General features: G+C 53.3%; 48 protein-coding genes (2 of these 48 cut by a window edge). 15 read left to right on the plus strand and 33 right to left on the minus strand.

Annotation, left to right across the window (positions count from 1 at the left end):
* From JFC11_RS01830 to JFC11_RS01840, 3 genes are all read right to left on the minus strand, one after another.
* Positions 1-683, minus strand: the 5' portion of a protein-coding gene (locus JFC11_RS01830; RefSeq protein WP_084183659.1) for a glycosyltransferase family 2 protein. Its footprint begins 352 nt before the window's first position; 683 of the gene's 1035 nt are visible here — the first part of the coding sequence; its start codon is at positions 681-683; its stop codon lies off the left edge, out of view.
* A gap of 534 nt (positions 684-1217) precedes the next feature.
* Positions 1218-2279 carry a recombinase RecA gene (recA, locus tag JFC11_RS01835; RefSeq protein ID WP_038481661.1) on the minus strand — a complete coding sequence of 354 codons (1062 nt, stop codon included), beginning with the start codon at positions 2277-2279 and terminating at the stop codon, positions 1218-1220.
* An 89-nt stretch (positions 2280-2368) separates the two neighbouring features.
* On the minus strand, positions 2369-2902 hold the full coding sequence (locus JFC11_RS01840; protein ID WP_198348588.1) for a CinA family protein: 534 nt from the start codon (positions 2900-2902) through the stop codon (positions 2369-2371).
* 187 nt (positions 2903-3089) lie between these two features.
* On the opposite strand from JFC11_RS01840, the gene mutS reads away from it, so the two are divergent.
* Both mutS and fdxA read left to right on the plus strand, forming a co-directional pair.
* On the plus strand, positions 3090-5657 hold the full coding sequence (gene mutS / locus JFC11_RS01845) for a DNA mismatch repair protein MutS (protein WP_038481655.1): 2568 nt from the start codon (positions 3090-3092) through the stop codon (positions 5655-5657).
* Between the two features lie 155 nt (positions 5658-5812).
* Complete coding sequence (gene fdxA, locus JFC11_RS01850; RefSeq protein WP_009722190.1) at positions 5813-6136, plus strand: ferredoxin FdxA; 324 nt, start codon at positions 5813-5815, stop codon at positions 6134-6136.
* 444 nt (positions 6137-6580) lie between these two features.
* Here the strand turns inward: fdxA and eno are convergent, their stop codons facing one another.
* From eno to pilM, 12 genes are all read right to left on the minus strand, one after another.
* Positions 6581-7870, minus strand: coding sequence for a phosphopyruvate hydratase (gene eno, locus JFC11_RS01855; RefSeq protein ID WP_038481651.1), 1290 nt, complete (start codon positions 7868-7870; stop codon positions 6581-6583).
* A 70-nt stretch (positions 7871-7940) separates the two neighbouring features.
* Positions 7941-8810: a 3-deoxy-8-phosphooctulonate synthase gene (kdsA, locus tag JFC11_RS01860; RefSeq protein WP_038481648.1), complete on the minus strand. Its 870-nt coding sequence runs from the start codon at positions 8808-8810 to the stop codon at positions 7941-7943.
* 17 nt (positions 8811-8827) lie between these two features.
* Positions 8828-10483, minus strand: a complete 1656-nt coding sequence (locus JFC11_RS01865; protein WP_038481645.1) for a CTP synthase — start codon at positions 10481-10483, stop codon at positions 8828-8830.
* A 138-nt stretch (positions 10484-10621) separates the two neighbouring features.
* Positions 10622-12040, minus strand: a complete 1419-nt coding sequence (locus JFC11_RS01870; RefSeq protein WP_120385696.1) for an FAD-dependent oxidoreductase — start codon at positions 12038-12040, stop codon at positions 10622-10624.
* A gap of 33 nt (positions 12041-12073) precedes the next feature.
* Positions 12074-16531 carry a glutamate synthase large subunit gene (gene gltB / locus JFC11_RS01875; protein WP_198348589.1) on the minus strand — a complete coding sequence of 1486 codons (4458 nt, stop codon included), beginning with the start codon at positions 16529-16531 and terminating at the stop codon, positions 12074-12076.
* A 560-nt stretch (positions 16532-17091) separates the two neighbouring features.
* On the minus strand, positions 17092-18198 hold the full coding sequence (gene aroB / locus JFC11_RS01880; protein WP_198348590.1) for a 3-dehydroquinate synthase: 1107 nt from the start codon (positions 18196-18198) through the stop codon (positions 17092-17094).
* A complete protein-coding gene (aroK, locus tag JFC11_RS01885; protein WP_038481630.1) occupies positions 18195-18761 on the minus strand; it encodes a shikimate kinase AroK in 567 nt (188 codons plus the stop codon). Before aroK ends, aroB begins: the two co-directional genes overlap by 4 nt.
* Positions 18761-20806 carry a type IV pilus secretin PilQ gene (locus JFC11_RS01890; RefSeq protein WP_198348591.1) on the minus strand — a complete coding sequence of 682 codons (2046 nt, stop codon included), beginning with the start codon at positions 20804-20806 and terminating at the stop codon, positions 18761-18763. Before JFC11_RS01890 ends, aroK begins: the two co-directional genes overlap by 1 nt.
* 34 nt (positions 20807-20840) lie before the next feature.
* A complete protein-coding gene (locus tag JFC11_RS01895; protein ID WP_198348592.1) occupies positions 20841-21362 on the minus strand; it encodes a pilus assembly protein PilP in 522 nt (173 codons plus the stop codon).
* Positions 21359-21985: a type IV pilus inner membrane component PilO gene (locus JFC11_RS01900; RefSeq protein ID WP_198348593.1), complete on the minus strand. Its 627-nt coding sequence runs from the start codon at positions 21983-21985 to the stop codon at positions 21359-21361. The genes JFC11_RS01895 and JFC11_RS01900 overlap by 4 nt, the downstream gene beginning before the upstream one ends.
* Entirely contained in the window at positions 21982-22551 is a 570-nt protein-coding gene (locus tag JFC11_RS01905; protein WP_198348594.1) for a PilN domain-containing protein, read from the minus strand. Before JFC11_RS01905 ends, JFC11_RS01900 begins: the two co-directional genes overlap by 4 nt.
* Complete coding sequence (gene pilM, locus JFC11_RS01910; RefSeq protein WP_198348595.1) at positions 22548-23609, minus strand: type IV pilus assembly protein PilM; 1062 nt, start codon at positions 23607-23609, stop codon at positions 22548-22550. Before pilM ends, JFC11_RS01905 begins: the two co-directional genes overlap by 4 nt.
* 193 nt (positions 23610-23802) lie before the next feature.
* Here pilM and JFC11_RS01915 point away from each other — a divergent pair, with 193 nt between their 5' ends.
* Positions 23803-26331, plus strand: coding sequence for a penicillin-binding protein 1A (locus tag JFC11_RS01915; protein ID WP_198348596.1), 2529 nt, complete (start codon positions 23803-23805; stop codon positions 26329-26331).
* A 79-nt stretch (positions 26332-26410) separates the two neighbouring features.
* On the opposite strand, the gene JFC11_RS01920 is transcribed toward JFC11_RS01915, so the two are convergent.
* From JFC11_RS01920 to JFC11_RS01930, 3 genes are read right to left on the minus strand one after another with little or no spacing between them, the layout of a single operon-like run.
* Entirely contained in the window at positions 26411-28423 is a 2013-nt protein-coding gene (locus JFC11_RS01920) for a TRAP transporter permease (protein WP_198348597.1), read from the minus strand.
* A 33-nt stretch (positions 28424-28456) separates the two neighbouring features.
* Positions 28457-28969, minus strand: coding sequence for a DUF1850 domain-containing protein (locus JFC11_RS01925; protein ID WP_095602666.1), 513 nt, complete (start codon positions 28967-28969; stop codon positions 28457-28459).
* Positions 28970-29013: 44 nt separating this feature from the next.
* Positions 29014-29973, minus strand: coding sequence for a TAXI family TRAP transporter solute-binding subunit (locus tag JFC11_RS01930; RefSeq protein WP_038481605.1), 960 nt, complete (start codon positions 29971-29973; stop codon positions 29014-29016).
* 262 nt (positions 29974-30235) lie between these two features.
* Here JFC11_RS01930 and csiR point away from each other — a divergent pair, with 262 nt between their 5' ends.
* The 5 genes from csiR to gabT all read left to right on the plus strand — a co-directional run bounded on the left by csiR (position 30236) and on the right by gabT (position 35971).
* Complete coding sequence (gene csiR, locus JFC11_RS01935) at positions 30236-30925, plus strand: DNA-binding transcriptional regulator CsiR (protein ID WP_038481603.1); 690 nt, start codon at positions 30236-30238, stop codon at positions 30923-30925.
* Positions 30926-31008: 83 nt separating this feature from the next.
* Positions 31009-32187 carry an acyl-CoA dehydrogenase gene (locus JFC11_RS01940; RefSeq protein ID WP_038481600.1) on the plus strand — a complete coding sequence of 393 codons (1179 nt, stop codon included), beginning with the start codon at positions 31009-31011 and terminating at the stop codon, positions 32185-32187.
* Positions 32188-32209: 22 nt separating this feature from the next.
* On the plus strand, positions 32210-33424 hold the full coding sequence (locus tag JFC11_RS01945) for a CaiB/BaiF CoA transferase family protein (protein ID WP_038481597.1): 1215 nt from the start codon (positions 32210-32212) through the stop codon (positions 33422-33424).
* A 241-nt stretch (positions 33425-33665) separates the two neighbouring features.
* Positions 33666-34469 carry an EAL domain-containing protein gene (locus tag JFC11_RS01950; protein ID WP_198348598.1) on the plus strand — a complete coding sequence of 268 codons (804 nt, stop codon included), beginning with the start codon at positions 33666-33668 and terminating at the stop codon, positions 34467-34469.
* Between the two features lie 227 nt (positions 34470-34696).
* Positions 34697-35971 (plus strand): 4-aminobutyrate--2-oxoglutarate transaminase, encoded by a 1275-nt coding sequence (gene gabT, locus JFC11_RS01955; protein WP_198348599.1) that lies wholly within the window; start codon positions 34697-34699, stop codon positions 35969-35971.
* A 182-nt stretch (positions 35972-36153) separates the two neighbouring features.
* Here gabT and JFC11_RS01960 read toward each other — a convergent pair whose 3' ends face one another.
* From JFC11_RS01960 to JFC11_RS01980, 5 genes are all read right to left on the minus strand, one after another.
* Entirely contained in the window at positions 36154-36402 is a 249-nt protein-coding gene (locus tag JFC11_RS01960) for a YkoF family thiamine/hydroxymethylpyrimidine-binding protein (protein ID WP_038481590.1), read from the minus strand.
* A gap of 18 nt (positions 36403-36420) precedes the next feature.
* Complete coding sequence (locus JFC11_RS01965) at positions 36421-37242, minus strand: alpha/beta fold hydrolase (protein WP_038481588.1); 822 nt, start codon at positions 37240-37242, stop codon at positions 36421-36423.
* 139 nt (positions 37243-37381) lie between these two features.
* Positions 37382-38428, minus strand: a complete 1047-nt coding sequence (gene dinB, locus JFC11_RS01970) for a DNA polymerase IV (RefSeq protein ID WP_198348600.1) — start codon at positions 38426-38428, stop codon at positions 37382-37384.
* Between the two features lie 63 nt (positions 38429-38491).
* Positions 38492-39967, minus strand: a complete 1476-nt coding sequence (locus JFC11_RS01975; RefSeq protein WP_198348601.1) for a protein adenylyltransferase SelO — start codon at positions 39965-39967, stop codon at positions 38492-38494.
* Positions 39968-40014: 47 nt separating this feature from the next.
* Positions 40015-40863 carry an NAD-dependent protein deacetylase gene (locus JFC11_RS01980; protein WP_198348602.1) on the minus strand — a complete coding sequence of 283 codons (849 nt, stop codon included), beginning with the start codon at positions 40861-40863 and terminating at the stop codon, positions 40015-40017.
* 115 nt (positions 40864-40978) lie between these two features.
* Between JFC11_RS01980 and JFC11_RS01985 the strand changes: the two genes are divergently transcribed.
* The 4 genes from JFC11_RS01985 to JFC11_RS02000 all read left to right on the plus strand — a co-directional run bounded on the left by JFC11_RS01985 (position 40979) and on the right by JFC11_RS02000 (position 44074).
* Complete coding sequence (locus JFC11_RS01985) at positions 40979-42151, plus strand: UbiH/UbiF/VisC/COQ6 family ubiquinone biosynthesis hydroxylase (protein ID WP_095602671.1); 1173 nt, start codon at positions 40979-40981, stop codon at positions 42149-42151.
* Between the two features lie 77 nt (positions 42152-42228).
* Positions 42229-43425: an E22 family MetX-like putative esterase gene (locus JFC11_RS01990; RefSeq protein ID WP_038481577.1), complete on the plus strand. Its 1197-nt coding sequence runs from the start codon at positions 42229-42231 to the stop codon at positions 43423-43425.
* 146 nt (positions 43426-43571) lie between these two features.
* Positions 43572-43823 (plus strand): type II toxin-antitoxin system Phd/YefM family antitoxin, encoded by a 252-nt coding sequence (locus JFC11_RS01995; protein WP_198348603.1) that lies wholly within the window; start codon positions 43572-43574, stop codon positions 43821-43823.
* On the plus strand, positions 43820-44074 hold the full coding sequence (locus JFC11_RS02000; RefSeq protein ID WP_193061540.1) for a Txe/YoeB family addiction module toxin: 255 nt from the start codon (positions 43820-43822) through the stop codon (positions 44072-44074). The genes JFC11_RS01995 and JFC11_RS02000 overlap by 4 nt, the downstream gene beginning before the upstream one ends.
* 16 nt (positions 44075-44090) lie before the next feature.
* On the opposite strand, the gene JFC11_RS02005 is transcribed toward JFC11_RS02000, so the two are convergent.
* The 10 genes from JFC11_RS02005 to JFC11_RS02050 all read right to left on the minus strand — a co-directional run bounded on the left by JFC11_RS02005 (position 44091) and on the right by JFC11_RS02050 (position 54039).
* On the minus strand, positions 44091-45053 hold the full coding sequence (locus JFC11_RS02005) for a ribonuclease Z (protein WP_198348604.1): 963 nt from the start codon (positions 45051-45053) through the stop codon (positions 44091-44093).
* A gap of 46 nt (positions 45054-45099) precedes the next feature.
* Entirely contained in the window at positions 45100-45282 is a 183-nt protein-coding gene (locus tag JFC11_RS02010) for a type II toxin-antitoxin system YoeB family toxin (protein ID WP_198348605.1), read from the minus strand.
* Positions 45283-45434: 152 nt separating this feature from the next.
* Positions 45435-45716, minus strand: a complete 282-nt coding sequence (locus JFC11_RS02015) for a type II toxin-antitoxin system RelE/ParE family toxin (protein ID WP_198348606.1) — start codon at positions 45714-45716, stop codon at positions 45435-45437.
* On the minus strand, positions 45713-45985 hold the full coding sequence (locus JFC11_RS02020; protein WP_009722154.1) for a CopG family ribbon-helix-helix protein: 273 nt from the start codon (positions 45983-45985) through the stop codon (positions 45713-45715). The genes JFC11_RS02015 and JFC11_RS02020 overlap by 4 nt, the downstream gene beginning before the upstream one ends.
* Before the next feature lie 78 nt (positions 45986-46063).
* A complete protein-coding gene (locus tag JFC11_RS02025) occupies positions 46064-46525 on the minus strand; it encodes a hypothetical protein (RefSeq protein WP_198348607.1) in 462 nt (153 codons plus the stop codon).
* A gap of 289 nt (positions 46526-46814) precedes the next feature.
* On the minus strand, positions 46815-47681 hold the full coding sequence (locus JFC11_RS02030) for a DUF7281 domain-containing protein (protein WP_198348608.1): 867 nt from the start codon (positions 47679-47681) through the stop codon (positions 46815-46817).
* Positions 47678-48907, minus strand: a complete 1230-nt coding sequence (locus JFC11_RS02035; RefSeq protein ID WP_198348609.1) for a hypothetical protein — start codon at positions 48905-48907, stop codon at positions 47678-47680. Before JFC11_RS02035 ends, JFC11_RS02030 begins: the two co-directional genes overlap by 4 nt.
* A complete protein-coding gene (locus JFC11_RS02040) occupies positions 48904-49533 on the minus strand; it encodes a condensin complex protein MksE (RefSeq protein ID WP_198348610.1) in 630 nt (209 codons plus the stop codon). The genes JFC11_RS02035 and JFC11_RS02040 overlap by 4 nt, the downstream gene beginning before the upstream one ends.
* A complete protein-coding gene (locus tag JFC11_RS02045) occupies positions 49530-53195 on the minus strand; it encodes an ATP-binding protein (RefSeq protein WP_198348611.1) in 3666 nt (1221 codons plus the stop codon). The genes JFC11_RS02040 and JFC11_RS02045 overlap by 4 nt, the downstream gene beginning before the upstream one ends.
* A gap of 169 nt (positions 53196-53364) precedes the next feature.
* The gene (locus JFC11_RS02050; protein ID WP_038481546.1) at positions 53365-54039 is read right to left on the minus strand and encodes a GntR family transcriptional regulator; all 675 of its coding nucleotides are present in this window, start codon (positions 54037-54039) and stop codon (positions 53365-53367) included.
* Between the two features lie 248 nt (positions 54040-54287).
* On the opposite strand from JFC11_RS02050, the gene JFC11_RS02055 reads away from it, so the two are divergent.
* The 3 genes from JFC11_RS02055 to JFC11_RS02065 form a co-directional block, all read left to right on the plus strand.
* Positions 54288-55844 (plus strand): ABC transporter substrate-binding protein, encoded by a 1557-nt coding sequence (locus JFC11_RS02055; protein ID WP_198348612.1) that lies wholly within the window; start codon positions 54288-54290, stop codon positions 55842-55844.
* A gap of 76 nt (positions 55845-55920) precedes the next feature.
* Complete coding sequence (locus tag JFC11_RS02060) at positions 55921-56898, plus strand: ABC transporter permease (RefSeq protein ID WP_198348613.1); 978 nt, start codon at positions 55921-55923, stop codon at positions 56896-56898.
* Positions 56895-57671, plus strand: the 5' portion of a protein-coding gene (locus JFC11_RS02065; protein WP_198348614.1) for an ABC transporter permease. The gene runs 57 nt beyond the window's last position; only the first 777 of its 834 coding nucleotides appear in the window; it begins with the start codon at positions 56895-56897; its stop codon lies off the right edge, out of view. The genes JFC11_RS02060 and JFC11_RS02065 overlap by 4 nt, the downstream gene beginning before the upstream one ends.

Raw genomic sequence — 57671 nt, forward strand, 5'->3', positions numbered from 1 at the left:
TCATTAAGAATACTGATAGGACCATTTTCTTGGCGTAAATGTTGTACTTTACTCATACCAACAACATAACCGGGGCTGTCTTGAGTGACTCTTAAGGTAAATTCACTATCTTCCCCCCAGATGAACATCGCGGTTATTGGCAGGCCATGTTGCGCCAAGGTAGTCCGCGGCAGCAGTATTGAAACGAAAGTAGCGCGATGCACAGCCACTACACCCAGTTCAAGCAACTCGTGCCAGTCTCGATAACCAATGGCATTTTTCAAAGGACTAATAATAGGAGTATTAGTAACCAGCCCATTTTCAGTGAAGGCCTGAGAAAGAAGAAAAGCTGGTTTTTTTCCTTTATCTTTAAGCGCTTCATCGGCTAATAACAAGAAGTGAAGTGCGTCTGAATCAGGTATGACATCATCGTCCATTGTCCAAATAAAATCGGCACCCTCTTGATAGGCGAGATGCATACCTGCATTAAATCCCCCAGAGGCGCCAATATTATCCTTAAGCACATGTACCATAAGACCAGGGTAACTGCTTTCGGACAACATCTTTTGGGTACCATCACTGCTTGCATTATCAATGACGATGACACGATCGCAAGAGCGGCACTGGGAATACACTGCATCGAGACATCGCTTCAGTAGTTCCTTTCGATTATAAGTAAGGATTACCGCGAATACTTTATGCATAGCACACTTCCCCAAAGATGAGCTTTTTCTTTTCGCGATAAAGGTTAGCCTTTAAATTTAACCACCAGGCTCTCCATCATATGAAAAGTTATATTTCATTCTTTTATAATTATATAAGCAGCCCCTAACCTACAATCACCGAACGCTCCGTCATAGAAACGTAGTAGCAACGGCAAAAGTTACAATATGAAACCTAACGACATTAAAAGTTACATTTAAAAATAAGCGACATGTTTTTTTCTGTCAAGCGCATGGCCAGATCAAAAATCTAGTTTGCAGTACCATTTTTCTCATGCAGAAAAGCAAAAGGGACACCTTTTTAGGTACCCCTTTTTTCATGCTAAAAACACAGGCTAGGCTTTCGCCAAATTTAGCTTGCTACTGCAGGCAGCAAGCTCATCAGGCTGAAATGTTTTTTTTGGTGTAACTTGCACACTAGCTCAGCGCGAGAGTACTCGCGCCGAGACAGTATTTGAATCGCCACTTCACACGGCGTTAACTCAACAGCTTAAAAAAACAGCATCATAAAGAGGCTTACAGCAAATCATCATCGCTCTCAGCTGCAACATCTGCCTCTGGGGCTTCTTCTTTTTTTGCATCCGGCGGAGCAAGCAGCTGAGCTCGGATTTGCGCTTCAATCTCTTCCATGGTCTCAGGATGCTCTTCTAAATACTGAGCTGCATTGGCTTTGCCCTGACCAATCTTTTTGCCTTTGTAGCTGTACCACGCGCCCGCCTTGTCTACCAAGCTGCACTGCACGCCCAGGTCGATCACCTCGCCCGCATGGTAGATACCCTTACCGTAGAGAATTTGGAACTCTGCCTGACGGAATGGCGGCGCCACTTTGTTTTTAACTACCTTCACACGGGTTTCGTTACCAGTAACTTCATCACCCGATTTTACTGAGCCTGTACGCCGGATATCCAGGCGCACGCTGGCGTAGAATTTAAGCGCGTTACCGCCGGTCGTGGTTTCGGGCGAACCGAACATTACGCCGATCTTCATGCGGATCTGGTTGATAAACACCACTAAACAATTGGCGTTTTTGATATTACCGGTAATTTTACGCAATGCCTGAGACATTAAGCGTGCTTGAAGACCAACGTGGGAGTCGCCCATTTCGCCTTCGATTTCAGCACGCGGCGTTAATGCAGCCACGGAGTCGATCACGATCACATCTACCCCGCCAGACCGTACCAACATGTCGGTAATTTCCAGCGCTTGCTCACCGGTATCAGGCTGGGAAACCAGCAAGTCGTCTAGATTAACCCCTAGTTTTTCTGCATAGCTTGGGTCCAGAGCGTGCTCTGCATCGACGAACGCACATACTTTGCCCTGTTTTTGCGCCTGCGCAATGACTGACAGAGTCAGAGTCGTTTTACCCGATGACTCTGGGCCATAAATTTCACATACGCGCCCAAACGGCAACCCGCCGATACCAAGCGCGATATCAAGCCCCAGTGAACCGGTGGAGACAGACGGCATTATCACGCGCGGTGCATCGCCAAGGCGCATAACAGTCCCTTTACCAAACTGGCGATCAATCTGGCTAAGTGCAGCATTTAGCGCTTTGGTGCGGTTGTCATCCTGAGCCATGCAGAAATTCCTCATTACAAACTGTATAATTAGCCAGTAGTATGCCAAAGATTAGCGGCTAAACAAATCCTCAGCACCATATTTAATGTTTATTTCTTTTCACTGCCTTGGGCCTGGGCCATCAAGCGCGCAACTAGGCCTGCCAATGCTTCACGTACGGCTTGTTCGCGTACCGCCTGTCGGTCGCCGTGAAAGTGGAAACGCGCTGCCTGTTGGCTTTCTGCACTGCCCCAGGAAAGCCATACGGTACCAACAGGCTTCTCTTGACTGCCACCATCAGGACCAGCCACTCCACTGACGGCAACCGCTAAATCAGCACCACTTGCTAAGCAAGCACCTTTAACCATTGCATTAACTACTTGCTCGCTGACCGCGCCATGGGCTTCGATAAGCGCCTCGGGCACATCCAACATACGCGTTTTAGCAGCATTGGAGTAGGTCACATAGCCTGCTGTAAAATACGCAGAGCTACCTGCCACAGAGGTAATTGCGCTGGCGATACCGCCGCCTGTACAGGACTCTGCTGTGGAAACTTCCACCCCAAGCTGCTGACACAGCCTTCCCAAGCGTTGAGCGAGCAGTGATAGGTCAAGATTCTTCAGGCTTGAAACGCTAGGTGCCATGGTGACTCCTTCATGTGAGACCTCAGTTCAGCGTAGAATACCGTGTTTAACTTTCTCAAAGAAATTGCTCAAAGAAATTGCTCAAAGAAATTGCCCAAAGAAATTGCCCAAAGAAGTCGTTTAAAGTAACTGCCAAAGAACATGCCGCAAGCTGAGACTGCTTGCGCAACGCTCAACCAGGACGCCCATGTCACAGGCCAGCCCCGCTCATACGCCAATGATGGCGCAATATCTTAAGATCAAACGCGATCACCCAGAGGTACTTCTGTTTTACCGGATGGGGGATTTTTACGAGCTATTTTTCGATGACGCCAAGCGCGCCGCAATGCTGCTGGATATCACCCTTACCCAGCGCGGCCAGTCAGGTGGCAAACCTATTCCTATGGCAGGCGTGCCCTACCATAGCGCTGAAGGCTATTTAGCCCGCTTGGTGTCAGCCGGTGAATCCGTCGCTATCTGCGAGCAAATCGGCGACCCTGCCACCAGTAAAGGCCCCGTTGATCGACAAGTAGTACGCATTGTCACCCCTGGCACGCTTCACGATGAAGCCTTACTGGATGCTCGCCGAGATAACGTGCTGGTCGCCGTTGCACCCGGCAAAGACGGCTGGGGCCTTGCATGGCTGGAGCTTTCCAGTGGGCGCTTCAATGTTTTGGAAGTAGAAAGTGAAGCCGAGATGCAGGCAGAGCTAACCCGCCTGTCGCCCGCCGAACTGTTAGTGCCCGAAAGCTTAACACTGCCCGACGCATGGTCACAAAAGCGCAGCCTGCGACGCCAAGGGGAGTGGCTGTTTGACTTAGACAGCGCCACGCGCAGCCTATGCGATCAATTTGAAGTCCAGGATTTACGCGGCTTTGGTTGCGCGCACTTAACCACCGCACTCATCGCGGCGGGTGTACTAATCGATTACGCCCGAGACACCCAACGTTCACGACTGCCCCACGTAACGGCCATTAGCGTCGAAAACCGTGATGATGCCGTAGTGATTGACGCGGCCAGTCGGCGTAATCTGGAAATTGATATTAATCTCGGCGGCAACAGCGATAACACCCTGGCCAGCGTGTTAGACACCTGCACCACCGCGATGGGTTCGCGATTACTAAAGCGCTGGCTTAACCGCCCGCTGCGCCAGCGTAACGTCGTGGAAGATCGTCACGCGGGCGTGGCGTTGCTCTCTATTGAAGCAGCCTACCTGCCGCTACGCGATACGTTGAGTGATGTAGGCGACGTCGAGCGCATCCTGGCTCGCGTCGCACTGTATAGCGCACGTCCCCGGGATTTGGCGCGCCTGCGCGACGCCCTGGTAACGCTACCCGCACTTGAGCAATTGCTAAGCGAAATTGATAGCGGTAGCGCTATCGATAGTCTTAAACCTCACATTCGCCCCTACCCAGAAATAGCCGATACCTTAACTCGCGCATTGGTTGAGAATCCGCCCGTGGTGATTCGCGATGGCGGCGTGATTGCGAACGGCTTTGACGCCGAGCTAGATGAACACCGTGGCATGGCTGAAAACGCCGGTGAGTACTTAGTGCAGTTGGAGCTGCGCGAGCGCGAACGCACTGGCCTGGCCAATTTGAAAGTCGGCTATAACCGGGTTCATGGCTACTTTATTGAACTGCCTCGCTCTCAGGCTCAGCAGGCACCCGCCGACTACATCCGTCGTCAAACGCTAAAAAATGCTGAACGCTTTATTATTCCAGAACTTAAAGAGTTCGAAGACAAAGCACTCTCGGCCAAGTCCAGGGCCCTCACGCGTGAGAAATGGCTCTACGAGCGCCTGATGGGCGAGCTCAACGCGGCGCTTCACGCACTGCAAAACACCTCGCGGGCATTGGCTGAACTTGACGTGCTCTGCGCCTTTGCCGAGCGTGCAGAGGCACTCAATTGGGTAAGGCCTCAGCTACGAGATGCCACTGGCCTTAGAATTACCGCTGGACGACACCCTGTTGTCGAACATGTCAGCGACACACCCTTTGTACCCAACGATGTCACGCTAACACCTGATCAGCACATGTTGATTATCACCGGCCCCAACATGGGCGGTAAATCAACCTATATGCGCCAAACCGCGCTCATCGCACTGTTGGCTCATAGTGGCAGCTTCGTACCTGCTGATAGCGCTGAAATAGGCCCTGTAGATCGTATCTTTACCCGCATAGGCTCGTCAGATGATCTAGCGGGTGGTCGCTCTACATTTATGGTGGAAATGACCGAAACCGCTAATATTTTGCACAATGCTACTGAGCATAGCTTGGTATTAATGGACGAGATTGGTCGTGGTACCAGTACTTTTGACGGCCTTTCACTGGCCTGGGCAAGTGCTGAGTACCTAGCCGAAGCAAAGGCACTCACCCTATTTGCCACGCACTATTTTGAAATGACCGCGCTGCCGGAACAAGCAGAGGGTGTGGCAAACATTCACCTAACCGCCACTGAGCACGGCGACAGCATCGTGTTTATGCACCGCATCGAAGCTGGTCCTGCGAGCCAGAGCTATGGCTTACAGGTAGCCCAGTTAGCAGGTGTTCCCAACCATGTGATACGCAGAGCCCGTGAAAAGTTAATGGCCCTCGAGCAGCGCGATGTGGATGAGTTGCAGCGCCCAAGCGGCATTTCTACAGCACCGCAACAAAACGACTTGTTCGCCAGCGCACCGCACCCCGTGGTGGAAGCGTTAGGCAAAGCCGATGTAGACGATTTAACACCCCGCGAAGCGCTAGCGCTGCTATATCAGTGGCGAGAGCTACTGTAATGGTATGAAAGGAAAGCCATGAGCGCTTGCCGCCGCGTAAGGGCACCACTAGAATGTCGCCCATACTGTTTTATCTTATAAGAAACGGCCGATTTATAACCATTAACTATTGACCACGACCGGGAAGCTCCCGGTCCCGCAAGAGGGATAGCAAGATGACGTTTGTCGTTACCGAGAACTGCATCCAGTGTAAATACACCGACTGTGTTGAAGTCTGCCCGGTCGACTGCTTCTACGAAGGCCCCAACTTCCTGGTCATTCACCCAGACGAGTGTATTGACTGCGCCCTGTGTGAACCGGAGTGCCCCGCAGAAGCTATCTTCTCAGAAGATGAGCTACCGGATGGCCAAGAGCAGTTTATAGAAATTAATGCTGAATTAGCCGATGTATGGCCGAATATTGCCGAGAAAAAAGATCCGCTGCCCGATGCAGAAGAGTGGGACGGCAAAACAGGTAAGCTGGAAAAGCTCGAACGCTAATCTTAGAAGCCACGCATTTTCAGACCAGCGTTCGCGCTGGTTTTTTTGTGTGCCACGGGCTGTGCACACAAAAAAAGGCGGCCCGTAGGCCGCCCGCTCCAAGCACTTCCTCTGACCTCTCCCTGTGTCAAACTCCTCAGATACCATCCTTGCCAGAGCCCACATCACTGTGTCACCTAGCGTATCTGACCTGCATCCCGTTGCATCCTGCCTGAAGCATCCTTGCCTCCCCTGTCCTGAATGCATTGTGGCACAAAGCCATCACAACTCAAGCAGACCAAAACGGCAACGGGCGAGCCACTGCGGCTCGCCCGTTACAAAAAACCATAAAAATCAAAAACATAAGATAAAATAAAAAAGCATTTGAGCGATTAGCGCCGGCATTTGTAAGATATCTCTTACAAAATCTTGAGACATCTCTTACACGCCGACGCTCATTTTCGCTTACTGCCCTTTAATGGCTTTCAAGCCAGGGTAAGCCACATCACCCAATTCCGCTTCGATGACGAGCAGGCGGTTATATTTCGCGACGCGGTCAGAACGACACAGAGAGCCCGTTTTAATTTGGCCTGCACAGGTGCCCACGGCCAAATCGGCAATCGTCGTATCTTCAGTTTCACCACTACGGTGTGAAATAACCGCGGTAAAACCAGCGTCCTGGGCCATTTTGATCGCATCCAGCGTTTCAGACAGCGAGCCAATCTGGTTGAATTTGATCAGAATTGAATTACCAATTTGCTCGTCTATACCACGCTTAAGAATCTTGGTATTGGTAACAAACAAATCGTCGCCAACCAGCTGTACTTTGTCGCCCAGCTTGTCAGTCAGTGCTTTCCAGCCCGCCCAGTCTGATTCATCCATACCATCTTCGATGGAAACGATCGGATAGTCCGCACAAAGGCCTGCCAGGTAATCGGCAAACCCTTCGGCATCGTAGCTTTTACCTTCACCGGAAAGATTGTACTGGCCATCTTTGTAGAACTCGGAAGAGGCACAGTCTAGCGCCAAGGTAACGTCTTTACCCAGTGCGTAACCGGCATCAGCAACAGCTTGCTTAATGACCGCCAGGGCATCTGCGTTAGATGCCAAGTTAGGGGCAAAGCCGCCTTCGTCACCCACGGACGTAGAAAGGCCTTTAGCAGACAGTACTTTTTTTAGCGCGTGGAAAATTTCCGCACCCATGCGTAGGCCTTCACGGAAGTTTGCCGCGCCTACTGGCTGTACCATGAATTCCTGGATATCAACGTTATTATCGGCGTGCTCACCACCGTTAAGAATGTTCATCATCGGTACCGGCATGCTGTACTGCCCCGGCTGGCCATAAAGCTCGGCAATGTGCGCATATAACGGCACACCTTTAGCATTGGCAGCGGCTTTAGCCGCAGCCAGCGACACCGCCAGAATGGCATTCGCACCCAGATTCGCCTTATTTTCAGTGCCATCCAGGGCTAACATTGCGTCGTCCAGCCCACGCTGATCACGCGCATCCATTCCTAACAACGCAGCACTGATTTTGCCATTCACGGCCTCAACAGCTTTTAAAACGCCTTTGCCAAGGTAGCGTGTCTTGTCGCCATCGCGCAGCTCGAGCGCTTCGCGGGAGCCTGTAGAAGCGCCGCTTGGCGCACATGCTTCACCTACGGCGCCACTCTCCAGGCGAACCATGGCCTGAACGGTAGGGTTGCCGCGGGAATCGAGCACTTCTAGTGCGCTGATTTCAACAATTTTGGTCATAACAGTGTCCTTTGGTTGTCAGTCTAATGGATGATTGTGGGTCCAATGTATACCATATTTGCCGTCGCGGTTAACGGATGGTCAAAGGCGTAAACCCCTTCACCAAGGCATCTAGCTGCGAAAGCTGAGTCAAAAATGGCTCTAATTGATCTAATGGCAGTGCGCAGGGTCCATCGCACTTAGCATTATCTGGGTCAGGGTGAGCTTCTAGGAAGATACCCGCCAAACCAACGGCCACACCCGCACGGGCCAACTCTGCCACTTGGGCACGACGGCCATCGGCACTGTCCGCACGGCCACCCGGGCGCTGTAAGGCATGGGTGACATCGAAAAACACCGGGTAACCGGTCTGTTTCATATCGCCAACGCCTAGCATATCCACCACCAGGTTGTTGTAGCCGAAGCTAGTACCACGCTCGCATAGCATCAGACGGTCGTTACCGGCTTCCTGAAACTTAGTGAGGATATGGCGCATTTCGTGAGGTGCTAGAAACTGCGGTTTTTTGATATTAATCGCCGCACCGGTGTTAGCCATCGCCACCACTAGATCGGTCTGGCGGGCAAGAAACGCTGGCAGCTGAATTATGTCAGCGACTTCAGCCGCAGGCTCTGCCTGCCAAGGCTCATGAACGTCGGTAATGATGGGCACGCCATAGCGCGCTTTAATATCCGCTAGAATCTGCAAACCTTTTTCTAGCCCAGGTCCACGATAAGAGTGGATAGAACTACGGTTCGCTTTATCAAAGCTTGCCTTAAAGACATAAGGCATTCCGAGCTTTTGCGTCACATTAACGTAGGCCTGCGCCACTTCATCAGCAAGCGTCGCTGACTCCAGCACATTCATGCCGCCCAATAACATTAGCGGCAAAGAATTGCCGGCGGTTAGGCCGGCAACGTTAATATGACGCTCTGGAAAGGATGATTGAGAAGTCGAAGACATATTATTCGCTCTCCCTCTTATTCCTGAGTCGTTGTATGAGCGCGCGTACGTGCCGTTTTGTGCTCTAAGGCAGCATTAACAAACCCAGAGAACAACGGGTGTCCGTCACGTGGTGTCGAGGTAAATTCCGGATGGAATTGACACGCTACGTACCAAGGGTGGTCAGCCAGCTCGACGACTTCTACCAAGGACTGATCGACGCTCTTGCCAGAAATGACCAGACCTGCCTGCTCTAACTCATCAATAAACTGGTTATTGACTTCAAAGCGGTGGCGATGACGCTCGACAATCTCATCAGCACCGTAGGCTTCGCGAGCTTTGCTACCGGATTTCAAGTGACAGACCTGACCGCCTAGACGCATGGTGCCACCTAAGTCAGATGCAGCGTCACGCAGCTCGATCTTACCTTCAGCGTTAATCCACTCGGTAATCAGGCCCACCACAGGGTGCTTGGTGTCGTGGGTAAACTCGGTAGAGTTAGCATCTTCCCAGCCAGCCACATTGCGGGCAAATTCGATGACCGCTACCTGCATGCCCAAACAAATACCCAGGTAGGGAATGTTGTTTTCACGCGCGAACTGAGCGGTAAGAATTTTGCCTTCCACACCGCGCTCGCCAAAGCCACCAGGTACTAAGATGGCATCTTTGCCAGCTAGCCGCTCGGTGCCGTGATGCTCGATATCTTCGGAGTCGATATAGTCAACATTGACCTTAATACGCCCTTGAATGCCTGCGTGAATAAGCGCTTCGTTGAGCGACTTATAGGCGTCCAGCAGCTCCATGTATTTACCGACCATGGCAATACTTACCGACTTCAGCGGATTCAATTTGGAATCCAGCACTTTGACCCATTCGGAAAGGTCGGCAGGCTCTGCTTCCAGGCGCAGCTTATCGCAAACAATGTCGTCCAGACCGTGCTCGTGCAGCATCAACGGAATCCGATAAATAGTATCGGCATCCTGTAACGGTACAACGGCACGCTCTTCCACGTTAGTGAACAGGGCGATTTTACGGCGCTCGCTCTCTTCAAGCTCTACTTCGCTACGGCAAATCAAAATATCCGGCTGGATACCAATCGAGCGTAGCTCTTTGACGCTGTGCTGAGTCGGCTTGGTCTTGGTCTCGCCTGCCGTCTTGATATACGGCACCAGCGTAAGGTGCATGTAAATCGCTCGACTAGCGCCAAGCTCACTACGAATCTGACGAATAGACTCTAAGAACGGCAGTGATTCGATATCCCCCACCGTGCCACCGATTTCTACCAGCGCCACATCAAAGCCTTCACCGCCAGCATAGACGCGCTGTTTAATTTCATCGGTAATATGAGGGATGACCTGAACGGTACCGCCCAAGTAATCACCACGGCGCTCTTTGCGCAGTACATTTTCGTACACGCGCCCCGTCGTGAAGTTGTTCCCTTGGGTCATTTTGGTGCGAATAAAACGCTCATAGTGCCCTAAGTCCAAGTCCGTCTCGGCGCCATCTTCGGTGACGAACACCTCGCCGTGCTGGAAAGGACTCATGGTGCCCGGGTCCACGTTGATGTAGGGGTCGAGCTTGAGCATGGTGACCTTAAGGCCGCGGGCCTCTAGAATCGCCGCCAGCGAGGCCGACGCGATGCCCTTGCCAAGAGAGGACACAACGCCGCCGGTCACGAAGATATATCGTGTCATGGAAAACCTGTCGAAACGTGATCAAAAGGCGTAACAGAAAGCCACACCAGGATGGGATGACAGAATAGCAGAGTACGCCTAAAGGCTCAATTTGAACTGCAGGTGGCAGAGGGGCGAAGACGCCCCTCACTATCAAAACTAAACGCCTAGGTAATCCAAAATCCCCTCAGCAGCTTGGCGGCCTTCGTAAATCGCGGTGACCACCAGATCAGAGCCGCGCACCATATCGCCACCAGCAAAAATTTTCGCATTGCTGGTTTGGTAGGCGTACTGGCCATGCTCTGGCGCTTTTACGCGATCACGCTCATCGACCTGGATATTGGCGCTATCGAACCACGGTGCCGGGCTTGCCTGAAAACCGAAAGCTACCACTACTGCGTCGGCGGCAATAATTTCTTCAGACCCAGGCACCACTTCAGGACGTCGACGGCCGTTTTCATCGGGCTCACCCAAACGGGTACGCACGACCTTAACCCCTTCGACCTGCTCTTCACCTACCACCGCAACCGGCTGGCGGTTGAACAGAAACTCAACGCCCTCTTCTCGCGCATTAGCAACTTCACGGCGGGAACCGGGCATGTTTTCTTCATCACGGCGATAAGCGCAGATCACGCTGTCGGCGTGCTGGCGAATCGAGGTCCGATTACAATCCATCGCCGTATCACCACCGCCAAGCACCACCACACGTTTACCTTCCATCGAGATAAAGTCGTTAGGATCTTTTTCAAAGCCTAAGCGACGATTAACGTTGGCGATCAGGAAATCGAGCGCTTTATACACGCCAGGTAAATCTTCGCCGGGGAAGCCACCTTCCATGTACTTGTAAGTCCCCATACCCAGGAAAACAGCATCGTACTCCTGCAGCAGCGTATCGAATTCGATGTCGGTACCAATTTCGGTATTCAGACGAAACTCGACGCCCATCTCTTCAAAGACGGCGCGGCGACGCTCCATCACGTTCTTTTCCAGTTTAAATTCTGGAATACCGAAGGTAAGCAGACCGCCAATCTCGGGATACTTATCAAATACGACGGGTTTGACGCCATTACGTGCCAGGATATCAGCGCAACCAAGACCCGCAGGCCCGGCACCTACGATGGCGACCTTCTTATCGGTCCACTCCACCTTAGACATATCCGGACGCCAACCCATCGCAAACGCGGTGTCGGTAATGTACTTCTCTACCGACCCAATGGTAACCGCACCAAAGCCGTCGTTCAGCGTACAGTCGCCCTCACACAAACGATCTTGCGGGCACACGCGGCCACACACTTCCGGCAGCGAATTGGTTTTGTGTGAAAGCTCGGCTGCTTCAATAATATTGCCTTCCACCACTAGCTGAAGCCAGTTGGGAATGTAGTTATGTACCGGGCACTTCCACTCGCAGTACGGATTGCCGCAGTGCAGGCAACGGTGCGCCTGACTCGCCGCATCGGTGGGCTTAAAGGGCTCGTAAATTTCAGCGAACTCTTTTGACCGTGTGTGTGCGGCTTTTTTCTGTGGGTCTTGACGACCCACATCTACAAACTGGAAATCGTTATTTAAACGGTTAGCCATGATCTCTCTCCTCGAAGCGTAGGCTCTGGCGGGTTATTCCGGCTGACGCCGAGATTGATTCAGCAAACTACCCAAGCTCGCCGCTTTTGGCTTCACTAGCCAGAAGTGGCGCGCGTAGTCGCCGAAGTCTTCCAGAATCGCCGCGCCCCGAGCGGAGCCTGTCGCCGCAACGTAGGCTTCGATCATTTCACGCAAATGACGGCGATACGCTTCCATCGCTTCGGTATTGACCCGGTGGATTTCGACCAGCTCGTGGTTGTACTTGTCCACAAAGGTACGGTCTTCATCCAGGACGTAAGCAAAACCTCCGGTCATGCCCGCGCCAAAGTTAACGCCCGTTTCACCCAATACGCAGACCAATCCCCCGGTCATGTATTCACAACAGTGGTCACCTGCGCCTTCAATAACAGCAGTAGCCCCAGAGTTACGCACGGCAAAACGCTCACCCGCAGTACCTGCGGCAAACAGCGTGCCGCCCGTCGCACCATACAGACAGGTGTTACCGATAATGGCGGTTTTGTGACTTTCAAACTGGCTAACCTTGGGCGGCACAATCACAATGTTGCCACCGTTCATGCCTTTGCCCACGTAGTCGTTGGCATCGCCTTCGAGATAGAGGTTTAAGCCACGGGCGTTCCACACTCCGAAGCTTTGGCCAGCTACCCCGGTAAAGCGCGCAGTGACCGGGGCTGATTCCAAGCCATCTTCACCGTAGCGTTTGGCAATCGCGCCAGAACTCAATGCACCTACGCTGCGGTCACAGTTAGTGATGGTGAAATCAAACTCTCCGCCAGACTGACTTTCAATGGCCTCTTTTAGTGCTGCCAGCACTTCCTGGTTCTTAGCGCCTGGATCGTGGGGCACATTACGACTCACCTTACAGAACTGCGGTGCATCTGCAGGCACAAAATCATTCGAAAGCAGCGGGGTTAGATCCAATTTACGCTGAGCGGCCGTATTGCCTTCCAACACTTCAAGCAGATCGGTGCGGCCAATCAGGTCCGTCAACTGGCACACCCCTAGCATCGCCATCAGTTCACGCACTTCTTCAGCAATAAAGCGGAAGTAGTTTTTCACCATATCGACAGTGCCGCGGAAGTGCTCGCCACGCAGGAAATCATCTTGCGTCGCTACGCCGGTGGCGCAGTTATTCAGGTGGCAAATACGCAGGTACTTACAGCCCAGCGCCACCATCGGCGCCGTACCAAAGCCAAAGCTTTCAGCCCCCAGAATCGCCGCCTTAACGACATCCAGACCCGTTTTGAGACCACCATCGGTCTGCAGGCGAATCTTGTCGCGCAGGCCGTTAATACGCAGCGCTTGGTGCACTTCGGGTAACCCAAGCTCCCAAGGGGAGCCCGCGTGCTTGATAGAGGTCAATGGGCTTGCCGCGGTACCACCGTCGTAACCAGAAACAGTGATCAGATCCGCATAGGCCTTCGCCACACCAGTGGCAATAGTGCCAATACCTGGCTCAGAGACCAATTTTACGGAAACCTGGGCATCTGGATTGACTTGCTTAAGGTCGAAAATCAGCTGCGCCAAGTCTTCAATCGAGTAGATATCGTGGTGTGGCGGCGGTGAAATCAGCGTCACACCAGGCACCGCGTAGCGCAACCGGGCAATCAACTGGTTCACTTTGCCGCCCGGCAGCTGACCACCTTCACCGGGTTTGGCACCCTGGGCAACTTTGATCTGCAGTACTTCCGCATTGACCAAATAGGCCGGGGTAACGCCAAAGCGGCCAGAAGCAATCTGCTTGATTTTCGAACTACGGATGGTGCCGTAGCGAGCAGGGTCTTCCCCACCCTCGCCGGAGTTGGAGCGCCCGCCCGACTCATTCATTGCTTGGGCCAACGCCTCATGGGCTTCCGGAGAAAGCGCACCTAGCGACATACCGGCGCTATCAAAGCGCGGAATCAGTGCCTCAATCGGCTCAACATCCTCTAACGGAATGGGCGTTGCAGCAGGTTTGAGCTTAAGCAAGTCACGAATAGTGGCAACCGGACGCTCGTTGACCAACTGAGCAAACTTTTTCCACTTTGCGTAGCTGCCTTCTTGCACCGCCGCCTGGAGCGACTTCACGACATCGGGGTTGTAGGCGTGATATTCGTAGCCATGAACATACTTCAGCATACCGCCTTGGGAGATGCCTTTGCGGGCAATCCAGGCATCCTTCGCCAGCAGCTCTTGCTGCATTTGCAGCTCAGCAAAGCCAGCGCCCTGAATGCGTGATGCCATGCCGACAAAGCAGGTATCCATGATCTCATCGGATAGCCCCACCGCTTCGAACAGCATAGAGCCGCGGTAGGAAGCTAACGTTGAAATACCCATCTTCGAAAGAATTTTGAACAACCCTTTCTGCAGACCTTTGCGGTAATTCTCACGAGCATCAGCAGGGTTGCCTGTTAGCTCACCGGTGCGATGCATATCCGCCATCACTTGGTAAGCAAGCCACGGGTACACAGCCGTTGCGCCCACGCCAAACAGCACTGCCATTTGGTGGGCATCCCTTGCATAGCCGGTTTCCACCACAATGTTGGCGTTCGGCCGCAGCGCCAAACGACCAAGATGAGAGTGAACGGCTCCCACTGCTAAAGCCGCCTGGATGGGCAACTGTCCTTTGGGAAGGTCAGCATCGGTCAACACCAGAATCACTTTGCCCGCTTTTACCTGCGCTTCAGCTTCTTGGCAAAGTAAGGTGACTGCCCGCTGCAAACTGGTGTGCTCCGGGTCGTACCCGAGTGACAGCGTGTGGCTAGCAAAAGCAGGATCATCCTGGCTGACCAGCGCAGTAAATTTACGTGGTGACAGCACCGGCGTTGTCAAAATCAAGCGGTGAGCATGCTCAGGCGTTGCCTTAAAGACGTTCAGCTCCGCACCACAGCAAGTCTCCAACGACATAACAATCGCTTCACGCAAGGGGTCAATCGGCGGATTGGTCACCTGGGCAAACTTTTGACGGAAGAAATCAGTTAGCAGACGCGGACGGCTAGACAACACCGCCATGGGGGTATCATCACCCATCGAGCCAACCGCCTCCTGGCCACTTTCTGCCAACGGGCGCAGCACCTGATCACGCTCTTCAAAGCTCACCTGAAACATTTTCTGCTGAACATTAAGCGCGTCAGTGTCCATTGTCTGGAAACGCGCAAGCTCAGTCAGCGCTGACTCTAGGTAATGGGCTTCCTGCTTGAGCCAGCGCTTATAGGGATAAGCTGACTTCAGGCGGTTATCGATATCCTGGGTGTGCAGTACTTCGCCAGTCTGAGTGTCTACCGCCAGCATCTGGCCTGGGCCAACGCGTCCCTTAGCGACGACATCCTCAGGGCGATAACCATAAGTGCCAATTTCAGACGCTAGCGTGATGTAGCCATTCTTGGTAATCACCCAGCGCGCGGGGCGAAGGCCGTTGCGATCCAGCATACAAACAGCTTGGCGACCGTCGGTCATTACCACACCGGCCGGGCCATCCCAAGGCTCCATGTGCATGGAGTTGTATTCATAGAACGCGCGTAACTCGGCGTCCATGGTCTCAACGTTTTGCCAAGCAGGCGGCACCATCATGCGCACCGCACGATGCAGCTCCATACCGCCAGTCAGCAGCACTTCCAGCATGTTATCCATGCTTGAGGAGTCTGACCCAGTGGTATTGACGATTTCGTCAAGCTCAGCAATATCAGGCAAGCGCTCGTTAACAAAATTGGCTTTACGAGAGTTCGCCCAGCCGCGGTTGGCTTCAATCGTATTGATCTCGCCATTATGAGCCAGCAGGCGGAATGGCTGGGCCAGCGGCCAGCGCGGTGCAGTGTTAGTAGAGAAACGCTGGTGGAACACGCAAATGGCGGTTTCCAGACTTGGATCATTTAGGTCTTTGTAGAATGCCGGCAAATCTTCCGGCATGACTAAGCCTTTATAGGAAACAACTTCTGATGAGAGTGAAGCAACATAAAAGTCTTCATCGCTACGTAGCGCTTGCTCTGCATAACGGCGCGCCATAAACAGATCAACATCGAAGCGATCACTGCCTGAATTTCCACTACTAGCTGGCTGAACAAACAGCTGCTCAATGCGCGGCAGACAGTCCAGCGCCATTGGGCCACATACACTAGAGTCGGTGGGCACTTCGCGCCAGCCCAATACATCTAAATCACGGCTGCTTAGTTCGCGCTCAAGGGTTTCTTTAGCATGAGCGGCACGCGTATCGTCATCTGGCAAAAAGATGACGCCTACAGCAAAGCGCTCGCCAAGCTCCGCATCAAGCGCTTGCTTCGCGGCAGCGCGCATGAATTGCACCGGCATTTTCAGCAGTAAGCCGCAACCGTCACCGGTTTTGCCGTCTGCCGCAATACCGCCGCGATGGGTCATGCAGGTAAGTGATTCAATAGCAGTTTTCAGCAAGTCGTGGCTGGCCTGCCCTTCCATATGGGCAATAAGGCCAAAGCCACAGTTATCGCGAAACTCGCCAGGCTGGTGAAGACCTCTATTCATGGGCGTGCCTCTAGTCAGCGTATTTATTTAGCAGCGTTTTCATGTTATCGTCACGGGTTTTTCTTATTTTTGACTTCTTACTGCCCATTAAAAATAGGGCATTTCCCGCTTCCACCGCTTCAAGAAAAGGTCGCTCAGCATAGCGATTTGCCTGCGTGTAGCGCAATCACCCAGAACCAGCCAATCCTTAAAAAACCTTGTCAAATCTTACATTTGCATTCGCGCTTAATAAAAAAACATATTAACTTCAACCACTTGCAAAGCAACTAAACGATATTTAAACGATTAGAATACATAACTAGACTTTAGTATCAATTGGCTCAAAAAACCCATGCCGATAGCGCATAAGGCATACGGATTACATACAGAACGATCATCACTTAACGACCAGACAACAAAAAACCCACGCGATGGTGGGTTTTCTGTGCAGCTTTGTTTGTAAAACTGTTTAGCAATACGGTCTATCAGTACTATTTATAAGCACTGTTTATCAGTACCGCTTATCAGTACTGATTCCCCATACTGGCTTTTGATTGTTTATAGCCAATACGCCTAGGCATTTAGTCGCGCGGATAGTGATGAAGTAGCTCACGCAGCATATCAGGCGGCGTGGCGTCACTTACGCAGGCGTCACCCAGGGCATTGAGCAGCACCAAACGTAGACGAGTATCAATATTCTTCTTATCTAGCTTCATGCGGGCTAAAAAGTCATCTACAGACATTCCGGCAGGTGCGGCTAGCGGTAGTCCAGCGCTTTCAACAACCGCCTTAGCACGCGCGAGTGCATTGCTATCTATCCAGCCAAGCTGATGCGAGAGCGTTGCTGCCATCGCCATACCTGCACCCACGGCCTCACCGTGCAACCAGTTGCCATAACCTTGATGAGCTTCAATAGCATGACCGAACGTGTGCCCCAGGTTCAGCAACGCGCGAACGCCCTGCTCAGTTTCGTCATCCGCCACAATGTCGGCTTTAATTTGACAACTCTGAGCAATCGCTTCAGCAATCACTGCAGGCTCAACACTACGTAGTGCCTGCATATGCTCTTCTAACCAGCTTAGGAAGCGCTCATCACGGATTAACCCGTACTTGATCACTTCTGCCAAGCCTGCGGAAAGCTCCCGGCTAGGCAGAGTGGTCAAAGTGTCGATATCCACGATGACGGCTTTTGGTTGCCAAAAAGCACCAATCATATTTTTACCCAGCGGGTGGTTAACACCGGTCTTCCCACCCACCGAAGAGTCTACCTGGGATAATAACGTAGTAGGCACCTGAATAAAGGCAACGCCACGTTGATAAGCTGCCGCCGCATAACCGACCATATCGCCAATCACACCTCCCCCTAAGGCAATCAGCGTACAGCGACGATTGAAGCCTGCCTCTAACAGCGCATCCCAAATCCGGCTTACCTGCTCGATGGTTTTATACTGCTCCCCGTCAGGCAGCACTACCGTGCGAATGTCTAAATGACCAGGCAGACCGGCGCAAAGCGTTTCTAAATAAAGCGGTGCGATAGTCTCATTGGTGACTACCATCACCTGCTGACCCGCGAGATACGGCTCCAGCATATTGGCGCGCTTTAGCAGCCCAACACCAATATGGATCGGGTAGCTACGCTCACCCAATGCGACGGTTAGCGTACGCTGGGCACTTGTCATTTCAGTCATTGTGATACCTTTTTACTTTGAGCCCGCGCAATTTCCAAAGGGTCCACCATGCGATGGACACGACGCAGAATTTCGTTGACCACCGCACGTGGGCTGCGCCGATCCGTGCGCACCGTAATATCCGATGTCGCTCGATACAGCGGATCTCGTGTGGCGAACATGTCGTTCAGCACCTGTTCACGATTATCACACTGTAATAGCGGTCGATTTCGATCTTTGGCAGTGCGCTTCAGTTGCTGGTCAACGGTGGTCAGCAAATAAACCACGGCGCCTCGCTCACGCAGAGCACGTCGATTCTCTTCGCGCAGCACTGCGCCACCGCCGGTAGCCACTACCACACCAGATAACTGAGTGAGCTCGTCAATCATCTGACTTTCGCGCTGACGAAAGCCGGGCTCACCTTCAACGTCAAAAATCCAGGGGATATCCGCACCACAGCGGTCTTGTATGGCGTGATCGCTGTCAAAGAACGAGCGCGACAACTCAGCCGCGAGTAAGCGGCCTATCGTGCTCTTGCCAGCCCCCATGGGGCCAATTAAAAAAATATTGGGTAACTCTTGCATCAGCGAACCGCCAAACCATCATCAAGTAGTCGTGGAGTAATAAAGACCAATAACTCTACCTTTTCATTGCTCTCTTCGGTATAGCGGAATAGCCGCCCAAGCCAAGGAATATCTCCTAGCAGCGGTGTTTTCGCTATTTGGCTCAACTGCTCTGTTGTCAAAATACCGCCTAACACTACCGTTTGCCCATTATCGACCAACACTTGAGTCTCTATCTGGTTGGTATCAATCGGCGGCTCACCACCAAACTCACTTTCCCGGAAGCTATCGTTTTTAATCACCAAATCCATAATGATGCGGTTATCCGGAGTAATTTGTGGCGTTACCTCCAAGGAGAGTTCAGCCTCCTTGAACTCTGTATCTGGATTCCCTTCTGTATCTACGCTCTGAAAAGCCCGCTCTTCGCCTTGACGAATAATAGCTGTTCGTTGGTTAGCTGTGATTACTCGGGGCTGAGAAATCGTCTGGCTTTTGCCCTCACTTTCCAGCGCTCGCAGCTCAAGATCTAGCAGCACATCCCCTGATAGATAACCAAAACTAAACCCCGTGTTGGCAGCAGCCACTGAACCTAGATCTACTGCGAGGCCACCCTGAGCACGGTTAATGTTGTTAGGGTTAATATTACGCCGAGAAAACGTGCCATCATCGTTTTCTAAAAAGCCGCGAGTACTCGACGCGCCCCAGTTAATCCCTAACTCCCGAGATGCAGTATCTCGGGCAATGACAATTCTTGCCTCAATTTGCACCTGACGGACGGCGACATCCAAGCGATCTAAAGTGCCGATAATAGCGCGCACCTGCTCTGCAGTATCTTGTACCAGTAACATATTAGTACGCTGATCAATACTGACTCGCCCTCGGTCAGTTAACAGCCCAAAGCCATCGCCACCACGTAACAGCTGGGCAAGGTCTTCGGCGCGGGCATATTTTATTTCAATAAACTCAGTGACTAACGGCGCAAGCGTTTGGCGTTGGTTGCGTGTTTCTATCTCTTGCCGCTCAAGAGCCGCTAGCTCGCTGGCAGGCGCCACTACGATCACATTCCCCTGCTCCCGACTTGCCAGTCCCTGGCTTTGTAAGATCAGCGCTAGCGCTTGATCCCAGGGAACATCGTTCAAGTTAAGCGTAATGCGTCCAGCAACGCTATCACTGGCCACTAGGTTTAGGCCAGTAAACTCTGCCAGAGTAGCCAGCACTGCACGCACTTCAATATCTTGAAAGTTCAGGCTTAACCGCTCTCCGGTAAAAGATATTCCCTGCTGCTCTCGCTGCTGTTGTGTAGCTTGACTCACCGGCTGCACTTCAATCGTCAACGTACGCCCGCTTTGCGATGAAGCCATCGCGATGGGGCCGTTCGTTTGTAGCTCCAGCCGCACATCACGCTGTCCAAGATGAGGGGTAATACGGGTAACCGGCGTCGCAAAATCTGTGACATCGTAAACCTGGTTAAGCGCATCAGGCAGCGCCACATTACGCAGCTCCGCAATAATGCTGCCCTCACTACCTTCATGCACATTAGCGACCACACCAGCACGATCAAATGTCACCACGACACGCCCTGCACCATCACCTCCACGCCGGAAATCAATATTTTCAACACGCGGCCCCTGGATGAACGGGGAAGTCTGGATAGCGTTAGCCGCTTGGGGTGCCGGCATAGATACAGAACTACCTGATGCTAAGGTGACTCTTAACTGCTCACCGACTACTTGAGCGGTATAATCAAGGGATTCATTCGAATCAACCACGAGACGCGTCCGCCCACTGCCCTCTAACACCGTCACTTGTTCAACAACACCACTACTGACGCCGATACGGCGTTGGGCAAGCGCACTTTGTGTATCTGCCAAATCCAGCGCTAGACGAGGAGGTGCATCTAATCGATAGCCACTTAGCTGGGCAACGCCGCCACTGAACTGCAGCACTAGCTCAACGTCACCGCTATGAGTTTGGCGCACATCGACATTAGTAAGCACTGATGCCATGCAGACCGATGGCACTACCGCAATTAATAACAGCAACGTTCGATAACATATAGCAGCCATAAGCGATATCCATATCTGATAGCGAGTGAAGAAGCTATTCCTCAAGGGTGAGCGTTACCTGGCGTTGCTGCCACCCTTGCTGAGGGCTAAAAACACGTTCAACAATAGTGATTCCTTGTGGTTCAATCTGGTTAATAAGGCCATGGTTGGTGCCTAAATAATCACCTTCTCGAACACTAACAACCTCCCCTTCGGGAGGCTCAATCAATGCAACTTGCTGCGCCCCCATACGTAGCGTACCCACTAAGCGCAACGTCTGGAGTTGAAAACGCTCTAAAGGCTCTTGAGCGCGCTGCTGTTCGGGGGCAAACTCGCTCACTGCCTGCTCCACTTGCAATACGTTTTCGCGCACATCCTCCGGTGCTAAGAAGGGACTGCGCGCATCGCTAAAGCGATAATCGAGCGACTGATACGTTGGCAATTCCTCCACTACCTCGGGCGCTTTCCCATCAGCAGTACGGCGTATTTCTGCAAGGGTTTGATCTAACTGCCCCAGCTGAGGGTCACTGCAGCCAGCTAAGCCAGCAATACACAGCAGGCCTACCAAACGCTTCATGGTGCAGCCTTTTCGCTGTAAGTGCGTGCAAGCAGCGACATGCGTAGCGTGTCGCCACTCTGATCAACAGGCGCTAGTGTTAAATCGTGCTGGGTAATAATTCGCGCCAAACCGCTAATGTCCGAAACAAACTGCGCCAATGCATGGTAATCACCGCGTACCTGTATATCTAAGGGGTGCTCTATATAGTGCGTGTTACTCACCGTAGGTCGCAAACGGATAGTTTCAATGGTTAGTCGGTTTTCGATAGCGGCATCACTGATGCTATCTAATAAAGAAGGAATTTCTGCACTGGTAGGCAGCATCGCCTGCATCTGCATCATTTGATTTTCAAGAGCAGCCAACTGACTGCGAATATCCGGCAGAAAAGCGGCTTCAGACGCTTTGCGTCGATACTCGACCAGCAGACGCTCCTCTTGACGCTGCTCTGCTGCAAGCGAATCGCGAGCCTCCCCCACCAGCCACCCGTTGATAGCTAATAGAGCAACTAAAAAAACAAGTACCGCTATCACGGCTTTAAGCAGCCAAGGCCATTCACCTGCTTCTTTGATATCCAACGATTGCCATTCAACGCTGCGCAGACGCAGCCAATCATTTTTTATGCGTTCACGGATAGGCGTCATGGTGCCGCCTCCATGGAAACGGCTTCTTCAGGAGACAGTTGCCTTACTTCAAACTGGAAAACACGCCGACTGTCATCTTGGCCACTAGCAACCTCGGAAAACAGCGGTACGCCTAACCCTGGTATAGCTGCAATTTGGCGTAGTTGCTCAGAGACCTGACGTTCATTACTGGCAACCGCTGAAAGACTGATTCGCTGTCCGCTACGTGACAGACGCTGATAGACAACCCCATCTGCGACGCTAGCAGCAATATCGTTAAACAGCCTCACTGTACTCATGCGTTCGTTATTAAGCGTGTGGAACAGCGCCAGTTGCTCTTCCAACCGCCCGATATCGCCCCGATAGCGTTGTACATCAGCGATTTCATTGTCTAACTGCTCAATACGAGTAGAGATATGGGCATTGCGCTGCTGCTGGGCAGCTAACTGCTGTTGATATACGTGCAATACCACAACGCCACACGCCACGCCCAGAAGCAACATAAACAACATAACACCGTAAAATTGCCGCGTCCGTCTCTCTCGCCACCCCTCACGCCAGGGTAAAAGATTAATATTAATGCTCATTGGCTAACTCGCATCGCCAACCCACCCGCCGTTAGCATCGCTGGGGCATCGTTTCTTAACGCTTCTTCACTTAGCCGTTTGTTAATGCGCAAACGTTGCAATGGGTTGGCGATACTCACCGACATACCACTATCATCAGCAATACGCTCAGCGAGGCCTGGAATGACACTAGAACCACCCGCGAGTACAGTATGTTGCACCTCATACTGACGACCCGCGGTGTAATAAAGCTGCAGCGAGCGTCTCCCCTGCTGCACCACCGTTTCTAGAAAAGGCGTGAGCACTTTCTCTTGGTAGTCGCTAGGTAGACCACCACGCTTTTTAGCCACTCCTGCCTCTTCTATGCTCATGTGGTAATACTGGCGGATGGCATCTGTTAGCTGGCGTCCGCCAAACGCCGTATCACGGCTATAAACAATATGCCCACCCCGCACGACATGGAAGGCGCTCATATTGGCCCCGATGTCGAATAGCCCCACACAAGCAGTTGAGTCGTTTGCCATGCTGGATTGCCTACGTAGCTCGGCCAATACGCGCTCTAAAGCGAACGTCTCTACATCGACAGCGGCAGGTTCCAGCCCCGCACGCTCTAGCGTTTCGGTAAGCAGAGTCACGTCTTGCTGACGACACGCCACTAAAACAACTTCTTGCTGACTCTCATCGAAAGGAGCAGGACCTAGGCACTGAAAATCAAACGCCACCTCACTGAACGGAAAAGGAATATAGCGGTCGGATTCGGCGATTATTCGCTCTTCGATCTCCTCTTCGCTTAACGAAGCAGGAAAAGTAAGCGTTTTAGTAATGGCAGCGCTCGCTGGGACGGCCACTGCTGCTTTACGAGTAAAGGGCTTTGCATGCTCGACAGTACGCCGAAGCACACTCGCCACTTCATTAATGTCGCGGATGCGGCGCTCAACAACTGCACCTTCGCGCAGCGGTTGAACAGCGTAGCTGTCTACTTGGTAGTTATCGTTAGACTGTTTGAGCTCTAACAGCTTGACGGTCGCCGATGTAATATCGACTCCAATCAACCCTTTACCGGGCTTGAATAAACGCATCCTGGGTTCGGCTCCGCCTGCCTATCGTGCGAATTTTGAGGTTACATGATTTTTAGTGAAGTCACACGCGAATGGCATTACGGCATATCAACACTGGTGACTGCTGCCTCGCCTTCCTATAATGGCAGCCAATTGCGTGATACGGTCGTTTAGTTACCGTGTCTATTCTCCTTTTCACGGGTGCACTCTGTTCATGACGTTTTTTCGAACCCTCATCCTGTCACTTTTTTCGCTAATCGTTGCGCTCATTGGCGCCACCGTGTTGGCAGTGGTGGGCGCCGCTATCTATTTTTCACCTGGCCTGCCTGATGTACGCCAGTTGCAAGATTTCGAGCTACATACACCACTTCGCATCTTCACCAATGATGGCAAACTCATTGGTGAATTTGGCGAAGAGCGCCGTATGCCCGTCGACTTCGCTGATATTCCAGAGGACATGATCAACGCGCTGATCGCAGCGGAAGATGCCAGTTACTTTGATCATGCAGGCGTTGATCCTCGTGGTATCGCCAGGGCGGCGGTTGAACTGGTCCAGAGTGGCGGCTCCATTCAGTCTGGCGGCTCGACCATTACCATGCAGGTTGCGCGTAACTATATGTTGACGCTCGACCAGACATTCACGCGGAAAATTCGCGAGATTCTGCTTGCCCTGCAAATGGAACAGATTCTTGATAAAGATGAAATCTTCGAGCTCTACGTCAACAAGATATTTCTCGGCCATCGCGCCTATGGCATCGCAGCCGCATCAGAAACTTATTATGACAAGCCATTGGCTGAATTAACGCTGGCTCAAACAGCAATGATTGCGGGACTGCCTAAAGCACCCTCAGCCTTTAACCCACTGGCTAATTCAGAACGCTCGCTTATTCGCCGCAACTGGATTCTGTTCCGCATGCGCGAGCTAGGACATATTGATAATGATGCTTATCTAGCGGCTGTACAGGAGCCGGTGACAGCCCGTCGGCACTACACCCAAACCGAAGTAGACGCGGCTTATGTTTCAGAAATGGCTCGCCAATATGCTATCGAACGATTTGGAGATAAGGCGTATACCGGTGGCTACCGAATTTACACCACGATTGATAGCGAAATGCAGCCCTATGCCCACCAAGCATTAGCAAATGGCCTGCTAGCTTACGACCTTCGCCATGGCTGGCGCGGTTCAGAACAGCAAGATATCGCAGCCAGCTTGGTAGAAGCTCAAGAGCAAACCGCTACTCAAGGGCTTGAAGAGGAACTTTCAGAATCACCGGAAATTCGTCAAACCGCTCGCCAAGCAGCTGAGCGTAGCCAAACACAAGTTGAGGGTGTCGATGGTGACGTCAGCAACTGGTTGCAAGTATTAGAGCGCACGCCCAACTATGGCCTGCTTCAGCCAGCGATTGTGGTTAAGAGCAGCGGCCGTGAAATGCAGGTACTTACTCGCGGTGGCGAACTGCAAACAATTGCCTGGAGCGGCCTAAACTGGGCACGCCCCTATTTGAGCCCACGCAGTCGTGGTGCCGAACCAAGTAGCGCGGATCAAATTGCTGTTCGCGGCGACTTAGTCCGCGTGATTGAAAACGAAGACGGATCTCTACGCTTGTCGCAGCGCCCCGACGCCGAAGGCTCTTTGGTTGCCCAAGATCCTCGCACTGGCGCTATTTTGGCCTTACAAGGCGGGTTTGATTTTAATGCCAGTAAGTTCAACCGTGCCATCCAGGCTCAGCGTCAATCCGGCTCCATCTTTAAACCGTTCATCTATCTTGCAGCCCTAGAAGACGGCGGCATGAACGCAGCAAGCGTGGTCAATGACTCCCCCGTCGTACTAGATGACGGTAGTAATTCATTATGGCGCCCAGTCAATTCAAGCCGTGACTTCCTAGGCCCGATGCGCTTGCGCCCAGCGCTTGCTCGTTCGCGTAACTTGGTCACCATTCGTGTGCTTCAAACCACTGGGTTAGACCATACTATTCGCTATCTAGAAGGGTTTGGCTTCTCTCCCGACCGCCTACCACGCGGGCTATCTCTCGCCTTGGGCAGCGCCAGTTTAACGCCCATGGAAATGACCAACGCGTATTCCGTTCTTGCCAACGGTGGCTTTCAGGTCGCACCATGGTTTATCGAACGCGTCACGCGTAACGATGATGAGGAGCTTGTGGATGAGGCAACGCCTCAGGTTGCTTGCCCTAGCTGCGCTGAAGGGCAGGAAACAGTTGAAATCGACGGCAAAGAGTACCCAGTGGCTACTCGGGTAGCTGACCCAGCTGCAGTCTATATTCTGCGCGACATGCTGCGTGACGTCATCACGTCTGGCACCGGCCGTGGTGCTCTTAGCCTGAACCGCGACGATATCGTCGGCAAAACGGGTACCACCAATAGCCAGCGTGATGCCTGGTTTGCAGGCTTTAACAGCGACTTAGTGACCACAGTATGGGTAGGCAAAGATAGCAACGACTCCATCGCTGAATATGGCTCTAACGCAGCACTACCTATCTGGGTTGACTTTATGGGCGATGCACTAGAAGGCACCCCCTCAGCACTCCCCGAACGCCCGGATACTGTTGTTAGCGCACGGGTAGACCCCACCACCGGATACCGCTTGGCGGATGGTCAGTCAGGGGGTATTTCTGAGCTCTTCCACCGTGACCATCTTCCCGGCTACCAGCAACGTCGCATTAGTCGTGAACTGGAAGAAGCTAGTGGCTCGCAAGGGTCTGGTACCGCAGAGTCCATTTTCTAAGCCGTACCTGCACAAAGCAAAAGCCCGGAGACCTAATGGTCTCCGGGCTTTTTTTATGGCGCACATTAACGCCCTACGATTAGCCGCCCATAGGCAGACGTTCTCGCTTGCTGGCAAACCAGTTAGCACCAATCGCGGCAATCATCACCACCACGCCAGCCATTTCCGTTAGTAGATTTGGGTAGAAAACCCCGAAAATGGCAGCGCCAATCGCCAAGCGCGGTAACCAAGACATCTTGGTAAACAGATAACCTTCAAGCGCGGCAGCAAATGCACACAGCGCCAAAATAGCAATCAGCGCATTCCAAACCACCACGGGCACAGGGCCACCGACAATGATTTCTGGATTAAACACCATAAATAGCGGAATTAAATAGAGACCTTTGGCAAATTTCCAAGCTTGGAAGCCAGTCTCCATGGGTTTACTGCCTGCAATTGCTGCCCCCGCAAAACCGGCCAGGGCGATAGGCGGTGTCACATTGGAATCCTGGGAATACCAGAACACCACTAAGTGAGCAATCAGTAGCGGCACTCCAAATTCAGCGGTCAACGCTGGTCCCACAAGTACAATCAAGACAATATAGCTCGCGGTAACCGGCAGCCCCATCCCCAAAATCAAGCTTGCCAGCAGCACCATCACCAACGCCAACACTAGGTTGCCGCCAGAAAAAGCCAGCATCATTGAGGAAAACTTCAATCCTAGCCCTGTCAGGCCCACAACGCCGACAATAATCCCAGCCACGGCACAAGCCATAGAAACTGCAACGGCATTCCGCGCACCCAGCTCCAACCCCTGAACCAACTTAACGAGCCCCGCCCACACCACACCTTTGGTGCGGCTCATGGTTACCGGCTGACCTTGCTTAGGAGCAATAAAGAAGTACCAAAGCGCATAGCGAAGAACCGCCACAGCGATGATGGTGACCACGGCGTAATACCCCACGCGCATTGGCGACATACTCATCGCTAGCAGCCACACTAGCACCGCTAGAGGAAGCAGGAAGTGCCAGCCATCTTTCATGACTTGGCGCATTTGCGGCAACTCGCTTTTCGCCAACCCCTGCATTCCCTGCTTCAATGCAATGATATGGACAAATAGATACACCGTTGCAAAGTACATAATCGCCGGCAGAATGCTGATTTTAACGATTTCCAAATAGGGCGTATTGGTATATTCCGCAATTAAAAATGCCCCCGCCCCCATTAAAGGCGGCATAATTTGTCCACCAGTAGAGGCGGCTGCTTCTATTCCTCCCGCCTGCTTTGGCTGATAGCCCAGCTTTTTCATCAGCGGAATGGTAAATGCCCCGGTGGTCACCACGTTGGCAATCGCACTACCCGAAATAGAGCCCATACCGGCTGAAGCCAGCACGGCAGCTTTCGCAGGGCCGCCCCGCTGGCGGCCAGTGGCAGCATAGGCCATATCAATAAAAAACTTGCCAGCGCCAGTGCTTTCCAAAAAGGCACCAAAGAGTACGAATATAAAGATGTAGGTCGCCGCAACTCCCAAAGGCAAACCAAAGATGCCTTCTTGTCCTAAATAAAGCTGCCCTGCGACGCGCTCCAAGGTATAGCCACGATGCTCTAAAATGCCGGGCATCCATTCACCTAGCCATGGCAGTTCACCCCTAGGCCCTGCAAATGCGTAGATAATGGCAAGCAGGCCGATCACCGTCATGCCAAACCCAACGGCTCGACGACTTGCTTCCAACACGGTAACCGTCGCAATACAGGCCACTAAAATATCGGTGTCACTCCAGAAGCCGGCTCGATTGATAATCTCATCTAAAAAGAGCACCAGATAGCCACCGGTAGTCAAAGCCCCGGCAAAGAAAATCAGATCAATGCCCCACCCCAGCACTCCACGTTTGCGCGTTGGCCCAAACACAGGAAACATCAAAAATGCCAGCAACATAATCAACGCTAAGTGAATACTGCGCTGATAGAAAAGCCCAAGGGGCTGGATACCAGCAGAATAGAGCTGGAAGAGTGAGAGCCCCACCGCAACCACGGTGATACACCACAGAACCATGCGGGGCTGCATCGCATTCGCGCCGGGCATCACAACCGGCGGTGGAGTGGATTCGTTCATGAACGTCCTCGGAAGCGTTAACTACTATCGTTTTTATTCACGCGGAGCGGTGCTAGGTGATAATAATTGGATAATCACACGTTGCCCGGCTGCGTACTTACTTAAACTCACCGGTGAATGCTCACCATTCGGCCACACCACTTGGTGATTGACGGCAGAAGAACCGACTCTTAATGCATAACGGTTATTTGCTACGGGCTCATCAATAGCATTAATCCAATAACCGCCCTCACCATCTGAGACTTGTTCTCCACGGCCAAAGATATGACCAAGCCCTGCGGCAAAGTCTGGTTGATGACTACGCTCAAGTTGCATAACGCCTGCCGCATTGCGATAGCAATCCAGTACCGTAAAGTGCTCAACAGAGTGTTGCCACTGGATACACCAGCGCCCTTCTGAAGGCACCAGCGCATCCACTAAAACATCGCCTTGTTCAGTCACCACAGCTAAACGCATAGACGCATTCACCGAAGCGGGGGAAGCCCCCACTTCGGTGAGCGGTAGACATGCAAAAAGTAGCGCCATCAGTCGTTGTTGCCACTGCATGGCAATATCCTTATGGCAATGTCTATGGCAAGACCCTTTAACCGTTAAGGGCGCAGACGATCAGGAATATCCGCTCCTACTTCTTCAAAGTAGCGAATCGCCCCCGGGTGCAACGGCACAGGCGTAGAGTTCATGGTGAACTCAATGGTGGTGTCGTTGGCGGCAGGGTGAACAGCAATTAACTCATCGGTGTTTTCAAACAGTAGCTGAGTCAGCTGGTAAGCGAGCTCTTCGTCCATATCAGAATTCACCACCAAGACGTTAGGAACACCGATAGTCTGAACGGACTCGTCCATACCGTCATACATACCCGCTGCCAGCTCGTAGGGCGCAAACACTGCCTCCGCTTCCTGTGCATTGGCAACTTCTTCATCGGAGAGGCCAATTAAGCGGATATCACGGGTAGCGGCAAGGTTAAGAATAGAACTGGTGGGGGGCCCAACGCTCCAGAAACCGGCGTCGATATCACCATCACGAATGGCATCTGCGGTTTCGTTAAAATTGAGTCGCTGGGGGGTAAAATCTTCATAACTAATGCCGTTGGCTTCCAAAACGGCGCGTGCATTTAGCTCGGTGCCACTGCCTGGTGCACCCACGGAAACACGCTTCCCAGCCAGGTCAGCGATGGTCTCGATATCCGACTCAGCCAGCGTTACCAACTGCACCGCATTCGGGTAAACAGAGGCCAGAGCACGGGTATTTTCAATCTGACGGCCGTCAAAGTCGCCGCTGCCGTTATAAGCCTGATAAACCGTGTCGGCCAGCGCTAATGCCAAATCGGCGTCGCCACGCATAATCAGCCCCATATTTTCAACTGAGGCACCAGTAACCTCAGCAGTCGCCTGAGCGCCTTCAATATGGTTATTAATCATTTCAGCGAAGCCACCGCCGATCGGATAATAAACCCCGCCGGTACCGCCGGTCGCGATTGAAAGCTGTTGCGCACTGGCTGGAAGTGCAACAGCCAACATGGATGCTGCCACTGTATATTTTAGAGTTCGCATAAGCGGTTCCTCCGTCCTGTTTGGACTTATAAGTATGGTTGACGATAAGGAGGTGTGAAGTCCCAGCCTCTGGTTACCGTAAACGGCAAGCAAACGCGGTGCAATGACGTTAGCACGGCTTTAGCGTGAGATGCTAATGCAACGCTATTCGCCGATAACCCACGTATAAATGTCGTTACCTGTGCTAAATGTCTAAAATTTATTGATAATAGCGATTAGTTAATGCAGATCGCCACGCCTAACGTTGGCCTAAGGAGATATCATGGAGCACGATGCGCCGCGCCCGAACCTAGCCATCAGTGCCTATCGCGCCCTGAAGCACGACATCATTCGCGGCCGTTATGCGCCTGAAGAGAAGCTTTTAATGAGCCGCCTCAAGGAGTATTACGGCGCCAGTACCGGTCCTCTACGCGAAGCGCTTTCCCAATTAGTTGCCGACCGCTTGGTGATTGCGATTAGCCAACGTGGCTATCGCGTTGCCCCCATGTCGCTGGCCGAGCTGAACGATATTTACGACGCACGCGCTCAGTTAGAGGGCCTGATTTTGCGCCTGGCCATTGAGCGCGGCGACGACGACTGGGAAGCCAACGTACTCGCCACCGCTCATCGGCTAGCTAAAGTGACCGAGGTAAGCTCCCCCGATGAGCTGCTTGATGGCTGGGATTTGCGCCATAAGGCATTTCATACCGCCATTGCTAGCGGCTGCAACTCGCCACACCTGTTGCAGATGCGCGACACGCTGTTTGATCAGGTAGAACGCTACCGCCACCTGTGGCTGCAGGAAACGGTGATGTCCCCCCAGGCACTTGAAATCAAAAGACAAGAGCATGCCGCCTTGGTAGACGTCATCCTGGCTCGTGATACAGAGCAAGCGGCCAACCTCATGCGTGATCACTTAATGACGCCTGTCCCGATTATTACCCGTGTTCTCAAGGAACGTGGGATCAATTAAATTCTTTATTTTAAAATGTAGATATTTTAATAAAACGACGATACATTGGATCGTATCAAAATGACTATGTAGGAGTTCACGCCATGACCCGTTTCAACTGGGACGACCCGCTGCTGCTCGAACACCAACTCACCGATGAAGAGCGCCAAATTCGTGATGCCGCTCACGACTACTGCCAGGAAAACCTGCAGCCACGTGTGCTGAGTGCTTTTCGTGAAGAGCGCTTCGATCGTGAGATCATGAACGAGATGGGTGAGCTTGGCCTGCTGGGTGCAACTGTCGCCCCTGAATATGGCGGCTCAGGCGTGAACCATGTGGCCTACGGACTCATTGCCCGCGAAGTAGAGCGCGTTGATTCAGGCTACCGCTCAGCCATGAGCGTGCAGTCATCACTGGTGATGTATCCGATTGAAGCCTATGGCTCTGAAGAGCAGAAGCATAAATATTTACCTAAGCTCGCCAGCGGAGAAATGGTCGGCTGTTTTGGTTTAACCGAACCTGACCATGGCTCAGACCCTGGTTCAATGATCACTCGGGCAGAAAAAGTTGACGGTGGCTACCGCTTAACCGGTGCCAAAATGTGGATTACCAACAGCCCGATTGCCGATATTGCGGTGGTTTGGGCAAAGTCCGCCGCCCACGACAATCAAATCAAAGGCTTTATTGTTGAGCGCGGTACCGAAGGCTTCAGCACACCCAAAATTGAAGGCAAGGTGTCGCTTCGCGCTTCCATCACCGGTGAAATCGTACTGGACAATGCCTTTGTCCCTGAAGAAAACCTATTGCCTAACGTTAGCGGTTTAAAAGGTCCCTTCGGTTGCTTGAATAAAGCTCGTTATGGCATTGCCTGGGGCGTTATGGGCACCGCTGAGTTCTGTTGGCATGCCGCACGCCAATACACCTTAGACCGCAAACAGTTTGGCCGCCCACTGGCTGCAAATCAGTTGATCCAGAAGAAACTCGCAGATATGCAAACCGAGATCACCCTGGGCTTACAGGCAGCGCTACAGGTAGGTCGCCTAATGGATAGCGGCAATTGGGCACCGGAAATGGTCTCACTAATCAAACGCAATAACTGCGGTAAAGCGCTGGATATCGCTCGCCAGTCTCGCGACATGCACGGCGGCAACGGTGTTTCCGATGAGTACGGTGTTATTCGCCATATGGTGAACTTGGAATCGGTAAACACCTACGAAGGCACTCACGATGTACACGCCTTAATCTTGGGTCGTGCCCAGACCGGTATTCAGGCATTTTTCTAAATAGCGACAAGTGAGGCACCTAATGAGCACAGCAGCCAAGCCACTAGCAGGCATCAAAGTACTCGATATTTCACGTGTACTGGCTGGCCCGTGGTGCGGGCAAATGCTCGCAGACATGGGGGCTGATGTGATCAAGGTAGAGCGCCCCGTCAGCGGCGATGATACTCGCCACTGGGGCCCTCCATGGCTCTCTGGCAGTTCAGAGTCGGCCTACTACCTCTGCGCCAACCGAGGCAAGCGCTCGGTCACCGTCGATATGGCCAAGCCTGAAGGCCAGGCATTGATTAAGCAGCTCGTCGCCACCTCCGATGTGTTGCTTGAAAACTTCAAAGTGGGCGGTTTGAAAAAGTACGGCCTGGACTATGAGAGCCTGAAGACACTGAATCCTCGGCTTATCTACTGTTCAATCACCGGCTTTGGCCAAGAAAGCCCTTACGCACACCGCGCCGGTTACGACTTCATGATTCAGGCAATGGGCGGCATTATGAGCCTAACCGGCAAGCCTGATCATGAGCCCGGCGGTGGCCCCGTCAAAATCGGCGTTGCCTTTACCGATATTTTCACCGGCCTGTATGCCGCCAATGCCGTGCTGGCAGCGCTTTACCAGCGCCGCGATAGCAACGTTGGATGTCATATTGATATGGCATTGATGGACGTTCAGGTGGGCGTACTGGCGAACCAGGCGCTCAACTACTTAACCTCCGGTCAAGTACCTCAGCGGCTGGGGAATGCACATCCCAATATCGTTCCATACCAAGCGTTTGCCACTGCTGATGGCCATATGATTGTTGCCGTCGGTAATGACGAGCAGTTTAAGCGTTTCTGCCAAGTGATCGACCAGCCAACGTTGCCGCTGGACCCAAGGTTCGCCACCAACGGCGCACGGGTGCAGCACCGCACTGTATTGGCTCCTCTACTGGAAGCCGTATTACTAACGCAGAAAACTGATGGATGGCTGGCTGCCTTTGAAGCCGCCGGTGTGCCTAGTGGACCCATCAACACCTTGGATCGCGTCTTCGACGACCCCCATGTCAAAGCACGTGGCTTGAAGCAAACGCTTCCCCACAGCCAAGCCGGTCACGTCGACTTAGTCGCGAACCCTATCCGTATCAACGGCGAGTCAATCAGCGCCCAGACTCCCCCTCCCTCATTGGGTGAGCACACGCAACAGGTGCTTGATGAGCTTGGCATTACCAGCGAACAGCGCCACGCTCTGCAACAAGCAGGCATTATTTAACGCTCGTTATCCTCCCTCTTTTCATATCTCTACTAACGATTCATCTTAGCGCCCAGTTGGGCGCTTTTTTTGTCGGCTCAGCGCACCCAATAATTTCTATACAAAACCTATACGAAAAGTTAACAAGCGACTAAACTGTTTTCGTCTATGATTAGATAGTTAAAAAAAATTTAAATTAACCGGCAATGGCTAACGTAAATCGGCCAGCGGGTAACTTGGCGCACTGCTATAGGGGGATTTCATGGGTCACTGCGCACGGGTAGACGGTAGCTGTAAACGATGCGAGGGGGACCTTCCTTTTGATTTCACGATGGCCTTTCAACCTATTGTGGACGTGTCACTTGCTCGCGTGGTGACACATGAGGCGCTTGTCCGAGGGATTAATGGCGAATCTGCCTGGAGTGTTATTTCTCAGGTGACTGACGACCTACTGTATCGGTTTGATCAAGCTTGTCGTGTTAAAGCGATTGAGATGGCAAGCGCTCTGAATATGCCAACGGCATTATCAATCAATTTTTTACCCAATGCTGTCTACGAACCGGAAGCGTGCATTCAAGCAACGCTTGATATTTCTCGACGCGTTGGATGGCCAATGGAGCGGCTAATTTTTGAAATCACTGAAACCGAACGCGTACGAGACCGCCAGCACCTGCGCAATATCATCGAAGCCTATCGCGAGATGGGCTTTAAAACGGCCATTGATGACTTTGGCAATGGCTATGCCAACCTGGATCTGTTGACTGGTCTAACACCGGATAAGCTCAAAATCGACCGCGAGCTGGTGATGAACTGTGACCATGATATGCGTCGCCAAGCGCTGCTCAGCTCCATCATTTTGCTAGCTAAAGAGTTGAACATGACGCTCATTGCTGAAGGGGTAGAAACACGCAAAGAAGCATTATGGCTAGCGCGGGCGGGCATTGCTCGCCAACAGGGCTTTTTCTACGCCAAGCCAGCTATTAATTCCTTAGGCCCAGATCTAACCTCTCGATTATTAGACTTAAGAGAAGAGGTATATGTAGGCTTAGAAGCATTAAGCTACTGATGCAAACCTATTACCTGCTGCCTATTGCCGATTGTCTTTTAACTACTCTCCATTAACTACTATCTTTTAACCACCGTCTTTTAACTACTGTCTGTCGCCTACTGTCCATTACCCCCGTTTTATCGTCTATATAACGAATTTGAAACAATGACGACCGAACCTGTCACATAAGCAGTGACACTGCACATTTCTCACAGGCAACATCCAACATCCAAAGGAGTTGAGCCATGAGCAACGCCGAGCTAAACGAACTGAAGCAGAAGTATGTCGCGGCGGGCGCCGCTAGCCCCGCCACTGCTTTTGCGGATCGCGCTGAGAATGCTGAGATCTGGGACGCCGACGGCAACCGTTTTATCGACTTCGCGGGCGGTATAGGCGTTTTGAACGTAGGCCACCGTCATCCTAAAGTGGTTGCTGCGGTGAAAGCCCAGTTGGATAAGGTCATGCACACCTGCCAAACAGTGATGCCTTATGAAGGCTATGTAAAAGTTGCTGAAAAACTTAGCCACCTCGTACCGGTTCGCGGCCACGCCAAAGTAATGCTGGCTAACTCCGGTGCAGAAGCGTTGGAAAATGCCGTTAAAATTGCCCGCGCTGCCACCGGCCGCTCTAACGTCATTTGTTTTGACGGCGGTTATCACGGCCGAACGTTCTACACCATGGCCATGAACGGCAAAGTAGCCCCGTATCAAACCGATTTTGGCCCGATGCCTGGCACGGTATTCCGCGCGCCTTATCCGGTGTCCTACCACGGTGTCAGCGAAGACGAAGCCCTTCGTGGTCTGAAAATGACCCTGAAAACCGACGCCAACCCAAAAGACACTGCCGCGATTGTCTTGGAGCCGGTGCTTGGCGAAGGCGGTTTCTATCCTGCATCGAAAAGCTTCCTGGAGAAGATCCGCGAAATTTGCGATGAGCATGGCATGCTGATGATCATCGACGAAGTGCAGTCTGGCTTTGGCCGAACCGGCAAAATGTTCGCCATTGAGCACAGCGGCGTTGAGCCGGACATCATGACCATGGCGAAAAGCATGGCTGACGGTATGCCGATCTCTGCGGTTGTCGGCACCGACAAGGTTATGGATGCCTCTGGCCCCAACTCTTTGGGCGGCACCTATACCGGCAGCCCCACCGCCTGCGCTGCAGCACTGGCCGTGATGGAAGTATTCGAAGAGGAAAACATTCTTGAGAAAAGCCGAACGCTGGGTGAAAAGCTAGCGGCTCGTTTTGGCGAGTGGCAAACCAAGTTCGACTGCATTGATAATGTGCGCAACATGGGCGCTATGGCGGCATTTGAACTGGTCTCGAATAAAACGGATCGCACGCCCAATCCAGAACTTGCCGCAGCGCTGTGTAAGAAAGCCCGTGAGGAAGGGTTGATCCTGCTCTCCTGCGGCATGTACGGCAATACGATTCGCTTCTTGATGCCCGTCACGATTGAAGACAGCGTCCTCAACGAAGGGCTGGATATTATTGAATCCTGCCTGGAATCGCTGGTTTAAGGGGCTCTGATTCAAAAGGCCTATAACAGCTCGTAGCGGGGGTCTTTTGCCATGGCCGGAAAACAGTTCCCGACTTTTCCGGCATTCCCACCATCCTTGGTGGTCAGATGGCAAAAGTAGCGCCCAGGGATGGGGTTACAGCGCCCCCGCCCAGGGCTGTTTCGGCCATGCCAGCTCTCTACTTACCGAGGGCGTCGATCGCCTTCGAGGAAATTAGCTGTAAAAACCGCTTTTCCATGAGTCTCAAACGACCACTTCATCACATCGCTTAAAGCGGCCATCACCGCATCGAATTCCCCGAACACCTGGGTACTCATTCGATTAGGGTGAACTTCTAACCCTGTGGCTTCCAAACGTTTTACCACCTCTTTCACCACTGGCTTAAAATCATCGGCCAGCGGGTAATAGCTTAGCTGTACGGAAAGATACATCCTGCCTCCTTATGCGCTTTATGCGCGCTTACTGGCTCCCTGTGAAAAGCGCTGCCATGCCGCCAATATGGCCGCCCGCGTTTCATCAGGATGCTCCATAGGGAACATGTGAGTACCGGGAACCTCGCTGATAGCTAACCCACGACGCTGAAGCCGCTTGACCCGTGTGGGAGTGAGTAAATGCGACTCCTTCCCTGCCACCAAGTGGATCGGCACACCGACTCGACGTGGCAATCCCGACAGATGATCCGGCAGGTGGCGAAATATCTCCACCTCAATACCTGGGTCAAAGGTTAGCTCAGCGCTACCGTCATCCAGCAAGCGCGTGCCTGCTTCAATGTAGTCGTTCAATGCCTCTGGGGTAAAGCGGCGAAATAACCCACGGCGGCGCAGCGAGTCAGCCATGGCTTCTCGACTAGGCCACACACTGCGCCGCCCCTGAGTTTTACCAGCAGGGGTGATGCGGTCCATAAAACCAAATCGCTTCGCCGCTTTCATCACCCAGGCATCCGGCCCCAGCATCAACGGAGGGTCAAGCATAATGACGCCGCAGAAGCGTTCTGGCTGTTTATCTGCCGCCATAGCCATCAGCGTACCGCCTAACGAGTGACCAACACCCAATAACGGTGTGTCTGTAACCGGCAAGTAGCTCAACAGTTCATCGACTAAATTGCCCCAGTTATGGTTCACCGGGTAATCCGGGTGATGACCCAATCGGTCCAACGGATGGAGGTCAAACGACTCCGCCAGTGGTTCCAGCAGCGTGCGATAGCTTAAGCCAGGAAAGCCATTCGCATGGGCAAACACTAAACGAGGGCGTTGGGTGGCATGGGCAGACATGGTTAGCTCGCAGGGTAAGAAGACAGGAAAGCAGCGTGGCAGCAGCACCCACGCTAGCTAGCAAGTAAAAAAACTATCATACGTCTGTTTTAACGCGCCTTTGTATGAGCGTCAATCGACATAAGTATTAACAGGCTAATTAAAACAAAGAGAGTTGTTGAACCGTGGCTTCTTCTGCCAAACGATAGCCCACGCCTAATAGCCGAACTGGCCTCTCCCCTCGCGCCCAACCAATAGTTAACAGGGATTCGAATTGATCCAGGTTAGGTGCGGGGTCGGCGTGTTCAACCGTGGTTTGGGTAAAGTCGTTAAATTTTACCTTTACCATTAACCCGCGCACGCCGGGCGCTGGGTCTAGTCTGGCATAGCGCTGCTCTAAGTCGTTGAGTAGGTCGGGTAATTGTTGGCGACAGGCTTCCAGGGAGGGTAAGTCTTGGGAGTAGGTTTGCTCGGTGCTGATCGATTTCCGCTCACGATGGGTTTTCACTGGCCGCTCGTCGCGCCCAAAGCTAAGTTCGAACAGTCGATGACCGAAACGGCCAAACTGCTCAACCAGCTCAGTGAGCGGGCGAGCCCGCAAATCCGCACAGGTTTGGATACCCAACCCCGCCAATTTTTCAGCCGTGCGTGGCCCTACGCCGTGGATTTTCTTGACTGGCAGTTGCTGTACAAAGCCATCGATATCGTTCGGCGTGATCACAAACAGACCATCGGGCTTACGCCAGTCACTGGCAATTTTGGCAAGAAACTTATTGGGTGCGACACCTGCCGAGACGGTAATGCCTACTTCTTGTTTAACCCGTTGGCGAATCGCTTCGGCCATGCGGGTAGCGCTGCCGTTGCACAGGGAAATATCAGTAACGTCTAAAAAGGCTTCATCTAGCGAGAGCGGTTCAATCAGTTCAGTCACATCGCGATAAATCGCAAATACTTGACGCGCCACCGCTTTGTATTTGGCCATATCACCACGGATCACGGTCAAATGTGGGCAGCGTTTGAGTGCCTGCGCCATGGGCATGGCCGAGTGGATGCCAAATTCGCGGGCGGGGTAGTTACAGGTAGCGACAACCCCGCGCTGCTCAACGCTGCCGCCTATCGCAATAGGCACATCGTTAAGCGCTGGGTTATCGCGCATTTCAACCGCTGCGTAGAAGCAGTCACAGTCGCAATGAATAATTTTGCGCACAGGTTGCCCTTGCCTCCGCCCTTACCTGTAAATAATCACAGCATATCACAGGAGAAGCCGAAGTTACGTACCGCAAAACGTTCTTAATACCTGCTCGTTTTCCGTTGCGGGAGCTGCAAGGCGGCGTGCTTCTGCGGATTCATCAAAGGGCTGGGTGACCACAGCAAGTAAGCTGTGAAACGGCGCAAAGTCGCCCTCGTAAGCCGCATTGATAACTTCCTGAATTCGGTGGTTACGGGGAATCACAACTGGATTAGCACGCCGCATGGCGGCTAAGCGCTCGCTGTCTTGGCTGGCAACCTGTACTGCTTGCCACTTATCTAACCATGCCGCCAACTCATTGGGTTGGGTGGTCAGCGCCAGCAGTGCTTCCTTATGCGTTTCACTTGAGGTGCTGGCGAAGTGTGTCAGCGCATCAAAGGTAGCGGTCATATCCATCCGCCCCTGGTGCATCTGACTTTCCAGCGCTTCCATTAGCGTTACCGCTTGATCGCTGTCTGCTGCAAGGCCGAGCTTATCCGCATGCAGGCGGCGCTGCTCGGCATCAAACAGCGGCTCAAAGCGGCGAATGATCTCGGTAGCCTGCTCGACGACGGTATCGCCCTCTTCGCGCATCAGCGGCAGCAGCGTTTCGGCAAAGCGGGCTAGGTTCCATTGAGCAATGGCGGGCTGGTTATCAAAGGCATAGCGCTTGCCTTGATCAATCGAGCTGTAGACTTTTTGCGGGTCAAACTGCTCCATAAAGGCACAGGGGCCGTAATCAATGGTTTCTCCGGCAATGCTGCAGTTGTCGGTATTCATCACGCCATGAATAAACCCAAGGCTCATCCACCGCGCCACTAGCGCCGCTTGGCGAGCAACCACCGCCTCTAACAAGGCTAAATAAGGATCATCTGCACTAGCGGCTTCGGGATAGTGGCGCTCAATCACATGGTCGGCCAGCGCTTTCAGGGCAGCTTCATCTCTGCGTACCGCAGCAAATTGAAAGGTACCCACACGAATATGACTGCTTGCCACGCGGGTAAAGACTGCGCCGGGCTCAGGTAATTGGCGCACGACTCGCTCGCCGGTAGAAACGGCGGCTAACGCACGGGTGGTAGGTACGCCCATTGCGGCCATAAACTCACTGACCAGATACTCCCGTAGCACCGGACCCAGCGGCGACCGACCATCACCACCACGGGAAAATGGCGTGCGGCCGCTGCCCTTGAGCTGAACATCGCGCCGTATCCCGTTCTGGTCGACGACCTCCCCCAGTAACAATGCGCGGCCATCGCCCAACTGCGGTACAAAGTTACCAAACTGATGCCCAGCGTAGCCCAGCGCCCGTGGCTCTGCGCCGGGTGGCAACTGGTTGCCACTAAACCATTGGGCAAGGGTGGCATCATCAGACTTACTCTTCAGCCCTGTCTTAAACCCCAGCGTTTCTGCCAGGCGCTCATTAAATACAATCAGCGCGGGCTGGCTCACTGGCGTGGGCTGACAGGCCATCCACAGTGGCTCGGGAAGCGTTGCAAACTGGTGTTCAAATGACAGCACGGGCGACTCCGCTGTTGGTAACAATCGTTGCCTAATACCCTAGCACTTTAGTCAAGTAAACGCTGCTGCAAACAGCCAACAGCGTGCTCTAGCACCGGTGTTAACGGCGCACGCCACTGATGGGTTAATAGTGCATCGGCGCGGGTGACGCCCAACGACAGCGAGGCCACCGGCAAACCCATGGCGTGGGCATCACGGCAGAACCGGTAGCCGGAATACACCATCAACGAGGTACCCACAGCCAACACGGCATCGGCGTTTTGCAGCCCTGCTTGGGCAGCCAAGCGCCGCGCTGGCGGCACCACATCGCCGTAATAGACAACCTGGGGCTTTAAGATGCCTTGGCAGCGCGGGCAATCCAGCACCTTAAACGTCGAAAAATCGGTTTCTAAATCCGCATCGCCGTCGGGCGCATGGTGGGCATCTAGCGCTGCAAAGCGCGGATTCATCCTGGCCATTTCGCTGTGCATGGCGTGACGCATGAGTTGATAACCGCATGTCATGCACGCCACCACGTCTGCTCGTCCATGCAGATCAATGACCTTGCTGGAACCCGCCCGCTGATGCAGACGGTCTACGTTCTGTGTCACCAGCAGCTCCACGCGGCCCATGTTTTCAAGCGCCGCTAACGCCCGATGCGCACCGCTCACTTGAGCTTCACGCATAGCTTTGAAGCCGATCAACGCCCGCGCCCAATAGCGCTGGCGCACGGCAAGTGAGGCCATAAAATCGCCATGCTGTACCGGCGGCGGTCGCTTCCACTGCCCGTCGGCATCGCGGTAATCAGGAATGCCGCTGTCGGTGCTTACTCCCGCGCCAGTAATCACCCACAGTTTAGGGTGGCGCTCAATAAACTCCGCCAGCGCTTCCCCCGCCTGTGCGATGCTATTTGTCATTTCCACGGCCTGCGTCAATGGATCACCCTATGCAACACTGCGACAAGTAACCGATACTGTATGACAATAAAGGGTCATGCAATATGCCCTCGTTATTCAACGTAAGGAGTGTCTCATGCAGTGGGATCACGAGATTATCATTGTCGGCGGTGGCATGGTGGGTGCCGCGCTAGCGGCCCGTTTAGGCCATACCGGCATGTCGGTTGGGCTGGTAGAACGCGGCAGCGCCCCCACCCCGCTTAGCGGCGATTATGACCTGCGTATCTCCTCACTTAATGCCCGTTCGCTGGCGTTTGTAAAAGCGAGCGGCACCGTGCTGCCCGAAGAGCGCTGCTGCCCGTTTCGCCATATTGATGTCGCCAACCAGGATGGCTCCGGCCATTCGCTGTTTTCTGCCCAGGACAGCGGCATGGACGACTTCGGCATTTTTATCGAAAACCGCACCCTGCAATATGCGTTGTGGCAGCGCTTAGAGAATCTTCCCAGCGTGACCTGCTATACCCAGTGCGCACCGCTCAGTACCATGGCGGCCAGCACCGGCCGCATGCTGGAGTTAGATAATGGCAAAACCTTAAGCGCCCGTTTGATTGTTGGCGCAGATGGCGCGCATTCGACGCTACGAGAACTTGCTGGCATTACCGTTAGTAGCTACGACTACCATCAGCGGGCGATGATTATTAACGTGGAAACCGAGCTCCCCCAACAGGATATTAGCTGGCAGTGCTTCACCCCCACTGGCCCGATTGCCATGCTTCCCTTACCAGGCCATCGTGCATCGCTGGTGTGGTATGACAGCGACGAAGCCACCAAAGCCCGTGAACAGCTCTCCAACGACGCCCTAAAAACGGCCATTGAAACAGCCTTTCCCAAGCGGCTAGGCAAGCTAACCCGTGTGGTAGCAAAGGCGAGCTTTCCAATTAGACGCCAGCACGCCAAACGCTATATCGGCAAGCGCTTAGCCCTGATTGGCGATGCCGCCCACGTGGTGCACCCGCTGGCAGGACAAGGGCTGAATATTGGCCTGCACGATGCCGATACCCTGGCAGAGCTGATCATCAAAGGCCGCGACCCAGGTGACTCTATCAGCCTGCACCGCTTCGAATGCCAGCGCCGCTTGGCCAACCAAGCCATGATTGCCGCCACCGATAGCTTCCATCACTTGTTTACCGGTGCAAAACCGCTACGCCAGTTGGGTGATCTCAGCCTACATCTTGCCGAACGCGTACCGCTCGCCAAGCGCATGATGATGCAACAAGCTAACGGGCTAAACCCATTTAAAATGCGCTAAAGCCGACTACGCTATGAGGGTGGCAACGCAGCCGTTGCCCACAATAATCATAACAATCCCTCATTTAAGGAAGGCATATGGTTCTCAAGCAACGACACTCTTTATTGACCGTGGTGACAGTTACCAGCCTCGGATTACTTGCAGCATCACCGCTACTGGCCTGGGATGGTGTCGTCGAAAAACAAACCTTCGAGATGCAAGACTTCACTACCCAAGGCGGCGAAACAATTCCCGAACTTGCGGTGGGTTGGGAAGCCTACGGTGAATTAAACGACGCCCGTGACAATGCCATCTTAATCACCCATTTCTTCTCTGGTACCAGCAACGCAGCAGGCCGTTATGATCCAGATGGCGAGCCAACCGGCTACTGGGATGCCATCATTGGGCCCGGCAAACCACTGGATACCGACGAGTACTACATTATTGCGTCCGATACGCTGGTGAACCTCAACGCCCACGACCCCAATGTCACCACCACTGGCCCCGCCTCTATCAATCCAGACACCGGCGAACCTTGGGGAATGGATTTTCCTGTGGTAACGATTCGTGACTTTGTCGAGGTACAGCGGGCGTTGTTAGAGAGCCAGGGCATTGAATCGCTACACGCGGTCATGGGTGCCTCGATGGGGGCGCTTCAAGCGTTTGAATGGGCCAGTGCTTACCCTGAAAAAGTGGATAGGTTGATTCCTGTTATTGGCGGCGGCGTTGCCGACCCCTGGTTACTGGCAACGCTTAGCGCCTGGGCAGCGCCCATTCGCTTAGACGCCAACTGGAATGAAGGCAACTACTACGATGGCGAGCCACCCACCGATGGCCTAAAAGAAGCGCTCAAGCTCGTCACCCTCAATGCCAATCACTGGCAGTGGGCCAACGAAACATTCAACCGCGACTGGGCCGATGACGAGCGCGACCCCGCTCAAGATATCAACGCCCGCTACGCCATTGAGCAAACGCTGGATGACATCGCCGCCGCCCGCGCCGAGCTTTCCGATGCCAACCACCTGTTGTATTTGGTTCGTGCCAATCAACTCTTTATGGCGGGCCACGGTGACTCGTTAGAAGAAGGATTGGCCGCCATCGACGCCCCAACGCTGATGCTGTATAGCGAAAACGACCTCGTCTTTGCCCCCGAAGGCGTGCGCCGCACTGCCGAGCTGATTGAAGCGGACGGTACCGAGGTGACGCTTGAAACCCTGGAAGGCAACCGCGGCCATTTAGATGGTGTTGTCGCTATCGACCAAGCCAGCGAAACGCTGCGAGCGTTTTTAAAATAACGAAGTAAGCACTGGCTTCCCTGGAAGCCAGTGCTACTAAGCGGCTTCAACGTCAAACAAGTGGCATCTTCAAAACGCAGCCGATTGTCAAAACCAAAGGCGTACACTATCCTGTACATGAACAACATCATGAGCAGAAATTACCTATGGATGCCATTAGCTACACCGCGGCTAGAACCAATCTAGCGAAAACAATGCAACAGGTCTGCGAAGATCACGCGCCCATGATTATTACCCGTAACAAGGCACAGTCTGTGGTCATGATCTCTTTAGAGGATTATGAGGCGTTGCAAGAGACCGCCTATCTGCTGCGCGTCCCCAAGAATGCTCAACGCTTGCTTGAGTCGATTGCCGAGCTAGAGCAAGGTGGCGGCCAAGAGCAGGAGCTTTTGGAATGAAACTCATCTTCGCTGAGCATGCCTGGGAAGATTACTTATACTGGCAGAAAACGGACAAAAAAGTGCTCAGCCGTATCAATAAGCTAATCAAAGAAACCCAACGAGAACCCTTTGGCGGCGTTGGTAAACCAGAGCCTCTTAAACACGGCTTGGCCGGTTACTGGTCTCGACGCATCAACGAAGAGCACCGAATGATTTACAAGGTGACTGACGATGCGTTGCTGATCGCCCAGCTTCGGTATCACTACTGATACACGCGCGGAAAAACTACTCGCCCACCACCTCAGAAAAGTAACCCGTTTTTTCCAAGGTGTATTCGCCAAAATCCCGCGCCAAGAAAAGCGAGCCTGAATAGGCACCCTCAGCCTCTTTGCGGATATCCTCAATGGACGGCGACGCATGGGAACTAAACTGATAACGAGGGCTGAAGTGCGTCAGCACCAAACTAGGTAGCTTTATCGATTCGGCAAAAGCAGCAACAAGTTTGGCGTAGCTATGCCCCACATCGCCGGCCTTCTCGGCCATCTCTTCGGTATAGGTGGCCTCATGTACCAGCACCTGCGCCTCTGCACACGCCTCGCTCAATAAGTCAGGCTGATCATTATCCCCAGCGATCACTACTTTCCTAGGCGTGTTCTTGAAGATTAGGTAGTCCTGGCTTCTTAACGGCTCACCTGCAAACTCAATATCAACCCCTTGCTTCAACTGCCCCCACAGCGGCCCTCTTGGAATCCCCTTTTGCGCTAGCTTTTCCATGTCCAGGGCAGCATCAATCTTTCGCTCCGTAAATGTATAGGCATAAGACGCCACCCGATGTGAAAGGCTGAATGTCTCAACCGCGATGTTCTCAAACTCAACGCTTGGCAGGTCGTCTGAGGCGATAAACTCCAAGGCAAAAGGTAAGCATAGCTGCGTAACCTCGCAGGTTGCCTCCAACCAAGTTTTGATACCTGCGGGCGCAACAATAGTCAGCGGCGCTTTCCTGCCACCCATGGCCGCACTCGCCAGAATGCCCGGCAGCCCGTAGCAGTGGTCGCCGTGCACATGGGTAATAAAGATGGCTTTTAGTGAATGAAACGACAGCTTGGTATGCAAGACCTGATGCTGGGTACCTTCACCACAATCAACCAGATACCAGCCCTTCCCTTTGCTTTCACGCAAAGCGATCCCGGTGACATTTCTTGTTTTGGTGGGTACACCGGCGGAGGTGCCGAGGAAGAGTAGGTTCATCGCTTATTCTGAATGGTCTCTGAGATAGTCTGTGGAAGGCCCGAATCTAATAGTGATAACGACACAAAATAATCGTAATCGCATTATCATCAACTGCGTAGACTAATCGATTCGTATCATCTATACGTCGCGACCAAAACCAGCTAAGTTTTCCTTTAACGGCGCTGGTTTGCCAGTGAAGGGAATCGCTCCAGGATTCGTCAGTCCATGACAGTAATCGGCGACTCATCCATCAAGTCTCTGCGGGTTACCTTACCTGCTTTGAATTGTTCAATTGAGCGATTCAAATGCTCAGAATTCGCCGATGAGCGCAGAGCGCCGATAGTTTTTACGCAGCAAAGCAGATACAAAGGCATCCGAGTGCCACGCCTGGTTTAATGACTACCGTTCACCTTCAAGACCATGCCATACCCGGAGAACAATGATGGCAGTGGCATGGACTGAATATCGAACGGCGTATTTTCCGAAAACCATATCTCGAACAGAGTCAGGCACCGGTGCCATTTCAACCGGTGCGCCCATATTGGGGAAGCCTGGAAGTAATTCGATTTTGCCAACAAGCTCGGCGGCAATCCTGGCCGCCGCAGACGGGTTGTGATCCGCAATGAACTCTCGGAGGCGTTTCAAATCGTCAATGGCTTCGGCCGTGTAAACCAGTTTCACTTACCTGACCCTGGCGCATCCTGCTCGTTTTCGGTTCCCCAGCTATTAAGCCAGCTGTGAACCTCGCTGGCATCAACAACCTTGCCTTGGGCAGCAGACTCCATTGCCTCTAACGTTTGTTTCCACCGCTCTTGCTCAAGCTGCTGCTTTGCTATGTATTCCGACAATGCCTGGTTGATCACCCAGCCTTTGCTCCGGTGTAACCTGCTAGCGATTGCTTCCAGGTGTTGTTCAACGTCTGCTTGAAGGCGGACTGTGGTGACGCTCATGACGATACCCTCAAATTTGGCGACTACAACGTATTACATCATAGTCTGCGAGGATGGAGCAAAAAACTTAACGCTGCGCTAATTCGCGCCGTTTTGCGGCGACGAATTGAGCGATTTGTTAGACGACTTGCCCGGTATGACTTCAACTTTTAATTCCTGAATCATAGGCCGGACCTTCGTCATTCGAGATTCTAGCTCTAGGGCATGAGACCGATACTCCTCAAGCTTTACCGGGTCATCGGGGCTATCATCGCTCAGCCACTTTAGCCTGCCAGGGATAACTGCCGCATACCGCGCCAACTCCTGCTCTATTTTGTCTAAACCATCAGGGAATCGGTACTCTTCACCTTCGTAATTGATGGCCATTGTTACAACTTGGTGAAGCTCACGCACCTCAAAAAGAACGCCGGAAAGAATAGTCCTGACATGCGTCCTTTTCTCTGCAGCAGCAGTTCTCCTGGCCAGTCGGGCTGAGTCAAAGCTGACCCAGAAGCTTCCCAACGATATTAGGAGTGCAAAAGCGGAAATGATGAGTGACATATACCTACTCGTCTAACAGTTTATTAATGCGCATGCGTATTTTCCTAACAACCAGCAGCCAAACCATCTACCTGCCATACATTGAAATTTATAAAAAAGCTCGCCTACGCGATACGCTTTGCTTAAAAATGGTTGTTGTCGCCCTCACCTGAATCTAACCCATTAATTCCCTTTAGGGAAAAGCCAATGTTGGCAAACTATCCAAACGTCGCGTATTTGCGAACTCGTTAACGGCCAAGTAAGGGAAAGCGTAAAATAGCGGGGTTGAGTGGCAGCCCTAAGGCTGCTTTTAACTGAGTGATATACACACAAACTCCCCTCCGAACCATTGCTGTTTTAGCCCGCGCTGCTTTTCCAGCAGGGCTAAGTACGGGCGTAGGGGGTGGTGGCTGGGCAGCGTAACGTTCCGTTGGCGTAGGCGGCGTTGGAATGGCAGCTGTTCAGCGGGTTGGTGCAGGGGCGTGACGTGCTGGGTGAGCCATTCGATGCCAGGTAGTAGCAGGTGCGTGGCGCCGCTGTCTAGGGCTAGGGTCACGCCTTTGGCGTCGAAGTCACCGGCGTAGAGGTGTGGCCGATTGGTTTTGCGCCATGCTTTTGTCAGTTCGGCAAAGCCGCCGCCGTAGTGGCTGTCGCCACGATAGACCACCAGCGGGTTAGCGTAGCCGCTAAGCGCTGCTATCTCTGGCGAAAACGCGTAGAAGCTATCCAGGTTTTCCACCTGAACGAGCGCGCCAAACACCGCCAGCTTCAAGCCGCTTACATCAACATCGCGTATGCTGCGCGGCTCTGGAGCAAGCCATGCAGAGGGCTGCGGCGGCAAGTTGATCAGCACGCGTTTTGCACGAGGGCCTTCGCGGCGGCTTTTATCCTCCTCAACGCCTTCAGCTGCTTGAGCGGCACTACTTAAACCACTTAACGAGCGCCCTAGCGGTGCCAAACGATCACTCTCCAACATGCTGTTGATTTGCGCCATGAGCGTGGCGTCAAAGCGCAGCGCTTGGTTGGAAATCCGCATGGTTAGATCAATATCTTGCTGATGGCACCATGCCACTACATCTTCGACCCATTTACCTCGGGATTTTTCTACCACGGGCTGGCGGTTAAGCTCTCGAACAACACTGTTAAGCCCGGCACGGGCGCGGCCTGATAACGTCATACTGCCACCGCCAGTGCAACGTCATGAATCAGGCGCAGATCGTTAAATGGGCTGGCCGGTGATTCGTCTTGGTGTAGGCGAAACGCCTGCTGCTCGCTACGCGGCAAGCCCTGGTATTCGGAGATAACCTGAAACAGCCAAATTTCATCGGGCCAGTCGAGGTGGCTGTCATACAGATAAGCGAGGGCGCTAATCGGCTCGGCGGGGGGCTGATCTAACACCGCAAGATAAAAGCGTTCCACATCTTGCTTAAGCGCCTGCTGGCGTGCAGCGGCGAGGTTATCTTCCGGCGTGAACGCAGGCACGGCCGACTCAACGGTTTGCGCGGCATGGCGTGGGGTTGGCAATTCATGCAACAGTTCTGCCAGCACGCGGCTTTCCAGCGCGCGATCTAACGCTGGCGCAGCGGCGGCATTTAACGGCGCAGCATGGTTGAATAACGCTGGTACATCGCTGCGTTTGGCGTAATTACTCGGCACAAAGCCTGGGTGTTCGCGCATAAACGCGACCATGCCGCTGATCAGGCGGCTGCGTGCCTGCTGTTTGCGAAAGCGTGCCATTAGCTCAATTAACCGCCGCTGCACTTCCCGCAGACTGGTGTAATGGTGGCTTAAGCGCTGCTGCAGCTGGCTGATGAGTAGCTTGCGCAGGCTGCCATCGCTGCCTACTAACGCAATTAGCTCGTCGAAGTCGATCAGTGCCAGGCCATCCAACAACCTAACAATCTGCTTCTGGGCGCGGTCGTTCTCGCGGATCTTATCGCTCAACTGGCTCACAAAGCCGAAATCGCTATTGAGCCGTTGCCAAAGGCTATCAATAGCATCGGCAAAGCGGCCGTTTAGATCGTCAACTTCCTGACGCAGGCGCAGCAGTTGCTGCTCCTGTCGCCAATGCTCACCTCGGCTGCGGGCTTCACGGTAGCTGTGCACCAACGAACGCACCAGCTCAAGGGTTTCCGCAACATCGGCATTTACATGGCGGCGGGTTTCATCGGCCAGCATTTCAGCGATCAGTTCGCGCACTTTAGGAGAGAGCTTTACGCCGCTCTGTTCATCTGGCCGCCATAACACCCGAGCGGCCAACAGCTTGCGCAGCGCACTGTCGTTGAGTCCGTCTAGCGGCACGTCATCACGAGTGTAGCCCTGCATCAGCCGTTCGGCATGCTTGCCCAACAGCGCCAGCCGTTCAGCGCCGGTTTTGAGCAGGCGACTTTCCAGTTCGCTCACAGCAGCGCCTCCTGGGCACCCTCTTCCCGCTCCGCATCGATGGGCAAGTTTTCCTCATCGCGGATAAAGCGCACCACCTCGATTAGGTAATCAATTTTACCGGTGACCACAAACACCTGACGCTCAGTGTGGGGCTGAAGCAAGTAACCATGCTCTTTCAAGCGTTTAAATAACTGCTTTACTTGGGCATCCAACTGGTCGCTCTGGGAACCAAAGAAGCTGTCTGTGGCTAGCCGTTCCAAACGCTCACGAAGGCTTTGGTTGTCTTCGCACTTAGCGCTGAACTCAGCGGGCTTGAGCACATCGCCTGGGGCCGCCAAGGTGTCGCGGCCTAGCGCCTCTTGAACCAGCTGCAGCCATTCCAGCAGTGGTAACAGACTGTTGACCGTGTCACTCAGCTGGCGCGATAGCTGCTCCCGAGCAGCTTCATTAAGCTGTCGCCAAGCTAAAAAGTAGACACTGCCTTCATCATTGCTCGCCAGCCTGCGGTTGAGCGGGCGCAGGTAGTCATCAATCGCGTCGCGGGTCTCGTCATTTGTCAGGTGGCGGAAGGCATTGTCATCACTGACGGCGCAGACAAACTCGCCAGCAAGCAAGCGTTCCAGTAGCGGGCCGTGTTCGATCATGCGGTCACCTCTTGCTGACGCTCCTTAATCCGCTGTGCAAGCGGGCTAAGGCGCGGCTCAATACGTTTTAGCAGGCGCTGGTTGGGCTGGTTAGGGTCCCGCTCAATCAGGTAGCGATTAGCAAACAGCAGCAGCACATCCGATTCCGGGTTGGGGAAGGCACCGACAATGTGGATACGGTTGCTGTCACAAGCGTCGAACAACTTTTCGACATTGTGATAGGCCAGCGTGCCAATTTCATCAATCGGCCAATGGATAGCAATTTGCGCATCCCCCCGTAGCAGCCGCGTAAACGCCAGCAGAAACTTACACAAAATCAGGTAGGCCATGCCATGGCTGGAAGACTCCAACAACTGGCGGTCGTTTTTGATCACCAGGTCAGTGCCGCCTTCGTTTAGGTGCAGTTCAAGGCGCAGCAGGCTTTCAAAGCTGTACTGCTGGTCACTGCGCAGCAAATCGACCACATCGGCCAGCGCATTAAGGTAATCGTCGCTGGGCAGCATCTGGCCAGATTCCCGCCACGCTTTGTAGCGCTGGGCAAACAGCTTTAAAGGCTCCCAGAAACCCAGCTCATCGATCGTCGATTGAATGCGCACTTCCGCTTTGCTGATGCCTTCTAAGCGCAGGTCATCCGCCACTTCGTCGGAAAGCCGACGGCTTTGCGCACTGATACGGCGATTTAAGTCTCGGAAGACAATAAAGAATTTATCCAGGTCATCGCTTAAATTGCGCCCTTCCTGAATCAGCTGCTGCTGTTGATCTTCCAATAGTTTTAGCATGTCGCGCAGCAGCGGCAACACTAGTCGCGGGCTGTCGTTTGGTAGCTTCTCGCGTTCACTTTGCAGTGCATCGGCAAAGCCGCTACTGGCATCTTTAATCAGTTGGCTTTCTACCTCCAGGCAGCCCCGGCGCAGCTGCTCAAGCTGCTGATGGCGGCTGGTTAACGCTTGGCGCGCACGCTCTATGCGCTCCTCCATATCACCCACGGCCTCCGCTAAGGGCGACCCCTCTGCAACGATGTCCAAACTTTCTAACTGGGTCAGCAGCGGCTTAAGGGCTTCTACGCTGCCGTGGGCATTTGCGCGCTGAATTTTTAGTTCATTAACCGCTGCTTGATGCGCTTCACGTGCGGCATGGAAGTCATTTTTGAGGCGCGCTTTTTCGCGCTTCAACTGTTGATCAAGCTGAACCAGTTCCGCTTCCTGAGCCACTAGCTGGGGCTTGTGCTGGCTCCACTCCACGCGCATAAAGCGTTGATACTCGGTTAGTTCTTCCTGGCGAGCGGCGATTTTACGAATGCGTTCACTCTGCTGCTCTAAGCGTTTCTTCGTTTCCTGAAGCTGCGCGGGGTCCACGCCCTGCTCGGCAAGCTCCTGGCTGAAGGCGGCTTCCAGCTCACTACGCTGGCGCTGATGCTCAGCGTTGGCGTCGTTGAGCTGCTGCTTGTACTGGCGTAGCTGCGCATCCAGGCTATTCAGCTGGCTTTGCGCGTCGGCTTTTAACTCCAGCAACTGGCCCTGATGGGTTTCGGCAAGCTCGGCAAGCGCCTGGCGTTTCTCTTCGCGCAGTTCGGCCTGAGCCTGCTCCTGACGAGCCAACGCCGCTTGGTGCTCCGCTCGGCGAGCCTGCTGGCGCTTGGTATGGCGCTCTTGCTGCTGGCGGCGAGCCTCAAGGGCATACTCCACTTCCTGTTCGGCCCGCTGATACCCCATGCGCGCCTGATCTTGGGCCTCGTCGGCCTGTTGCACCCGTTCGTTGTGCTGCTTTAGAGCTTTTTCGGCAGCGGCACACTCGGCTTGGGCGCGCTGTTTAGCGCCATCCGCCTCTTCAATCGCCACCAGCAAACTGGCTTCATCCTGGGCGTAATCCGGCAGTGCAATGGCGCTTAGGTCCAGCGCTAACCCGAACAGGTCGTCGCTGGCTCCTTCAGCAAGCTGCGGGGCGAGGTCTCGGCGTTCAAGCAGTTCTGGCGCAATAACCTTACCGAGTTGCTGCTCCCAGCCGGGGCGGTGGTAACGCAAGAAGTGGCGCAGGCTGCCTTGTTCAGGGTCGCGCTGTTGATAGAGCGCATAGCAGTGCTGTTCGGCCCGCTCACGCTGCTGACGACACTGCACCAGTTGCTGCTCGGCGGCATCGCGTTCACGTTTGTGGCTTTCAAGCTCGCGGCGCAGTGCTTCCAAGGTTGCAGCGGCGGCGCTGCGTTCCTGCTGTGTTTGGTCTAAACGCGCTTGGGCAAGCTCGGCTTCCTGGGCTTCTTCAGCAGTTTGGGTGGGCATCGCCAGCTGCGCTTTTAGTTCGGCAAGCTGCTCAACACCCAGCTCTAACTGCGCTTGATACTCACCTTCTAGCCGCTGGCGCTCTTGCTGATAGCGCTCGTTATGCTGCTGTTCGGCTTGCCACTGCTGCTCTCGGCGTTGCGCTTTTTCCTCGACCAGGGCATCTATAAATTCCTGGTTTTCTTGGGTTTGCCGGGCAAGTGCTTCAGAAAGCTCGCGCAACCGACCATCTAAGCGCGCCTGACTCTCTTTTACCGCATCTTGCATAACTTGCAGGTGCTGCTGAAGCTGATCACGCTGTTCACGCCACTGGGGTAAGGCGTTGATGTCTCGCTCAAGACCGGTCATGTCGGCATCAGCGTAGTGCTCAAACTGGGTTTGCAGATCATTCAGGCGGCGTTGAGTGTGCTGCAAGTCGCTCGCGACTTCACTGTGGCGGTCGTTCAGCTCATCACGCTGCTGAGTGTAGGCATTTTCACGCTGTTGGAATTCGCGCTGGTGGCGGTTTAACTCACCATCTAGGTCCGCAATGCGCTGTTCTGCCTGTTGATGATCGGCGCTTAGCTGGGGTTTCAACTGCCAAAGCGTGGTCTCTAACTGGGCCAATTCGCGATCGATGCCACCAAGCTTAGTCAGCGAGGCTTGCAGCGGCTCCAGGCGCATGGACTGACGCATCTGGGCAATCCACTCCCGCGCTTTGGCACTGCGAATACGGGTGACCGGCAGCTCGACTCCATCCTCTTCGAAAATTGCCGCCAGCATGGTTTTGAGGGTATCCATCTTGCCCTCTTTCGCATGCACAGCAGAGACCAGTTTTTCGATATGACGGATACGCCGTTCAGGGTTAACCAGGCTAAACTGCGCCGCGATTTGGCGCAGCTTTAGGCCATCGCGACTATTACCGTGCAGCTGGGTAAAGTCGTTTTGGATCACCGAGCGGAACTCGGAGGTAGCTCCCAACTTAGAAGAGACAGGAATCCCGCTGCGGCGCAATCCGCTAGACCACTGTGGGTACTCCAGTGCCAAGGGGCCTTTTTCAGTTTCGATCAGATAGTCTTCTGGCCGATAAGGGGCACCGACAAAACGGTACTCCACGCCGCCTTCTTGCTTGCGCGTCAGCACTACTTGGCAAACATTGCCTGCTTCGCGGCGATATTCGTAAACGAGATAGCTTTGACGAGTGGGCAAATAGAAGGCATCAAACTTCATGCGGGTTTTCGGCACCACCTTATTGGGCAGCTCGCCGTAAAACACCGGCACTAACCGCTGAAGCGTGGTTTTGCCTGACGCGTTGGTGCCGCAAATATTGGTGTGGCCATCCACATTGAGTTCAACCACCCCTGACAAGTGGCCGTGAATCATAACGATGCGTAGCAAATGCGCCATGCCGTGTCCTTGATCGTCAAACGTCCGAAAACGCTATCTTGCCAGACCTAGAGCAAGGCGACATCTGTTCAGGTGTGAACTATTGATTTATCTAATGACAATGCACATTTAGATCGACTGCTAACACCATTTGTATTCCTACCTCTCACTCCTTCATGCGCTCTCTTAGTCACTCTCCCACGCTGCTCACCACAAAATCCCTAGCAACGCCTATATGGTAATCAATGGCCTCACGGCAAGCCTCGGAACTGCCGCTACCCAATGCATCTAGCAGCTTAAAGTGGCTGGTGGCAATGGTATCGGGGGCTTCGTGGGTTTTGGTAATCAGCGTAATGCACAGACGAAGTTCGTGAGTTAAGCCATCAAATGCCCGCAGCAACCGCTCATTGCCCGCGTAATGAATCATCAAGCGGTGAAACTGCAGGTCTTCTTCAATGCGGCGTGTTCCATCATTGCTGGCGGTCGCTTCGCATAAAACCTCTACCTGCTGTTTTAGCGCGCGCTCAGCGTCGCTGCTGTAGCGCTCCGATAAGCGCTGGATAGCATGGCGTTCAAGACATAGTCGCAAATCGAAGACATCCTCTAATTCAACGGCATTCAACGCCCTAACAAAAAAGCCGCGTCTTGGTTTTGAGATTAAAAGCCCACGACTTTCCAGTAAGCGAGCAGCTTCGCGAACCGGCGCGCGGCTGACGCCTAAATCTCGAGAAAGCTGCACTTCTGAAAGCCGCTCACCGGGCAAAAAGTGTTGCTGGATAATCGCTTGCGTCAAATAGTCGGCCACCTGTTCAACAAGGTTTTGCTGTTGAATAAAGCCGCCAGGAGCCACTGGGGAAGAGGCCATAGAGTTTACTCTTATTAGGTATTACGTACTTTTAGTATGACGCAAAAAAACATTCTGTCGACGGCCGATTGACGACTGTCGACAGTTTTACAAACCAATGCTATGTTCAAAAAGGCCTCATATAACGATCTATAACCACAATCCATAACAACAACTGGGCTGTTTTGTATCACGCCTCGCTCGCCTAACAATAACGTAAATCCATTACGTGACAGGCTTTGGCCTAGTAACCGAGGAGCAGAAACAAAATGAGAACACCTTTGGCTTTGGCAATTTCCGCTGCAGCACTCGCTTTTTCGTCGGCCGCCCTGGCAGACGACCCGAAACAAGGTGGTACGGTTAACACTATTATTCAACCAGAACCGCCAGGCTTAGTGCTGGGAATGGTGCAAAACGCGCCTACACGCACCGTGGCAGGCAATATCTATGAAGGGTTGCTGCGCTACACCACGGATCTGGAACCCATGCCGCAGTTGGCTGAATCATGGGACGTCAGCGACGATGGCCGCACCTATACTTTTCACCTAAGGGAAGATGTTACCTGGCACGACGGCGAGCCCTTCACCGCTGACGACGTGGTATTTTCTGCCGATGTTTTCCACCGCGAACTGAACCCCAGTGCGCGGGCCGTTTTACAGCATGTGGAAAGCATCGAAGCAACGGATGACCACACGGTGGTATTTACCTTAACCGACCCCTTCGGCCCATTCCTGATCTCCTTTGAGGCAGGCACCTTCACCATGGTGCCTGAACACCTGTATGCGGACACCGACTTCCGCAACAACGAACACAACGATCACCCGATTGGCACAGGCCCTTTCAAGTTTGCTAACTGGGAACGCGGCACCGTTATCGAGCTGGTTAAAAACGATGACTACTACGAAGACGGGCTCCCCTATCTGGATGGCGTCAACTGGCACATCATCCCAGACGGTGGCTCCCGTGCAGTTGCCTTTGAGAATGGCACCATCGATGTACTGCCAAGCGGCACCGTTGAGAACTTCGATATCCCGCGTTTATCCGCGATGGATAACGTCTGTATGACAGAAGAAGGCCACGAATATTTCAGTCCCTTCGCCATGCTGTGGATGAACAACCGTGAAGGCCCCACCGCCGACAAACGATTCCGCCAAGCGGTGATGTATGCCATGGATCGTGAGTTTGCCAAAGATGTGCTGTGGAATGGCTTAGGCAATGTGCCGCTCTCCGCCTTTGGCTCCAACGCGCGCTTCCAACATGACGGTTTAGAACCCTACGATCACAACCCAGAGCGCGCTCGTGAGCTGTTGGCAGAAATGGATTACAACGGCGAAGAGATTACTATCCTGCCGCTTCCTTACGGCGAAACGTGGACCCGTTGGGCTGAAGCCGTACAACAGAATCTGCGCGAAGTGGGTATTAACGTAAGCACCCAAGCCACCGACGTGGGCGGCTGGAACCAGCGTCTCGGCGACTGGGATTACGATCTCGCCTTTACCTACCTATACCAGTACGGCGACCCGGCGCTGGGTATTTCACGCACCTACCTTTCCGACAATATTGCCAAAGGCTCGCCCTGGAATAACGTCGAAGGCTACGAAAACGAGCGTGTCGACGAGCTATTCAACGAGGCCGCTACGGCTTTCCCCGACGAAGAGCGCGAAGCGCTTTACAGTGAAGTTCAGGAAATCCTGCACGAAGATGTGCCCGTTGGCTGGCTGATGGAACTGGGCTTCCCGACCCTGTTCCGCTGTGATGTGCAGAACCTCGTCACTTCCGGTGTGGGTGTCAACGACGGCTTTAAAGATGCTTGGCTAGATCGCTAAACCCAAGCCACCCAGGTAGCGAGAGCTACCTGGGTTTTTTAGCTATGTCTTGAAGGTATTAGCCAGGAAACGACTTATGGTCTACGCGCGCCTCATTCTGATGCGGCTGTTTAAAGCCGTGATTGTGCTGTTTTTAATCGTTATTTTTAACTTCCTGCTGATTCAGTTAGCCCCCGGTGACCCGGCCGCGATTCTGGCTGGCGAAGCGGGTGCCGCGGATCAGGAGTTTCTTAACCAGCTGCGCGAGCGGTTTGGACTCGATCAGCCGATGTACGTGCAGCTGTGGCGCTACGTGTCGGGTATCGCCATGCTCGACTTTGGCTACTCCTATCGGCTTGGTGTGCCCGTCTTTGATCTGATTATGGATCGTTTGCCCGCCACGCTGCTGCTAACCGGCACGGCGTTTGTGCTCTCGCTGGTACTCGGCATTGTGGCTGGCTCCATGGCGGCGGCGCGGGTTAAAAAGCCCTCTGGTTCACTGATTATGGCGCTAGCCCTGGTGTTTTATGCCACACCGCTGTTTTGGGTAGCGCTGATGTCGGTAGTGGTGTTTTCCGTCTACCTCGGCTGGCTGCCCGCTTACGGTCTTTACACCGTTGGCGCGGGGCACACTGGCTTTGCGCTTGTGCTCGATGTCGCTACGCATTTAATACTGCCTGCCACTACGCTGGCGCTATTTTTTATGGCGATTTATACCCGCATGACGCGTACTTCGATGCTCGATGCAGCCCAGCAGGACTTCGTTAAAACCGCCCGTGCGAAAGGGTTAAAGCCTAGCGTCATTCAGCGCCGACACATTCTTCGCAATGCCTTACTGCCGATTATCACTCTGGCAGGCTTACAGGCAGGGCAGATGGTTGGCGGCGCTATTTTGACGGAAACCGTGTTTGCTTGGCCGGGTATCGGACGGCTGATGTTTGAAGCGCTACAACAGCGTGACTACAACCTGCTGCTGGGTATTTTCTTCTTCTCGGCGGCTTTAGTAATTGTCTTCAATATTCTTACCGACTTGGTTTACCGCTTGGCTGATCCGCGCATCAAGGGGGCCTCATGAGCTTTTTCGCACGCTTTGCGCAAAACCGTGGCGCCCTGATAGGGCTGATTATTCTGCTGCTCATTATCGTCATGGCGATTCTGGCGCCGCTGCTATTTCCTGAATCTCCCTGGCGCATGGTTCAGCGGCCCTTTTTACCGCCGCTTTCCCAGGATGGCTATCTGCTCGGCACCGATACCATGGGGCGCAACGTCGCTGCAGGATTAATGCATGGTGCCTGGGTGTCGTTGCTGATTGGCCTGGTATCCACCAGCGTTGCACTGCTGATTGGCGTGCCACTGGGGGCGATTGCGGGGTACTACGGGGGCCTGATTGACGACGTACTCATGCGCTTTACCGAGTTTTTTCAAACCATCCCCAACTTTGCCCTGGCAATAGTGCTGGTAGCGATTATGCAACCCAGCATCACCTCCATTGTGCTGGCGATTGCACTGGTCAGTTGGCCCCCGGTTGCCCGTTTGGTAAGGGCAGAGTTTATGTCGTTGCGGCACCGTGAATACGTTGAAGCGGCTCGCTTAGTCGGCCAAACCAACAGCACCATTATCTTGCGTCAGATTCTGCCTAACACGCTGTCGCCGATTATTGTGCTGGCCTCATTAATGGTCGCTACCGCTATTTTGCTGGAATCGGCGCTGTCGTTTTTAGGCTTGGGCGATCCTAACGTGATGTCTTGGGGCTACATGATTGGCGCGGCACGTACGGTTATTCGCCAAGCCTGGTGGCTAAGCTTTTTCCCTGGTGTGGCGATTCTACTCACCGTTCTGGCGTTGAAC

The sequence above is a fragment of the Vreelandella alkaliphila genome (genome assembly GCF_016107625.1).
Classification (GTDB): Bacteria; Pseudomonadota; Gammaproteobacteria; order Pseudomonadales; family Halomonadaceae; genus Vreelandella; species Vreelandella alkaliphila.

Coding starts and splice junctions, on each gene's coding strand:
- JFC11_RS01865 (WP_038481645.1), bottom strand. CDS start 10,483: ATGACACGATATATCTTCGTGACCGGCGGCGTTGTGTCCTCTCTTGGC.
- JFC11_RS01960 (WP_038481590.1), bottom strand. CDS start 36,402: ATGTATCTTTCCGTACAGCTAAGCTATTACCCGCTGGCCGATGATTTT.
- JFC11_RS01920 (WP_198348597.1), bottom strand. CDS start 28,423: ATGAACGAATCCACTCCACCGCCGGTTGTGATGCCCGGCGCGAATGCG.
- JFC11_RS02050 (WP_038481546.1), bottom strand. CDS start 54,039: ATGGCCTCTTCCCCAGTGGCTCCTGGCGGCTTTATTCAACAGCAAAAC.
- eno (WP_038481651.1), bottom strand. CDS start 7,870: ATGACCAAAATTGTTGAAATCAGCGCACTAGAAGTGCTCGATTCCCGC.
- JFC11_RS01930 (WP_038481605.1), bottom strand. CDS start 29,973: ATGCGAACTCTAAAATATACAGTGGCAGCATCCATGTTGGCTGTTGCA.
- pilM (WP_198348595.1), bottom strand. CDS start 23,609: ATGCGTTTATTCAAGCCCGGTAAAGGGTTGATTGGAGTCGATATTACA.
- aroK (WP_038481630.1), bottom strand. CDS start 18,761: ATGCAAGAGTTACCCAATATTTTTTTAATTGGCCCCATGGGGGCTGGC.
- kdsA (WP_038481648.1), bottom strand. CDS start 8,810: ATGTCTTCGACTTCTCAATCATCCTTTCCAGAGCGTCATATTAACGTT.
- JFC11_RS01870 (WP_120385696.1), bottom strand. CDS start 12,040: ATGGCTAACCGTTTAAATAACGATTTCCAGTTTGTAGATGTGGGTCGT.
- JFC11_RS02005 (WP_198348604.1), bottom strand. CDS start 45,053: ATGAACCTACTCTTCCTCGGCACCTCCGCCGGTGTACCCACCAAAACA.
- JFC11_RS01940 (WP_038481600.1), top strand. CDS start 31,009: ATGACCCGTTTCAACTGGGACGACCCGCTGCTGCTCGAACACCAACTC.
- JFC11_RS02045 (WP_198348611.1), bottom strand. CDS start 53,195: ATGGCGCATTTGCTACGCATCGTTATGATTCACGGCCACTTGTCAGGG.
- JFC11_RS01895 (WP_198348592.1), bottom strand. CDS start 21,362: ATGAAGCGTTTGGTAGGCCTGCTGTGTATTGCTGGCTTAGCTGGCTGC.
- gabT (WP_198348599.1), top strand. CDS start 34,697: ATGAGCAACGCCGAGCTAAACGAACTGAAGCAGAAGTATGTCGCGGCG.
- JFC11_RS01900 (WP_198348593.1), bottom strand. CDS start 21,985: ATGACGCCTATCCGTGAACGCATAAAAAATGATTGGCTGCGTCTGCGC.
- recA (WP_038481661.1), bottom strand. CDS start 2,279: ATGGCTCAGGATGACAACCGCACCAAAGCGCTAAATGCTGCACTTAGC.
- aroB (WP_198348590.1), bottom strand. CDS start 18,198: ATGACTGAAATGACAAGTGCCCAGCGTACGCTAACCGTCGCATTGGGT.
- JFC11_RS01990 (WP_038481577.1), top strand. CDS start 42,229: ATGGTTCTCAAGCAACGACACTCTTTATTGACCGTGGTGACAGTTACC.
- fdxA (WP_009722190.1), top strand. CDS start 5,813: ATGACGTTTGTCGTTACCGAGAACTGCATCCAGTGTAAATACACCGAC.
- JFC11_RS02010 (WP_198348605.1), bottom strand. CDS start 45,282: ATGAGTCGCCGATTACTGTCATGGACTGACGAATCCTGGAGCGATTCC.
- JFC11_RS01840 (WP_198348588.1), bottom strand. CDS start 2,902: ATGGCACCTAGCGTTTCAAGCCTGAAGAATCTTGACCTATCACTGCTC.
- csiR (WP_038481603.1), top strand. CDS start 30,236: ATGGAGCACGATGCGCCGCGCCCGAACCTAGCCATCAGTGCCTATCGC.
- JFC11_RS01890 (WP_198348591.1), bottom strand. CDS start 20,806: ATGGCTGCTATATGTTATCGAACGTTGCTGTTATTAATTGCGGTAGTG.
- JFC11_RS01965 (WP_038481588.1), bottom strand. CDS start 37,242: ATGTCTGCCCATGCCACCCAACGCCCTCGTTTAGTGTTTGCCCATGCG.
- gltB (WP_198348589.1), bottom strand. CDS start 16,531: ATGAATAGAGGTCTTCACCAGCCTGGCGAGTTTCGCGATAACTGTGGC.
- JFC11_RS01915 (WP_198348596.1), top strand. CDS start 23,803: ATGACGTTTTTTCGAACCCTCATCCTGTCACTTTTTTCGCTAATCGTT.
- JFC11_RS02025 (WP_198348607.1), bottom strand. CDS start 46,525: ATGTCACTCATCATTTCCGCTTTTGCACTCCTAATATCGTTGGGAAGC.
- JFC11_RS01950 (WP_198348598.1), top strand. CDS start 33,666: ATGGGTCACTGCGCACGGGTAGACGGTAGCTGTAAACGATGCGAGGGG.
- JFC11_RS02030 (WP_198348608.1), bottom strand. CDS start 47,681: ATGACGTTATCAGGCCGCGCCCGTGCCGGGCTTAACAGTGTTGTTCGA.
- JFC11_RS01945 (WP_038481597.1), top strand. CDS start 32,210: ATGAGCACAGCAGCCAAGCCACTAGCAGGCATCAAAGTACTCGATATT.
- JFC11_RS02055 (WP_198348612.1), top strand. CDS start 54,288: ATGAGAACACCTTTGGCTTTGGCAATTTCCGCTGCAGCACTCGCTTTT.
- mutS (WP_038481655.1), top strand. CDS start 3,090: ATGTCACAGGCCAGCCCCGCTCATACGCCAATGATGGCGCAATATCTT.
- JFC11_RS01980 (WP_198348602.1), bottom strand. CDS start 40,863: ATGACAAATAGCATCGCACAGGCGGGGGAAGCGCTGGCGGAGTTTATT.
- JFC11_RS01925 (WP_095602666.1), bottom strand. CDS start 28,969: ATGCAGTGGCAACAACGACTGATGGCGCTACTTTTTGCATGTCTACCG.
- JFC11_RS01995 (WP_198348603.1), top strand. CDS start 43,572: ATGGATGCCATTAGCTACACCGCGGCTAGAACCAATCTAGCGAAAACA.
- JFC11_RS01985 (WP_095602671.1), top strand. CDS start 40,979: ATGCAGTGGGATCACGAGATTATCATTGTCGGCGGTGGCATGGTGGGT.
- JFC11_RS02000 (WP_193061540.1), top strand. CDS start 43,820: ATGAAACTCATCTTCGCTGAGCATGCCTGGGAAGATTACTTATACTGG.
- JFC11_RS02060 (WP_198348613.1), top strand. CDS start 55,921: ATGGTCTACGCGCGCCTCATTCTGATGCGGCTGTTTAAAGCCGTGATT.
- JFC11_RS02040 (WP_198348610.1), bottom strand. CDS start 49,533: ATGATCGAACACGGCCCGCTACTGGAACGCTTGCTTGCTGGCGAGTTT.
- JFC11_RS01905 (WP_198348594.1), bottom strand. CDS start 22,551: ATGAGCATTAATATTAATCTTTTACCCTGGCGTGAGGGGTGGCGAGAG.
- JFC11_RS02020 (WP_009722154.1), bottom strand. CDS start 45,985: ATGAGCGTCACCACAGTCCGCCTTCAAGCAGACGTTGAACAACACCTG.